At 35.6% G+C, this 57671-nt stretch carries 51 protein-coding genes (2 of these 51 cut by a window edge); 23 read left to right on the top strand and 28 right to left on the bottom strand.

Going from position 1 to position 57671, the window contains the following annotated elements:
* From ACLHG9_RS03205 to ACLHG9_RS03195, 3 genes are all read left to right on the top strand, one after another.
* Positions 1-1603 carry the 3' portion of a M56 family metallopeptidase gene (locus ACLHG9_RS03205; RefSeq protein ID WP_410220081.1) on the top strand. Its footprint begins 164 nt before the window's first position, so the window shows 1603 of its 1767 coding nt (coding positions 165-1767); the start codon falls outside the window, past its left edge; it ends in the stop codon at positions 1601-1603.
* A 258-nt stretch (positions 1604-1861) separates the two neighbouring features.
* Positions 1862-2038 (top strand): hypothetical protein, encoded by a 177-nt coding sequence (locus tag ACLHG9_RS03200; RefSeq protein ID WP_410220080.1) that lies wholly within the window; start codon positions 1862-1864, stop codon positions 2036-2038.
* A gap of 21 nt (positions 2039-2059) precedes the next feature.
* A complete protein-coding gene (locus tag ACLHG9_RS03195) occupies positions 2060-2239 on the top strand; it encodes a hypothetical protein (protein WP_410220079.1) in 180 nt (59 codons plus the stop codon).
* A 91-nt stretch (positions 2240-2330) separates the two neighbouring features.
* Here ACLHG9_RS03195 and ACLHG9_RS03190 read toward each other — a convergent pair whose 3' ends face one another.
* The gene (locus ACLHG9_RS03190; RefSeq protein WP_410220078.1) at positions 2331-4748 is read right to left on the bottom strand and encodes an outer membrane beta-barrel protein; all 2418 of its coding nucleotides are present in this window, start codon (positions 4746-4748) and stop codon (positions 2331-2333) included.
* 202 nt (positions 4749-4950) lie between these two features.
* Here ACLHG9_RS03190 and recN point away from each other — a divergent pair, with 202 nt between their 5' ends.
* Positions 4951-6606 (top strand): DNA repair protein RecN, encoded by a 1656-nt coding sequence (recN, locus tag ACLHG9_RS03185; RefSeq protein WP_410220077.1) that lies wholly within the window; start codon positions 4951-4953, stop codon positions 6604-6606.
* Positions 6607-6623: 17 nt separating this feature from the next.
* Here recN and ACLHG9_RS03180 read toward each other — a convergent pair whose 3' ends face one another.
* Positions 6624-8585, bottom strand: a complete 1962-nt coding sequence (locus ACLHG9_RS03180) for a heavy metal translocating P-type ATPase (RefSeq protein WP_410220076.1) — start codon at positions 8583-8585, stop codon at positions 6624-6626.
* Between the two features lie 286 nt (positions 8586-8871).
* Between ACLHG9_RS03180 and ACLHG9_RS03175 the strand changes: the two genes are divergently transcribed.
* Positions 8872-10911 (top strand): M13 family metallopeptidase, encoded by a 2040-nt coding sequence (locus tag ACLHG9_RS03175; protein ID WP_410220075.1) that lies wholly within the window; start codon positions 8872-8874, stop codon positions 10909-10911.
* A gap of 28 nt (positions 10912-10939) precedes the next feature.
* Here ACLHG9_RS03175 and ACLHG9_RS03170 read toward each other — a convergent pair whose 3' ends face one another.
* Positions 10940-11278, bottom strand: a complete 339-nt coding sequence (locus ACLHG9_RS03170; protein WP_410220074.1) for an MmcQ/YjbR family DNA-binding protein — start codon at positions 11276-11278, stop codon at positions 10940-10942.
* A 79-nt stretch (positions 11279-11357) separates the two neighbouring features.
* On the opposite strand from ACLHG9_RS03170, the gene mnmD reads away from it, so the two are divergent.
* Genes mnmD through ACLHG9_RS03145 form a run of 5 tightly spaced genes read left to right on the top strand, consistent with a single transcriptional unit; the run spans position 11358 to position 14636 of the window.
* A complete protein-coding gene (gene mnmD, locus ACLHG9_RS03165) occupies positions 11358-12026 on the top strand; it encodes a tRNA (5-methylaminomethyl-2-thiouridine)(34)-methyltransferase MnmD (RefSeq protein ID WP_410220073.1) in 669 nt (222 codons plus the stop codon).
* A 14-nt stretch (positions 12027-12040) separates the two neighbouring features.
* Positions 12041-13156 (top strand): AI-2E family transporter, encoded by a 1116-nt coding sequence (locus tag ACLHG9_RS03160; protein ID WP_410220072.1) that lies wholly within the window; start codon positions 12041-12043, stop codon positions 13154-13156.
* 4 nt (positions 13157-13160) lie between these two features.
* Entirely contained in the window at positions 13161-13466 is a 306-nt protein-coding gene (locus tag ACLHG9_RS03155) for a hypothetical protein (RefSeq protein WP_410220071.1), read from the top strand.
* Between the two features lie 2 nt (positions 13467-13468).
* Entirely contained in the window at positions 13469-14275 is an 807-nt protein-coding gene (gene mazG, locus ACLHG9_RS03150; protein WP_410220070.1) for a nucleoside triphosphate pyrophosphohydrolase, read from the top strand.
* A complete protein-coding gene (locus tag ACLHG9_RS03145; RefSeq protein ID WP_410220069.1) occupies positions 14256-14636 on the top strand; it encodes an iron chaperone in 381 nt (126 codons plus the stop codon). Before mazG ends, ACLHG9_RS03145 begins: the two co-directional genes overlap by 20 nt.
* Positions 14637-14677: 41 nt before the next feature.
* On the opposite strand, the gene ACLHG9_RS03140 is transcribed toward ACLHG9_RS03145, so the two are convergent.
* Entirely contained in the window at positions 14678-15325 is a 648-nt protein-coding gene (locus ACLHG9_RS03140; RefSeq protein WP_410220068.1) for an NAD(P)-dependent oxidoreductase, read from the bottom strand.
* 58 nt (positions 15326-15383) lie between these two features.
* Positions 15384-15791: an RrF2 family transcriptional regulator gene (locus tag ACLHG9_RS03135; RefSeq protein WP_410220067.1), complete on the bottom strand. Its 408-nt coding sequence runs from the start codon at positions 15789-15791 to the stop codon at positions 15384-15386.
* A 148-nt stretch (positions 15792-15939) separates the two neighbouring features.
* On the opposite strand from ACLHG9_RS03135, the gene ACLHG9_RS03130 reads away from it, so the two are divergent.
* On the top strand, positions 15940-19026 hold the full coding sequence (locus ACLHG9_RS03130) for an AsmA family protein (RefSeq protein WP_410220066.1): 3087 nt from the start codon (positions 15940-15942) through the stop codon (positions 19024-19026).
* Positions 19027-19364: 338 nt separating this feature from the next.
* Here ACLHG9_RS03130 and dnaA read toward each other — a convergent pair whose 3' ends face one another.
* From dnaA to ACLHG9_RS03115, 3 genes are all read right to left on the bottom strand, one after another.
* A complete protein-coding gene (gene dnaA, locus ACLHG9_RS03125; RefSeq protein ID WP_243360998.1) occupies positions 19365-20795 on the bottom strand; it encodes a chromosomal replication initiator protein DnaA in 1431 nt (476 codons plus the stop codon).
* Between the two features lie 195 nt (positions 20796-20990).
* On the bottom strand, positions 20991-22538 hold the full coding sequence (locus ACLHG9_RS03120; protein ID WP_410220065.1) for a methylmalonyl-CoA mutase: 1548 nt from the start codon (positions 22536-22538) through the stop codon (positions 20991-20993).
* Positions 22539-22551: 13 nt separating this feature from the next.
* Positions 22552-23082: a hypothetical protein gene (locus ACLHG9_RS03115; protein ID WP_410220064.1), complete on the bottom strand. Its 531-nt coding sequence runs from the start codon at positions 23080-23082 to the stop codon at positions 22552-22554.
* A gap of 89 nt (positions 23083-23171) precedes the next feature.
* Between ACLHG9_RS03115 and ACLHG9_RS03110 the strand changes: the two genes are divergently transcribed.
* Positions 23172-23525, top strand: coding sequence for a HesB/IscA family protein (locus ACLHG9_RS03110; RefSeq protein WP_410220063.1), 354 nt, complete (start codon positions 23172-23174; stop codon positions 23523-23525).
* Positions 23526-23612: 87 nt separating this feature from the next.
* Positions 23613-24845, top strand: coding sequence for an ABC transporter permease (locus tag ACLHG9_RS03105; protein ID WP_410220062.1), 1233 nt, complete (start codon positions 23613-23615; stop codon positions 24843-24845).
* Positions 24846-24857: 12 nt separating this feature from the next.
* Here the strand turns inward: ACLHG9_RS03105 and ACLHG9_RS03100 are convergent, their stop codons facing one another.
* The 5 genes from ACLHG9_RS03100 to ACLHG9_RS03080 are packed head-to-tail and all read right to left on the bottom strand — an operon-like array spanning position 24858 to position 29499.
* Positions 24858-25598 carry a tyrosine-protein phosphatase gene (locus tag ACLHG9_RS03100; protein ID WP_410220061.1) on the bottom strand — a complete coding sequence of 247 codons (741 nt, stop codon included), beginning with the start codon at positions 25596-25598 and terminating at the stop codon, positions 24858-24860.
* Positions 25599-25613: 15 nt separating this feature from the next.
* Positions 25614-26180 (bottom strand): hypothetical protein, encoded by a 567-nt coding sequence (locus ACLHG9_RS03095; protein WP_410220060.1) that lies wholly within the window; start codon positions 26178-26180, stop codon positions 25614-25616.
* Positions 26181-27197: a UDP-glucose 4-epimerase GalE gene (gene galE, locus ACLHG9_RS03090; protein ID WP_410220059.1), complete on the bottom strand. Its 1017-nt coding sequence runs from the start codon at positions 27195-27197 to the stop codon at positions 26181-26183.
* A gap of 1 nt (position 27198) precedes the next feature.
* Entirely contained in the window at positions 27199-28188 is a 990-nt protein-coding gene (locus ACLHG9_RS03085; RefSeq protein WP_410220058.1) for a UDP-glucuronic acid decarboxylase family protein, read from the bottom strand.
* Complete coding sequence (locus tag ACLHG9_RS03080) at positions 28189-29499, bottom strand: UDP-glucose dehydrogenase family protein (protein WP_410220057.1); 1311 nt, start codon at positions 29497-29499, stop codon at positions 28189-28191.
* 65 nt (positions 29500-29564) lie between these two features.
* Here ACLHG9_RS03080 and ACLHG9_RS03075 point away from each other — a divergent pair, with 65 nt between their 5' ends.
* Positions 29565-30776, top strand: coding sequence for a 3-deoxy-D-manno-octulosonic acid transferase (locus tag ACLHG9_RS03075; protein WP_410220056.1), 1212 nt, complete (start codon positions 29565-29567; stop codon positions 30774-30776).
* 3 nt (positions 30777-30779) lie between these two features.
* On the opposite strand, the gene hemH is transcribed toward ACLHG9_RS03075, so the two are convergent.
* From hemH to ACLHG9_RS03060, 3 genes are read right to left on the bottom strand one after another with little or no spacing between them, the layout of a single operon-like run.
* A complete protein-coding gene (gene hemH, locus ACLHG9_RS03070) occupies positions 30780-31790 on the bottom strand; it encodes a ferrochelatase (RefSeq protein ID WP_410220055.1) in 1011 nt (336 codons plus the stop codon).
* Positions 31791-31843: 53 nt separating this feature from the next.
* Entirely contained in the window at positions 31844-32692 is an 849-nt protein-coding gene (locus ACLHG9_RS03065) for a 4-hydroxy-3-methylbut-2-enyl diphosphate reductase (RefSeq protein ID WP_410220054.1), read from the bottom strand.
* A 41-nt stretch (positions 32693-32733) separates the two neighbouring features.
* Positions 32734-33243: a phosphoribosyltransferase family protein gene (locus tag ACLHG9_RS03060; RefSeq protein WP_410220053.1), complete on the bottom strand. Its 510-nt coding sequence runs from the start codon at positions 33241-33243 to the stop codon at positions 32734-32736.
* A gap of 129 nt (positions 33244-33372) precedes the next feature.
* Between ACLHG9_RS03060 and ACLHG9_RS03055 the strand changes: the two genes are divergently transcribed.
* The gene (locus ACLHG9_RS03055; protein WP_410220052.1) at positions 33373-34086 is read left to right on the top strand and encodes a head GIN domain-containing protein; all 714 of its coding nucleotides are present in this window, start codon (positions 33373-33375) and stop codon (positions 34084-34086) included.
* 82 nt (positions 34087-34168) lie between these two features.
* Here the strand turns inward: ACLHG9_RS03055 and ACLHG9_RS03050 are convergent, their stop codons facing one another.
* From ACLHG9_RS03050 to ACLHG9_RS03035, 4 genes are all read right to left on the bottom strand, one after another.
* Positions 34169-34576, bottom strand: a complete 408-nt coding sequence (locus ACLHG9_RS03050) for a hypothetical protein (RefSeq protein WP_410220051.1) — start codon at positions 34574-34576, stop codon at positions 34169-34171.
* Positions 34577-34601: 25 nt separating this feature from the next.
* Complete coding sequence (gene rlmD / locus ACLHG9_RS03045) at positions 34602-36035, bottom strand: 23S rRNA (uracil(1939)-C(5))-methyltransferase RlmD (RefSeq protein ID WP_410220050.1); 1434 nt, start codon at positions 36033-36035, stop codon at positions 34602-34604.
* Between the two features lie 90 nt (positions 36036-36125).
* On the bottom strand, positions 36126-36236 hold the full coding sequence (locus ACLHG9_RS03040; RefSeq protein ID WP_243360967.1) for a phenylalanyl-tRNA synthetase subunit alpha: 111 nt from the start codon (positions 36234-36236) through the stop codon (positions 36126-36128).
* A 148-nt stretch (positions 36237-36384) separates the two neighbouring features.
* Positions 36385-39273, bottom strand: a complete 2889-nt coding sequence (locus ACLHG9_RS03035; protein ID WP_410220049.1) for a TonB-dependent receptor domain-containing protein — start codon at positions 39271-39273, stop codon at positions 36385-36387.
* Positions 39274-39458: 185 nt separating this feature from the next.
* On the opposite strand from ACLHG9_RS03035, the gene ACLHG9_RS03030 reads away from it, so the two are divergent.
* The 3 genes from ACLHG9_RS03030 to ACLHG9_RS03020 are packed head-to-tail and all read left to right on the top strand — an operon-like array spanning position 39459 to position 43253.
* Positions 39459-41894 carry a penicillin acylase family protein gene (locus ACLHG9_RS03030; RefSeq protein WP_410220048.1) on the top strand — a complete coding sequence of 812 codons (2436 nt, stop codon included), beginning with the start codon at positions 39459-39461 and terminating at the stop codon, positions 41892-41894.
* Between the two features lie 3 nt (positions 41895-41897).
* The gene (locus ACLHG9_RS03025) at positions 41898-42251 is read left to right on the top strand and encodes a hypothetical protein (protein WP_410220047.1); all 354 of its coding nucleotides are present in this window, start codon (positions 41898-41900) and stop codon (positions 42249-42251) included.
* A 24-nt stretch (positions 42252-42275) separates the two neighbouring features.
* Entirely contained in the window at positions 42276-43253 is a 978-nt protein-coding gene (locus ACLHG9_RS03020; RefSeq protein ID WP_410220046.1) for an acyl transferase, read from the top strand.
* A gap of 54 nt (positions 43254-43307) precedes the next feature.
* On the opposite strand, the gene tyrS is transcribed toward ACLHG9_RS03020, so the two are convergent.
* The gene (gene tyrS / locus ACLHG9_RS03015; protein WP_410220045.1) at positions 43308-44594 is read right to left on the bottom strand and encodes a tyrosine--tRNA ligase; all 1287 of its coding nucleotides are present in this window, start codon (positions 44592-44594) and stop codon (positions 43308-43310) included.
* A 115-nt stretch (positions 44595-44709) separates the two neighbouring features.
* Here tyrS and ACLHG9_RS03010 point away from each other — a divergent pair, with 115 nt between their 5' ends.
* From ACLHG9_RS03010 to ACLHG9_RS02990, 5 genes are all read left to right on the top strand, one after another.
* Positions 44710-45384, top strand: a complete 675-nt coding sequence (locus tag ACLHG9_RS03010) for a hypothetical protein (RefSeq protein ID WP_410220044.1) — start codon at positions 44710-44712, stop codon at positions 45382-45384.
* A gap of 3 nt (positions 45385-45387) precedes the next feature.
* Positions 45388-46461, top strand: coding sequence for a hypothetical protein (locus ACLHG9_RS03005; RefSeq protein WP_410220043.1), 1074 nt, complete (start codon positions 45388-45390; stop codon positions 46459-46461).
* Between the two features lie 46 nt (positions 46462-46507).
* Positions 46508-48523: an NAD-dependent DNA ligase LigA gene (ligA, locus tag ACLHG9_RS03000; RefSeq protein ID WP_410220042.1), complete on the top strand. Its 2016-nt coding sequence runs from the start codon at positions 46508-46510 to the stop codon at positions 48521-48523.
* A gap of 29 nt (positions 48524-48552) precedes the next feature.
* Positions 48553-49431 carry a 4-hydroxy-tetrahydrodipicolinate synthase gene (gene dapA, locus ACLHG9_RS02995; RefSeq protein ID WP_410220041.1) on the top strand — a complete coding sequence of 293 codons (879 nt, stop codon included), beginning with the start codon at positions 48553-48555 and terminating at the stop codon, positions 49429-49431.
* A gap of 197 nt (positions 49432-49628) precedes the next feature.
* Positions 49629-49907, top strand: coding sequence for a hypothetical protein (locus tag ACLHG9_RS02990; protein ID WP_410220040.1), 279 nt, complete (start codon positions 49629-49631; stop codon positions 49905-49907).
* 66 nt (positions 49908-49973) lie between these two features.
* Here ACLHG9_RS02990 and ACLHG9_RS02985 read toward each other — a convergent pair whose 3' ends face one another.
* The 7 genes from ACLHG9_RS02985 to murG all read right to left on the bottom strand — a co-directional run.
* On the bottom strand, positions 49974-50150 hold the full coding sequence (locus ACLHG9_RS02985; protein ID WP_410220039.1) for a histone H1: 177 nt from the start codon (positions 50148-50150) through the stop codon (positions 49974-49976).
* A 189-nt stretch (positions 50151-50339) separates the two neighbouring features.
* A complete protein-coding gene (locus tag ACLHG9_RS02980; protein WP_410220038.1) occupies positions 50340-51584 on the bottom strand; it encodes an aminotransferase class I/II-fold pyridoxal phosphate-dependent enzyme in 1245 nt (414 codons plus the stop codon).
* Between the two features lie 209 nt (positions 51585-51793).
* Entirely contained in the window at positions 51794-53437 is a 1644-nt protein-coding gene (gene ftsZ, locus ACLHG9_RS02975; protein WP_410220037.1) for a cell division protein FtsZ, read from the bottom strand.
* A gap of 130 nt (positions 53438-53567) precedes the next feature.
* The gene (gene ftsA, locus ACLHG9_RS02970) at positions 53568-54920 is read right to left on the bottom strand and encodes a cell division protein FtsA (RefSeq protein ID WP_243360939.1); all 1353 of its coding nucleotides are present in this window, start codon (positions 54918-54920) and stop codon (positions 53568-53570) included.
* A 31-nt stretch (positions 54921-54951) separates the two neighbouring features.
* Positions 54952-56019 carry a cell division protein FtsQ/DivIB gene (locus ACLHG9_RS02965; protein ID WP_410220036.1) on the bottom strand — a complete coding sequence of 356 codons (1068 nt, stop codon included), beginning with the start codon at positions 56017-56019 and terminating at the stop codon, positions 54952-54954.
* Positions 56012-57364 carry a UDP-N-acetylmuramate--L-alanine ligase gene (gene murC / locus ACLHG9_RS02960; protein WP_410220035.1) on the bottom strand — a complete coding sequence of 451 codons (1353 nt, stop codon included), beginning with the start codon at positions 57362-57364 and terminating at the stop codon, positions 56012-56014. Before murC ends, ACLHG9_RS02965 begins: the two co-directional genes overlap by 8 nt.
* A gap of 18 nt (positions 57365-57382) precedes the next feature.
* On the bottom strand, positions 57383-57671 hold the 3' portion of the coding sequence (gene murG / locus ACLHG9_RS02955; protein WP_410220034.1) for an undecaprenyldiphospho-muramoylpentapeptide beta-N-acetylglucosaminyltransferase. It continues 818 nt past the right edge of the window; only the last 289 of its 1107 coding nucleotides appear in the window; its start codon lies beyond the right edge, outside the window — the gene reads right to left on this strand; the stop codon is at positions 57383-57385.

Here is a 57671-nt window from a genome sequence, read left to right as displayed (position 1 = left end):
CATTTTTGTGAGCTTTTGTATTACTTTCTTTAGTTTATTTAAACTGCCGGGTATTGCTGCGGCCGGTAATGAAAACATGAATGCCCAGACCTATTATTTTTTATTACAGCAAGCTAACTCACTCAATTTCAAAACAGAAAGATACTTCCCTTACCTTACAAGTCTCTACAGTATGGGAATTATCTTCCAACTGTTTATTATTTTAAAAGGATATTTAGGTTTAAAAAGTTTAAAGAAAGCAGAAAACTTTGCAGTGCCTTCGGCATGGCAGAATGCTTTTATAAATACAATTGAACAACTAAATATCCGTAAAAAAGTAGGCTTTTATCTTTCTCCAAAAGTTAATGTCCCTTTAGTTATCGGCTTTTTTAAACCTGTAGTATTGTTTCCAGTTGCGCTGGCCACTCAATTAGATATACAACAGGTGGAAGCCATACTGATTCACGAATTATCCCACATTAGAAGAAACGATTACCTTATCAATTTAATGAAGGTAATGGTAGAAACCTTATTATTTTTTAATCCATTTGTTTGGTTAACCTCTCGTTTCATACAGATTGAACGTGAACATGCCTGCGACGATCTGGTTGTAAATTTCACTAACACACCGGTAACCTATGCGCATGCTCTGTTAAAGTTAGAGTTAATTAAAAATAAACAAAAACCAAACCTTTCGCTGGCAGCAGCAGATAATAATTATCACCTCTACCAGCGTATTAAAAGAATTACAAATATGAAAACCAATTACATCAACGTTAAACAGCAGTTATTTATACTGACTTTAACAATCGGAACAATCATATCTGTGGCATGGATCAAGCCAACTCAGCCTGAAAAAGTTAAAACTACCAAAGGAAAACCAGTACATGAAATTAAAAGTCTGGCCACAGAAACAAAAAAACCTCTTTCATTAGCACTCAAAGCAGATACTGATACTACTAAGAAAAAGAAAAGACCATTTAAGCTCATTACTACTAACGATAAAGGTGAAACCATTACCTATACTTCTTTAGATGATATTCCTGATAGTATCAGAATTAAATTGGATGAGATGAAAAAAAGATTTGAATCTCCTGAGTGGAAAGATAAAATAGCTAAGATCGAGCTTAATGCCAAAGAAATGGAGAAAAAATTCAATTCAAAAGAATGGAAAGACAAAATGGCAAAAATTGAATTTGATGGCAAAAAGTTAGAAGAAATGTTCAACTCTAAAGAGTGGAAAGACAAAATGGCTAACATCGAGCTTAATGCCAAAGAAATGGAGAAAAAATTCAATTCAAAAGAATGGAAAGACAAAATGGCAAAAATTGAATTTGACGGCAAAAAGTTAGAAGAAATGTTCAACTCTAAAGAGTGGAAAGATAAAATAGAAGAAATTAAAAAATTCCAGCAATCTCCTGAATATAAAGAATTAAGAAAAAAATATGAGAAGGATTTAGAAGAATTAAAAAAGCAAAAAGGTATATCGGGTTCTACTTTCTTTTTTGAATCATCAGCATTACCTCTAAAATTGAGTGTACCGGTGATTTCTGAAAAAGCCTTGGATCTTGTTGCAAATTTACCTGCTCCACTTCCGGCAGTTCAGGTTAAAGACATTAAATAAACCAAACACACCATACAAATCTGAAGTGAGGGTAGTTATCTTAATAGCTACCCTATTTTTTATCTGATTATTTACATTTCAAATGATAGCAAATTAGCGATTCATCATTAATAACCAGACCTCCATACTAAACAGATTCAAAATGCGGAAATACTGAGTCATAAAATATTTTGATTTCCCATAATTGGTTCATCAACTGCCTATCAAAGCTGAAAAGGAATTTCCCACTTCTACTTATATCTACTCGGCAAGGCAGTTATGGGGCAAAAAAATAAGCGACAAGAAGGTAATCTATTTGATATTAATTCTTTAAGAAAAAGTAGTTTATATAGATTTTTTGGGAAGCTGGTGCAAACCCTACTTGGCAGAAATACCCGCATCTGCACGGCTGCAAGAAAAAATGCGAAAACAAGATGTGGTCTTTCTCTTTATTAATTTCTATGATGCACAAACACAATGGTTAAGAACCATAAAGGAAAAAACTTAAATGGTATTGAAGCCAAAGATCATGATTACTTTGAGCAAGCTTTTGGCATTAATAGAACAGGATTTCCACGGCAGGCTTTATTAGATAAGAATGGAGTCCTGGGAAATTCTTCTGCCCCAAGCCCAGTGGTCAAACAATTATCCAACTAATAGAACAATATCTTAAATAGCTCAAAGAAAAAGGGTGCATAAAACCTGAAATAGATTTTTATGCACCTTTGTTGTAAAAATCGACTACCGATTAATTACTTGATTTCTTCGTATCGTCATTATTGATACGTCGCTCATTTTTCTTGATACCATCTGTAAGTTTTCCAAATTTCCAATTGAGACTTACACTAAAGCGACGGTAGATATTGTAATTTAAACGTTCTTGTGTAAAGTTAGCTCCTTCTGTTAAGTTCTTATATACATTGTATTGCTTAAAAGGATTGGCGACCATGCCAAATAAGGTAAGTTTATCTTTGATCAGGTCTTTACTTACGCCCAAGCCCATAAAGTAGAAACTATTAGATTTACCTTGCAGCATTACCGAAGGTGCTGAATAATTAAATGAAATACTTGGTTTCCAACCATTATCAAATTTGTAATTACTGCTAAATGAAGTATACCCTGTTAAGCCGCTATTTTTAGTAGTGATCCCATTTATTGCTCCTTCTAACCATATATGGTTAAGATTGCCATTAACATTTGCACTCCATTTTGAGGTAATCGGATAATTGAAATTAATATTTAGCCCAAGCAGGTTATTCTTACCAATATTCAATGACGTTATACGTGTAATGTTTTGTGCTTCAAAATACTGATAGACGGTTTGCTGGGTATTGTTGGCAAAATTATAGCTCAAGCTTAAGTTCAAAGATCCCTTTTTAAAGTTACTATAGGTCAATTCAAAGTTGTTACTGATTACTGCTTTCAGGTCTGGATTACCCGTATATTCAAAGTTAGGCCTCGATTTGTCTACAAAAGGATTCAAATCGTAAATGCTCGGACGCTGTAAGCGCTGGGTAAAACCTAAACTAATGGCTTGACTATTTGCTAATTTCTTATTAAAAGATAGTGAAGGCACTAAATTAAAATAGTGATTTTTTACTGTTGAATTTGTAGAACGGAAATCACCACTCACATAAGTTGCCTCAAGTCTTGCTCCTGCTTTAAAAGTTAAGGTACTATCTAAAACTAATGTATAAGAATTATATACCCCAAAAATATTCTGATTGTTGTAATAAATATTACTTTGTGTAGCATCATATACATATACATTTTGGGTTTTATCTAAATTATAATGTTCTGAAATAGCAGAGCCATCCCTTAAAATTACTTTTGCCCCTGCTTCAACTGTAATCTTTTTAAATGGGTTAATATAATCCAGCTGGAAAGTATGCTCTTTAGTCTTACTTTCATTGTCTTGTTTATAATTTGTTCCGGAGTAATTAACCTCATTTAAAAAATCAACCTTGTTATGTTGTGGGTTTCCATAATCAGATAATTTATAAGAAAGGGTAAGTAAATGCTCCTTTTTCTTTTTAAAACCCAGTTGATAATTTAAATTATATTCTATTCCGCCCCATTCGTAGCGTGTAATACCGTTCATATTATAATTACTTAACTGAGACCCATCTTTCATATTGAAGAACCGTGTAGAATTTTGCTCGTTAAAACCTGCATATGGATTGATCTCGGCAGTGATCAAATTAAGAGAATCAATTTCGTAACTCAGTTCTGCACCTCCCCATGCCCATCTGTTATCTATTTTATTTTCGCCAATAGCTAAAAGACTGCCAGAAGTAAGGCCTGTTGTCAATCTCATATCCTGATTTTTTAATCCATCAACCTGCCATACACCTGTTCCACCATACGCAGAAGCACCAAAATTCCCCTGTCTTAATGTTAAATTACCATTTATACCTGGCCCTCCCGGAGTTTGGTTTCGTAGGTTGATATTACCATTGTAACCATTGGTAGCTTTCTTATTGGTAATGATATTGATCAATCCTGCAAGACCTTCACTTTCATATTTAGATGGGGGTGTGGTAATCACTTCTACTTTCTGAACATTTGATGCAGGCATGTTTTTTAAAACCTCTTTTGGGTCTCTTGCCAACATACCAGATGGTTTACCGTTGATCAGTATCTTATAGTTGCCATTGCCTTTAAGCTTTACATTGTCATCAGCATCAACAGAAAGCAAAGGAATTTTACGCATCATATCCAATACCGAAAGGGCCTTGCTTTCAGGATCCGCCTGTACGTCATAACTGATCCTGTCTGGTTCTTGCTTAATTACCGGTTTGCTAGCCACTACAGAAACTTCCTCTAACTTATTGCTTTGAGATACAGCCCATATTTTACCCAAATCAACAGATTGTTTAACATCAACTGCTATATGTTTAGTATTATAACCTAAAGAACCAATAACCAACAGGTAATTACCCGCACCGATCTTGTCTATAGAAAAATTGCCATTTTCATCACTTACTACACTTTTTAAGGCCGTTCCGTTTGATTGAAGAGAAACCGTAAAAAATTCACCCGGTTTTTTAGTCAGAGAATCTATGATGCTCCCTTTTACCTGCCAGTTTTTTTCCTGTGCATTAGTCATATTTACAGCACATACAACTGTAAATAGAGAAAGTAAAAATAGTTTGATTGTTTTCATTTGTGCTTATTTGTTATTTCAATGCCCCGAAGCATTTCTTTTTACAAGACAGTATTTTTTAGCTTGCGTTGCACCACATCGTTATAAAAAAGCACACAATGTTTTACTTAATTGATTTCCTGATATTTATTTTTTCCATCAGCTTCATTTCATATAATCTATTTCAAAAGCCTGTCGTTTTTTGTTAATTTAGCACAGAGATATGCTACAAAAACTTTCTATCCGTAATTATGCTTTAATAGACAGCCTTGACATTACTTTTGGCAATGGTTTAAATATCATTACAGGCGAAACCGGAGCCGGAAAATCTATTATTTTAGGCGCCTTGTCATTGATTTTAGGACAGCGTGTAGAAAGCAAATATTTTTATAACCAAAACAAAAAATGTGTAATTGAAGGGATCTTCAAGGTTTCAGGACATGAACTGAAAGAACTTTTTGAAACCGAAGACCTGGATTTCTTTGATGAAAATATGTTAAGGAGAGAGATTGCCATAGATGGCAAATCAAGGGCATTTATTAACGATACCCCTGTTAATCTCAATACCTTAAAATACATTGGCGAGCGTTTAATTGCCATACACTCGCAACATGCTACTTTAGAAATCAACAGTAGCGATTTCCAATTATTGGTTTTAGATAATGTGGCTGGTCAACAGGATGTGCTGACCAAGTACAAATCTGATCTGAAGCAATTGAAGTTGAATGAACAAACACTTAAAGATTTAGAAGACAGGGCACTTGAAGCTTCTAATAAGCAAGATTATGAGCAGTTTTTGTTTGATGAACTAACAGCTGCCAATTTAGTTGCAGATGAACAAGGTGAATTAGAACAGGAACTTCAAAAACTTACCCATGCCGAAAGCATTAAGATCAGTCTAAATAATTGTATACAGCTTTTAGATGAAAGCGAGCACAATATTATTGGCCAGTTAAAAGAAGCTGCTCATACACTAAAAAATGTGGAGCAATATGATAAAGAAATTGAAGCCCTGGCAGTAAGGTTAAAGTCTGTTAATATTGATCTTAAAGACATTTCCTTTGAGTTATCTAAAATAGAAGAAAATACCCTGCATAATGCTGAGCTTTTACAGGCTACCCAAGATCGTCTTAACCTGATCTATACCTTACAGCAAAAACATAAAGTAAGTTCAATTGACGGGCTTATCGTTATTCAACAACAGTTAGAAGCAGGTTTAAGTGAAAATGCATCCTATCATGAAAAAATAGATGTGCTAAAAAAAACAATCGCGAAACAGCAAAGCGATTTATTGGAAATGGCTAAAAAAATAAGTGAGAACCGTAAAAAAGCAGCTGTTAAAGTACAAGAACATATAACCGGAGTTTTACACAACTTAGGCATGCCCAATGCCAGTCTTTTAGTCGATTTACAGGAAGAGGCTCAGCTTAGAAAAGATGGCATTAACCAAATAGGTTTCTTGTTCAGCGCCAATTTAGGGCAGGTACCTGCACCTGTGCAAAAGATTGCCTCAGGTGGTGAATTGTCGCGTTTAATGTTGGCCATTAAATCTTTGCTAGCAAAGAATACATCTTTAGCTACGCTTATCTTTGACGAAATTGATACAGGTATATCTGGCGAAACTGCTTTAAAAGTAGGTCAGGTTATGGAGAAATTGAGTGAAAACATGCAAATCATTTCCATAACTCATTTACCTCAAATTGCCGCAAAAGGTAAAAATCATTATTTTGTTTATAAAAGTGAGCAAGACCAGAAAACTTCTACCGGGATTAAAAAACTTAACGATAATGAAAGAATCTTAGCAATTGCCGAAATGCTAAGCGGTAAAAACCCTAACGAGTTTGCATTACAAAACGCAAAGGCTTTATTAGCGATCTGATTCTGTTCTGATTTTTCCTAGAATTTCATTCTCTGTATTCTTATTGCATTTAATATAGCCAAAAATGCTACACCCACATCTGCAAAAACAGCTTCCCACATGGTAGCCAATCCACCTGCTCCCAAAATCAGTACAATTACTTTAACACCAAAGGCTAGGCCTATATTCTGATATACAATATTTTTAGTGGTTTTACCGATCTTAATTGCCGATGCAATTTTACTCGGCATATCGTTTTGTATCACTACATCAGCTGTTTCAATGGCCACATCGCTACCCAAAGCCCCCATAGCTATTCCTATATCACTTAAAGCCAGTACGGGGGCGTCATTGATCCCATCGCCTACAAAAGCCACCACATTGCTCTTATCTGCTTTAATTTCGTTAAGCTTAACAACTTTATCCTCAGGTAATAAATCGCCAAAAGCACTATCTATTCCTAGTTCTTTGGCAACTTTCTGTGTGATGGCATCTTTATCTCCGCTTAGCATTACTATCTTTTTAACACCATTTGCATGCAAATCAGTTATTGCCTGTTTCGCATCATCCTTAACTTCATCTGCAATAAGCACATAACCAACATATACATTATTTACAGCCATCAAAACAATAGTTTCTACTTTCTCATCTATTTCTGCCGGGTAAGCAACGTTCATTTTCTTCAATAATTTAGCATTACCAGCGCTTACACTTTTACCATCAATAATTGCAGAGAGCCCATGTCCTGCAATTTCTTTAACATCACTTAAAGGTAAGAATGATTTTTCACCATAATACGCAACAATGGCCTTGGCAATAGGATGTGTAGATTGGCTCTCTAGGCTAGCCAGTAACTTTAGGAATTCTTCCTCATCCATTTCAGTTTTGATCTCTGTAACTTTAAAAACGCCGTGAGTTAAGGTGCCTGTTTTATCCATCACCACTGTGTTTAATTGGGTTATTACATCCAGATAATTTGAGCCTTTAAACAGAATTCCATTACCCGAAGCAGCACCAATACCACCAAAATAACCCAACGGTATTGATATTACCAATGCACAAGGGCATGAAATCACTAAAAATACCAAGCCTCTGTATAACCATTCATTAAATTGATAATCAGATACAAAAAAGTATGGAATAAAAACCAGTGCAAGAGCAAGAAAAAATACAATAGGGGTATATATCTTTGCAAATTTTCTGATGAACAGTTCTGTTTTGGCCTTTTTAGAAGTTGCATTCTGAACAAGTTCAAGAATCTTAGATAATGCACTATCCTCAAATTTTTTCGTAACCTCTAAGCTGATCACGTTTTCCAGATTTAACATACCTGCTAATACCTGTTCACCTTTCCTAATGGTTTTTGGCCTGCTCTCTCCAGTAAGTGCTGCAGTGTTAAAACTGGCGCTATCGTTTAAAAGTGTACCATCCAGAGGTGCCTTTTCGCCTACCCTTATCTGTATGGTATCTCCTATCTTAATCGTATTTGGCTGTACATCTTTATAATTGCCATTAGCTTCTAAATGCGCAATGTCAGGTCTTACATCCAATAAGGCCTTAATGTTATTTTTAGCTTTGTTTACAGCCGCATTCTGAAAAAGCTCTCCTATAGAATAAAACAACATTACAGCAACTGCCTCAGGGTATTCTCCTAAAGCTAACGCACCTATGGTTGCCAATCCCATCAGTAGAAATTCAGTAAAAATCTCTCCTTTTATAATAGTACTATAAGCCTCTTTCAAGACAGGAAAGCCTACGGGAATATAAGCTAATAAATACCAGGCCAGTCTAATATAGCCTTCAAAAAAAGAAGCCTCAGTATAATCTAATAATATACCGCCTAACAACAAAAGCAGGCTCAGTAAAGCAGGAATATAAGTTTTAAAAGAAGAAGCATCACCATGTGAATGGTCATGACCATCGTGCGAGTGCTCATGCTTGGCATGAACACTGCAACAAGCTGCTTCATTTTCTGTATGTGTATGTTTTGTAAACTCCATTTATCTTATTTAGAATAATTCAAAACTAAGCATAATAAGTATCTTAATCATAGGCTTCAAAGTTATTTTTATGTCAAACACAATAAAAAGTGTTAAAAAATGTTAATTATATAAATCACTACAAAAATGAAATTGTTTAAAATATCGTTTTTATATAACGAAATTTTCCGCAAGCTTGGCTTAGACAAAATTTATTACTGGTTCAACAAGTAATATTTCTATTGCTTTTTAAGTTTTTTTTCAAACATTTAACTAACTTTCGCGTCCAGAACTTAATTTAAAAGGCATGAAAGTTAATCATCTTAAAAATTACTTTGCCGCTTTGGGTATCATTGCAGGAAGCTTTACTGCTTACGCCCAAAGTGCACCCAAAAAATTTATTGACCCGGCAAATATGGACTTGAGCGTTAAGCCAGGCAATGATTTTTACGAATATGCAAGCGGAACTTGGATAAAAAACAATCCTGTTCCGGCCAAAGAAACCCGTTGGGGGTCTTTTAATGAACTCAGAGATTTTAATGTAAACGCAGTTAGGAGTCTTGTAGAAGCAGCTGCTGCCAATAAAACAGCTCCGGCAGGCTCAGTAACTAAACGTGTAGGCGATTTCTATGCAGCAGCAATGGATAGTTTAACCATTGAGAGATTAGGGTATACACCTATAAAAGCAGATCTTGAAAGAATTAAAAATATTGCAAATCTTAATGATGTACTGAATCAGGTTACCTATATGCGCAGCAATGGTATTGGCAGTGCCTTATATGGATTTGGTGTGGGTCAGGACCGTAAAAATGTAACCAAATATATGGTAAACATTTCACAAGGCGGTACAACCCTAAGCGACAGAGATTATTATCTGAAAGACGACAGCAGAAGCGTAAAAATAAGAGAGGCCTATGATACTTATATGACCACTCTCTTTAACCTTATAGGTTATAGCAAAGAAGAGGCCGCAAAAAAAGCTAAAACCGTTTTCGGGATCGAGAAAAAATTAGCGGAAGCTCAGATGAGCCGCCTTGAAATGAGAGACCCGTATAAAACGTATAATAAGCTTACGCTTTCTGAATTTAATAAAATAACACCTGATATCAACTGGAACACTACATTAACCAATTTAGGTGTTAAAGGACAGGACAGTGTTTTAGTGAACTCACCTAGTTTCTTTAAATCTTTAAATGAATTATTAAACTCTGTTTCTGTTGCCGACTGGAAATCATATCTGGAATGGAATGTACTTAAAGGAGCTGCTAATAATTTAAGTTCTCCCTTTGTTAATGCAAGTTTTGCTTTTACCCAGGTTCAAACCGGACAAAAAGTACAAACTCCGCGCTGGCAACGTATGTCTTCATTAACAGATGGTGTTTTAGGTGATTTACTCGGACAACTGTATGTAGCTAAATATTTCAAACCTGAAGCTAAGGCGCGTATGGATGAGATGATCAAAAATCTGCGTAAAGCTTTTGAGATCAGAATCAAAAATCTGGATTGGATGAGCGATGCCACTAAGGAAAAAGCGCTTGCAAAATTACATGCTTTTTATCCTAAAGTTGGTTATACCACAAAATGGAGAAATTATGATGGCTTGGTGATCAAACGCGACACTTACTTCCAAAACTTACGTAATGCAGGTATTTGGGGCTTCAAAGATAATATTAGTCAGTTAGGTAAACCTATAGACCGTACTCGTTTTGGTATGACTCCTCCAACGGTAAATGCTTACTATAGCCCAACCATGAACGAAATTGTTTTCCCTGCTGGAATTTTACAATTCCCGTTCTTCCATCCCGATGCTGATGATGCTGTAAACTATGGAGGAATTGGTGCTGTTATAGGTCATGAAATGAGCCACGGTTTTGATGATACAGGTAGCCAGTACGATAAAGATGGAAATCTAAAAAACTGGTGGACTGATGAAGACAGAGCTAAATTTAATGCTAAAACCAAACTTTTAGGCGAGCAGTTTGATGCTTATACTGTTTTAGATACTATTCATGTAAATGGCAAATTAACTATGGGTGAGAATATTGGTGATTTAGGCGGATTAAATGCTGCTTATACTGCGTTTAAAATGACCAAGCAAGGCCAAAGCAAAGAGAAAATAGATGGCTTTACTCCTGATCAACGTTTCTTTTTAGCATGGGCACAGGTATGGAGAGGAAATATTCTTCCTGAAACAGCAGCACAGCTTATCAAAACTGATACTCACTCACCAGGGCCTTACAGAACCATTGGTGCTCCTGTAAATATGGATGCATGGTATGAGGCTTTTGATGTAAAGCCAGGTGATAAATTATACAAAAAACCTGAAGATAGAATTAGACTTTGGTAAAATAAAAAGGAGGCTTAAAGCCTCCTTTTTATTGGTATTTACGCTGTATCTTCTTAGGCAATTTTGCCAGAATCAAATTTCTGGAATTTTTAATTCTCTGTTTGAGCTCTTCATTACCTAAAACTTCTAAACTTTCTATCTCAACCCATTGCCCTTTAGCCATATGTCTGGCTTGTTTTATTCCCGGTCTGGCAACTAACTCATCAAATTCTTCTTGATTACATTTAACAGAAAATCTACAATTGTCATCAATGGCTATAATAATAAATATCTTCTCTTCTATTAAAAAACACAAATGTTCCCATTTAATATCTTCTGTTGTACCAGGTAACGATAAACAAAACTCTCTAAGGCTTTCTATATTCATACGATAATAAGTATTTCTATTCGCCTATAAATTTAAAAACAAAAAGAGCATATTGATGTTTAATCATTAATTTTAGAGAATGAATGTTTTAGTACAAACTGCCGACGGATCCAATACTTTGTTTAATCCGATTATTGGCGAACATTATCATTCGGCGCATGGTGCATTGCAAGAAAGTGAGCATGTTTTTATCCAATCCGGATTAAAACACTTTTTAAGCTTAAACGAAGAAAATCATGTGCATATACTTGAAGTTGGTTTTGGCACCGGTCTCAATTTTATATTAACGCTTGATTTCTGCCTGCAAAACAATATCGGATTACAGTACACTGGCATAGAAGCATTCCCTTTATCGGTTGATATAATTGAACAAACTGGTTATCAGAATTTTGTTACCCCAAAAACCTGGAATATTTTTATTAGCGCCTATGAAAAAGCTAAGATGGGCAAAGTACAACTTACACCTACCTGTACGCTTGAAATCAAACATTTATCACTTGATCATTTTATTAGCGCAGATAAGTATGATATTGTTTATTATGATGCTTTCTCAGTAAGGCACCAACCCGAAATGTGGAGCAACGAAATTATTGCCCATACTTGTAATTTCTTAAAAAGCGGAGGCATTTTTATTACCTACGCCATTACCGGAAATTTGAAACGTGCAGTAAAAAGTTGTGGATTTGAAATAGAAAAGATTAAAGGAGCTCCTGGCAAAAGAGAAATGCTAAGGGCGTTAAAACATTAATAAACTTATATACCATGAAAGACTTAAAATTACCATTTATTGCTCACCTTACTTTGGTACTGCTGTCTATCCTCATGTTAGGGTATTTAGCCATTTTAGGTAAAAGCCTGTTAGCCCCTCTTTTGTTTTCATTGCTAATGGCACTCTTACTTTTGCCGCTCACTAATTTCCTTGAATATAAGCTCAAATTTAGAAGAAGTTTGGCGGCCATAGTAGCTGTAATTGCTATGATAGCTGTATTGTATGCTATTATTTACTTCTTTGCAGCTCAACTTAGCGAGTTATGGACCGATTGGCCTCTTCTGGTAAATGAGGTTACCAAGGCTTTTCATGAGCTTCAGATCTGGATATCTAAAACCTTTCATATCAACACCTATAAACAACAATCATATATTACCAATACTGCCGAAAAAGCCTTATCAAGTGGAGCAGTGGTGGTGGGTACCACATTGATCACCTTATCTTCCAGCCTTTTATTTTTAGGTTTCACTATCCTTTTTACCTTTTTCCTGCTTAATTACCGCCGTTTGCTTTACGGATTTTTAACCTCGGTGTTTAAAGAAGAACATAAAGAAAAAGTAAACAGCATAGTTAACGAGATACAACGTATTATAAAAAAATACATTACAGGGTTGTTTATACAAATGCTTATTGTAACCACCTTAATGATTACAGCATTATCTATTTTAGGTGTTAAATATGCTATTTTATTAGGACTTGTTGCAGGTATTTTCAACATCATACCCTATTTGGGTATTGCAACTGCGCTGATTATAAGTGCACTGATAACCTTTGCTACTGCAGGTGGCGCTCAGGCACTTATAGTAGTATTTATATTTGTAGGCATACATGCAATAGATGGCAATATACTGATGCCCTTAGTTGTAGGATCGAAGGTTAAGATCAATGCTTTAATTGCCTTTGTTGGCATTGTTGTAGGCGAAATGATCTGGGGTATAGCTGGTATGTTCTTATGTATTCCTTACTTAGCCATGCTGAAAATTATTTTTGCAAATATAGATGAGCTTAAAGCCTGGGCTATTTTATTTGGGGAACAGCCTAAAAGAAAAATAAGAAAACGCCGTAGTTTTCAACTCACAAAGAAAATACGTATAGAAGAAGCAGAATAATAGCATGGCAGAACAAAACTCTCCAAAAGCACCACATTTATTGAGTACCTCAGCTAACTTACTGGGTTTTTGTTTTATTGTTTTAACTTCCTTAAAGATTTCAAAATTAAACGGATCTACTTTTATTGACGAAGGAGCGGCTTTAGCCATTGTTATTTTTATGAGCAGCTGTTTTCTTTCTTTCCTGTCCTTACGGAGTAAATCTCCTGTAAGATCAAATAGACTCGAAAACACAGCTGATATTTTATTTCTTTGCGGTTTAATTGTTCTTTTTATTACCACAATTTTAATTGTCTTAAATATTATTTAAAAATGCCTACAAACATTGCCCCTTTAAGCGCCACAACACCCGAACTTGCTTTCCTACGTTTATTGAATGTACTGGATACCTTGCGTACGCAATGCCCATGGGATAAAAAACAGACCATGGAAACATTGAGGCATTTAACCATAGAAGAAACTTACGAGCTATCTGATTCAATTTTGGACGGAGATATGCAAGAAATTAAAAAAGAGTTGGGCGATCTGATGATGCACCTGGTATTTTATGCCCGTATAGCAAGCGAAACAAATACCTTTAACATTACCGATGTATTAAATGGCGTATGTGATAAACTCATTAACCGACATCCTCATATTTATGGCGATGTGGAAGTGAATAATGAAGATGATGTAAAAAGAAACTGGGAACAACTTAAATTAAAAGAAGGCAACAAATCTGTTTTAGCGGGTGTGCCTGCATCTTTGCCGGCTTTGGTTAAAGCTGGAAGAATACAGGAAAAAGCAAGAGGAGTTGGTTTTGACTGGGATAAAAAAGAGCAGGTATGGCAAAAAGTAGAAGAAGAGTTACAAGAATTCAAGACAGAGTTTAATGTAGAAAAAGATGAAGATATTGATATTGAAAAAGCAGAAGCAGAATTTGGTGATCTGATTTTTTCTCTGGTAAATTATGCTCGTTTTATCCATATCAACCCTGAAAATGCATTGGAGAAAACCAATAAAAAATTCATAAAGCGTTTTCAATATTTAGAGCAAAAAGCCAAAGAAAATGGAAAAGCTCTACAAGATATGACCCTTGCCGAAATGGATGTATATTGGAATGAAGCAAAAAAACATTGAAATGGATAAACCGCAAAATGTTGATGAATATATAGCTACCTTTCCGGCTGATATACAAAAATTATTACAAGAAATCAGGACTTTTATCCAAGGACTTTTACCAGCTGAAACCATTCAGGTTATTAGCTATGGCATACCTACATTTAAACTTAATGGTAATGTGATACATTTTGCCGGTTACGCAAATCATATCGGGCTTTATCCGGGTGCGGCCGCTATTGTTCATTTTGCTGAAGAACTTAAAAATTACAAGACTTTAAAAGGTACCATACAATTTCCTATTACAGAACCTTTTCCAAAATCATTGGTCAAAAAGATTGTCTTATTTTGTCTGCAACAAAATCTCAACAAGAAGAAATAACCTCACAAAACAAATCTGTGAGGTTATGGCTTTTTATTTTACTAATAAGCTGCTGTAAAGCGTTGTTTAATATGCTTATTTTGTTCCAGTTCATCAGCAACAACTACTGCAACATCTTCTACAGAAAGTACAGAATGCCCATTTTCATCAAATACAGGGCTCTCCAAGCCTAATCTGTAATGCCCGGTTCTTCCTATTTCAATACCCGGGTGCATTTCAATTGCAGGACTGAAATAGGTCCAGTCTAAATTATTTTCTTTCTTTAGGATTTCAAGGTAATCTCTGGCTGCAGTGGCACCCGGTTTAATGTTTTCAGGAAAATCTGCCCCATCAACCAGTTGCTTACCATCAACATATAAACTTCCTGCCCCGCCAACCACAATAAATCTTTTAACACCAGCCTCGGCTACTGCCTTTTGGATATTTTCTGCCCCTTTAATAAAATCATGATAAAGATGAGGATTGGTCCATCCCGCGTTAAAAGCACTGATTACTGCATCCGCACCTTCAATTGTGCGCTTTAAGTCATCAGAATTGTTAATATCTATACTTTTAACTTCAACATTCATTTTTGTCTCTGCCTTTTCAATATTACGGGCAATCGCCAGAATTTGATGGCCTCTGTTTGCCAGTTCGTTTACCAGATTTTTGCCAACAAATCCTGTGGCTCCAATTACTACTACTTTCATATACTTATATTTAATTTATAATTGTAATAATTTTTATTACAGTTTTAGTTAAAAAAATTTATTTAAACTTTTGCGCAAATTCCCATAAAGTTTGTTTTTCTAAAGCAGCAACCAAGGCCCTTTCTGCATCCTGATATAAATTATCAAGATGTATATTAATTTGCTTTCCTACTGAACAGTTTGGATTGGGTTGTTGTTTACTTCCTAAAATAGAAGTTTCTCTAATGCTGCCATAGATTTGAGACAATGTAATATCCTGAGGATTTGTAGCCAAACTTACTCCTCCATGCTTTCCTTCTTTACTCTGAACAAAACCTCGCTGTTTCAAACCCTGTAGAGCTTTACGCACCATTGCCGCATTGATATTGATGCTACCTGCAATATATTCTGATGATAGGAGATCGCCTTGGTTTTTGGTTAACAAAACCAGTATGTGTAAAGCTATCGCAAACCTTCCGTTGTTCATTCTGTATCAAAAAATATTACAGTTCAAAAGTAATAAACAATAGTTAATCTTAAAAATCAATCATACAATTCGCTTTAAATATGATAATAGATTGACCTTAACTATTTTAAACTCTATCTTTGCAAAAGTAAACCCTATAACATTCAAATTGAAGAAGATCTTTAAAATAACTGGCATAACGCTGGTTTCTATTCTGGCCTTATTATTCCTTATTCCTCTCTTAATCCCTCAAACGGTAAATCAAAAAATTACTGATCTTATTAATAAAAATATTAAAGGAGAGGTTGCATTTAAAAGTACAAATCTGTCTTTCTTTAATCATTTTCCTTCTCTTACTTTAAACTTAAATTCATTTTTGCTAAAAGGTTCTGAACCTTTTAAAAATGATACTTTATTGTATGCCGAGCAACTATCATTGGGTGTGGATTTGTTTTCTTTATTTAGCAAACAGATTAAGGTGGACAAATTCTATATTGATAATGGCAAGATCAATATATTGGCCGATTCTACCGGGAGAGCAAACTATAATGTTTATGAGAGCAAACCCGCAACAGACAAACCTACCGGTACAAGCAACACAGCTTTAAAAATCAGCGGCATCTATATCAAGAACACCAATCTGCTTTATAACGACAAATCCATACCAATGCTTATCAAAGCAGAAGAATTGAATTATAGCGGAACAGGTGATTTAAGCCATGCCATATTTGATCTAAAAAGCAAGTTAAGGATAAAAAGTACAAATATTTATTACGCTAATACACCATATTTATTAAATAAGAAACTTAACGCCAAACTTGTTACCAAAATAAATACCAATTCTCTTGATCTTATTTTTGACGAGAACAATCTCCGTATCAATGATTTACCGATCCAATTTGTGGGCCGGTTCTCTTTCTTAAAAGATGGATATGACCTGGATTTCAGAACCAAGGCCAGAGAAACCGACCTGCAAGGGATTTTCTCAGCTCTTCCACCTGAAATTGCCGATCGTATGGAACGCACAAAAATTAAAGGATATGGAGAAATAGATGCAGCTTTGATAGGAAAATACATAGCCAGTAATCATGCTATGCCTTCTTTAACCTTTAATATGAAAATAAGGGACGGCCAGATTACTAATCCAAATACTCCGCAAACCATTAAGAATCTATTTCTTAATCTGCACACCTCTCTTCCCAGTCTTAATCCAGATAGTCTGAAGGTAAATATGGACAGCCTGTTTTTTAATATAGATAAAGATTTTTTTGCTTCGGTAACCAAAATAAAAGGGTTAAAAGAACCTGAAATTTATACACGTACACGTTCTAACATCAATCTTGAAAACTGGGCTAAGATCATCAACTTAGATAGTGTGGTTATGAAAGGTAAATTGGTCATGAATATCAACGCGGATGGGAAATTCAGTAAAAAGGTTGTTAAGAGCGGCATAAGGAAAATTGATACGGTTATTGCAACCGTACCTCGTTTTGATGCGAGCATAATATTAACTAATGGTTACTTTAAATACGCTGCCCTGCCATCAGCTATCGATAAGATTAATTTTAATTTTACAGGTAATAATAACGATGGAGATTATAAGAATACCATATTAGCATTTAACGATGTAAATATAAATGCAATGTCTAATTATATAAAAGGACACGCCCGTTTACAAACCATTAACAACTTTACGATTGATGCGGGATTAAAAACAGCAATCAATTTTGCCGAAATCAAAAACTTTTACCCCATTAAAGACCTGATATTAAAGGGAAAACTCTCTATAGACCTGAACAGTAAAGGCTCTTACAACAAATCAAAAAAGCAGTTTCCTGTAACTACAACCTCAGTTAAACTTGATGAAGGCTACATTAAAACTTCTAATTTTAGCGAGGCCCTTGAAAAAATCAATATAGATGCCATGATCGTAAACACAGATGGCACACTTAAAGGCACTACTTTGAATATTAAACCTATTTCATTTGAAATGGCCGATCAGCCTTTCTTGTTAAAAGCACAGGTTAATAATTTAGATAATGTTTCATACGATATTGCTTCGAGAGGCAGCTTGGATATTGGAAAAATCTATAAAGTATTTGCGGTTAAAGGTTATCAGGTTAAAGGCTTTATCTACACTAATTTTTCATTAAAAGGTATCCAAAGCGACGCCATGGCGGGCAGATATAGCAGGTTAAATAACAGTGGTATAATGCGTATTAAAGACCTGGACATCAACACAGATATTTTCCCGAAAAGTTTTATGATCAGCAGTGGAAAGTTTTCTTTTACACCTTCGGCCCTAAAGTTTGATGAATTTAAAGCCTCGTATGGTGCGTCAGATTTCAATCTTAATGGCGACCTAAATAATTACATCAGCTATATATTTGATGACAAAGAGAAACTCAAAGGAAAATTTGTGCTGAACAGCAACAAGCTTGTGGCTGATGAGTTTATGGTTTTTGCGGATGATAATGCCGCACAAACAAATAAATCGGGTTCCAAAGGTGTAATATTAATCCCTAGTAACTTAGATGTGATTTTCCAAGCAAATGCAAAACAGGTTCTTTACAATGGTTTAAACATTAAAAATGCCAAAGGAAATATGCAGATCAGCAATGGCAGCATAAATCTTAACGAAACAGGTTTTGAACTGGCAGGTGCAAAAGTTAACATGAATGCCATGTACAAAAGCTTATCTCCGTTAACAGCTGCATTTGATTTTAAACTTGCCGCAGAAAACTTTGATATCTCAAGAGCGTACAAAGAAATACAGCTTTTCAAAGATATGGTTTCATCTGCCTCGAAAGTTAAAGGTATAGTTGGACTGGATTACCAATTGAGTGGCAAATTGAATGATGAAATGTACCCTGTTTTTCCTTCAATTAAAGGCGGTGGCGTTTTAACTTTAAAAGACGTAAAACTTGCCGGATTTAAGATGATGAATGCTGTGAGCAAAACAACTGGCAGAGATAGTTTAAATAATCCTCATTTAAAAGATATAGAAATAAAATCTACCATTAAAAACAACATCATTACCTTAGAACGTACCAAAATGAAAATAGCAGGTTTTAGGCCACGTTTTGAAGGACAGGTAAGTTTTGAGGGAAAATTAAATTTAAGTGGCAGGTTAGGTTTACCACCTTTTGGTATTATTGGTATCCCTTTAAGCGTAACAGGTACTCAAGAAAAACCGATAGTTAAGTTAAAGCGAAATAAAGAAGGTAAGCTGGAAGAAACAGAAGAGAGCAATTAAGAATTGCCCTCTTCCTGAAAATAACTATTACTTTACTATTTTATTATTTTTATAAAACATTAAAGTCAGCTCAAATAATCGGTTATTTAGAAAATGAGAGCAGTTTTACCAAACCACTTTATTATTTCTGCCGATCTTTCTCAGTTATAGCTCAATGTCAATAACTAACTACATCTAATTTAAGCAAAAATGTTACAAAATCAAAATACCAATTAGTAGGTATTTTAAAAAATATAGAAGAGTTAGTTTTAAATATCATCTCATTTTATCTTTCTTTTTTACGGTTCATAAAAAAGCCTCCGATTTTGATCGGAGGCTTTTAGAGAATATGTTTTCGTTTAACTCATTTTAAGTTTTTTCTGTATGTCATTCACATAAGCTTTAAACTTCTTGTCTGTTTCTATTAAGTCTTCTACCGTTTGGCAAGCATAGATTACGGTTGAGTGATCTCGGCCTCCAAAAAAAGCACCAATGGTTTTTAACGAAGATTTGGTATGGCTTTTAGATAAATACATAGAGATTTGACGTGCCTGTACAATCTCACGTTTACGGGTTTGCGATTTCACCATCTCTACCGGAACCTCAAAGTACTCGCAAACCAGTTTTTGAATATACTCCATTGATATCTCTTTGGATGTATTTTTAATAAAATTCTTCAACATCTGTTTAGCTAACGCTAAATCGATGTCTTTCTTATTTAAAGTTGACTGCGCAAGCAAAGAAACCATTGCTCCTTCAAGCTCTCTTACGTTATTATCTATATTATGCGCAACATATTCTATTACTTCTCCTGGCAACTCTATACCATCAGCGTACATTTTCTTTTTAAGAATAGCCACTCTGGTTTCAAGATCAGGAACTTGTAAATCTGCCGATAATCCCCATTTGAATCTGCTCAATAGACGTTCTTCTAATCCAGCTAAATCTCTAGGAGCCTTATCAGATGTTAAAATAATCTGTTTACCTGATTGGTGTAAATGGTTAAAGATATGGAAGAAAATATCCTGAGTTTTTTCTTTTCCGGCAAAATTATGTACATCGTCCATAATGATCACATCCATTGCCTGATAGAAATTAACGAAATCGTTAATGGTATTATTCTTTAATGAATCCACAAACTGCTGACAAAATTTCTCACACGAAACATAAATAACCAATTTATCAGGCAGGTTACGTTTAATTTCATTACCTATGGCCTGTGCCAAATGTGTTTTACCTAAACCTACCCCACCATATATCATTAAAGGGTTAAAAGAAGTACCTCCCGGTTTTGCGGCAACAGCATAACCAGCTGATCTGGCTAAGCGGTTACAATCTCCTTCAATGTAATTATCAAAAGTATAATTAGGATTTAATTGAGGGTCTACGTTCAGTTTTTTAAGACCCGGTATAATAAATGGGTTTTTAATGTCTTTATTAATGGCTACCGGAATAGGCATAGACTGATTTTTAGCCTCTGCTCCATTTCCGTTCGAAGGCATGTTAGTTGTATAAGGAGATCCTGTGCTTGAAGAATTATCCACTACGATATTGTATTCTAAACGCCCCTCTTCACCTAGTTGCTTTTTTACGGTTTTTCTTAACAGTCCTACGTAGTGTTCTTCTAACCATTCATAAAAGAATAAACTTGGTACCTGGATGGTTAAAACTTTACCTTCTAATTTTAAAGCTGATATCGGCTCAAACCAAGTCTTAAAACTTTGGTTCGGGATATTGTCTTTAATGATTTGGAGGCAATTATTCCATACTTCTGTACAAGTTTTTTCCATAGTAATTATTATAATTTATTGGTTTTCAATCCTAAGAAGCGGCACTTATCAGAGCGCTTTTGCGAACTCGAATATTCAAAAAATTATCCACAAAAAAAATAAAATTTAGAATTAATTTGTAACTACTTAACCAGCAATATCATAATAGGCTTAACCTAAATTTTTAATGTGGATAACTATTTTTTAACATTAATTTCAATACTCTCCAAACACTTCTCTCATGGTATCCGCTATTTCACCAAGCGTAGCATAGGTTTCTACTGAAGCCAAAATAAAAGGCATTAAATTCTGATCGGTTTTTGCAACATTTTTTAACTGTTGCAATGCTTTTGCCACTTCTTCATTATTACGTTCGGCTTTTAAATTGACTAATTTCTGCACCTGTACCTGCCTGATAGAATCATCTATTTTTAGTACATCATTCAGTTCTTCTGTTTCCTGAATAAATTTATTTACACCTACAATGATACGTTCTGCGTTTTCAATCTCTTTCTGATATTGATAAGATGAGTTGGCAATTTCCTGTTGTATATATCCATTTTCTATTGCGGTAACAGAACCACCCATTACATCTATTTTATCCATGTATATATTAGCAGCCTGCTCTATCTGATCAGTAAGCTCTTCAACGAAGTAAGAACCGGCTAAAGGATCAACAGTTTCTGTAACCCCTGTCTCGAAAGCGATAATCTGTTGCGTACGTAAAGCAATTTTTGCCGCCGCCTCTGTAGGCAAGGATAAAGCCTCATCATAACCATTGGTATGTAAAGACTGCGTGCCTCCCAATACAGCCGCCAAAGCTTGGTTTGATACTCTAACTACATTATTTAATGGCTGCTGTGCAGTAAGAGTAGATCCTCCCGTTTGCGTATGAAAACGCAGCATCATTGCTTTTGGGTCTGTAGCTCCCAGCGACTTGGTAATGTTTGCCCACATTCTGCGGGCAGCTCTGAACTTGGCTATTTCCTCAAAGAAATTATTATGACAGTTAAAGAAAAATGACAATCTTTTAGCGAATACATTAATATCAAGTCCTTTTTCTAATGCTGCTTTTAAATAGGCTTTACCATTAGATAAAGTAAATGCCAATTCTTGCACAGCTGTTGAGCCGGCCTCTCTGATATGATAACCTGATATAGATATCGTATTCCATTTTGGCAGTTCCTTACTACAATACTCAAATATATCAGTGATGATACGCATAGAAGGTTTTGGCGGATAGATATAGGTGCCACGGGCCGTATATTCCTTTAATATATCATTCTGTATAGTGCCAGAAATTTGCTGCAAATCTGCCCCCTGTTTTTTAGCCAAAGCAATATACATTGCTAATAAAATAGAAGCTGTAGCATTTATCGTCATAGAGGTGGTTATTTTTTGCAACTCGATCCCATCAAAAAGAATTTCCATATCTTTTAATGAATCTATTGCTACCCCTACCTTTCCTACTTCTCCTTCAGCCATCTGATGATCTGAATCATAACCTATCTGTGTAGGCAGGTCAAACGCAACCGAAAGCCCCATCGTTCCCTGTGCCAAAAGATAGTGATACCGCTTATTGGATTCTTCTGCTGTTGAAAAGCCTGCATATTGGCGCATGGTCCATAAACGTCCACGATACATGTCTTTTTGTATACCTCGCGTAAATGGAAATTGTCCGGGTAATTCCTTATGCTCTTTCTCAAAAGTATATACAGGCTTTATTTCAATACCTGATGTAGTTTTTATTTCTTTCTCTGTCATTCTCTAATACATTTTAGAACATTTTAGCCACGTCTTTTCTCAACATGCTCAATGTAAGTTCATATGGATTTTCATCAATATTGCTCATATGCTGTAGTATTCTTTTACTCATATCTACCCCGCTTTTGTCTTCAGCCAAACCATGAACAGCATTATTGATCATCGCAATGGTATCATCTTTTAGTTTTCTTATAACATTCCATGTAGCTGCATCAATGTAAAGCTGTTGGGTTATATTGTGCTGATATTCTGCATTGATCTCATTTAATGCCACAGCTTGTAAGGTAAGCATATCTATTCCTTGTTGGTGCAACCTTATTAATAAATTAGCCGGATTGATCCTGTCTACAAATATGGTTAAACGTTCATAGGCCTGTAAACGTAAAGATAATATAGTTTGATGATCTTTATTCTGGTTTTTATCTGCTTTTAATTTAAAGTATTCCTGAAGGTCTCCTTTAATTAATAAATACCCCATATAAGCTGTAAAAGATCCGCCCAAGGCTATGGCTACAATATGTAATATAAGCTGGTTAAGATTCATTGAATTTGTTTATTTACCGTAATATTAATAAAGCTAGGAACAAAAATGTACATAAATATTTATATTTGTTAATCGTAAATAGAAATAAAATGAGTAACGCAGTTGATACCACATTTGCACCAGTAACTTTTACAGAAGGAGCTATAAAAGAGTTAAAAAAGTTAAGGAGCCAACAAGAAATTGCAGACGACTTTGGATTACGTGTTGGAGTTGAAGGCGGAGGTTGCTCGGGAATGAACTATGTCTTAGGTTTTGACCAGAAAAAAGATGGAGACCAAGAATATATCATTGACGATATTAAGGTTTTTATGCATAAAGCACACCAGATGTACCTGCTTGGAATGCAGATCGACTGGCAGGATGGCCTAAATTCTAGAGGGTTTACTTTTAACAACCCTAATGCAGCAAGCACTTGCGGTTGTGGAACCAGTTTCTCTGTTTAAAAATAATTTGTAACATTTAATCAAGTCTCGTTGTCTTAACAACGAGACTTTTTATTTTTACAATAAACCGAATAGTCTCTTTAACCCATGAATTATATCGAAAACGTAAGATTAGCATTTCAATCTATAAAGAGTAACCGTTTGCGTACCATGCTTACCGCATTGATCATTGCAATTGGTTTATCGGCATTGGTAGGCATTTTAACAACCATTGCTGCCATAGAAAAGAAAATGACTGATGCGTTTTCAAGTATGGGGGCTAATTCATTTACAATCAGGAACCGCGGAACGGGCATCAGAATTGGTGGCCCCGGACAACGTCCTAAAAGTTATAAACCCATAAGATATGAGGATGCACTCAAGTTCAAAGAGCGCCTCAACACACCTGCAAAAGTTTCTATAAGTGTATTTGCCAGCGGTGGTTCTACGGTAAAATATGGTGATGAGAAGACCAATCCCAATACCAATATCCAAGGCATTGATGAAAATGGGTTAAATGCACAAGGGCTTGAACTTGCAGAAGGCCGCAGCTTTAATGCAAGCGAAGCACTTAACGGACCAAACATTTGTATTATAGGAGGTGAAATTGCGAAAACCCTATTTAAGGGCGAAAGTGCTGTAGATAAAATAATTGCAGCAGGGAATAACCGCTTAAGGGTGGTTGGTGTTCTGGCTTCTAAAGGTTCTAGTATGGGCGCCAGTGTTGACCGAGCTGTATATGTACCTCTTTTCAAAGCTAAACTTATTAATGCAAATGCCAATCCATCCTATACTATTACAGTAATGTCGCCAAGTAGTGATATAATAGATAATATTATAGGAGAAGCAACTTCTACTTTCAGAAGTATAAGAAAAATTAAAGTAGGCGAGACCAATAATTTTGAGATTACAAAAAGTGATGCTATTGCGCAAACCCTCATAGAGAACCTTCAGGTAGTAGTAATTGGCGGTGTTGTTATTGGCGTAATTACCTTATTAGGTGCTTCTATTGCACTGATGAATATTATGCTGGTATCTGTAACAGAACGCACAAGAGAAATTGGCGTTAGAAAAGCAATAGGAGCTAAACCAGCCGTAATTAGGAAACAATTTTTAATTGAAGCGATTGTAATCTGTCTTTTAGGAGGCGCGTTCGGTATTCTTTTAGGTATCGGTATCGGTAATCTTATTTCTATGTTTATGGGTGGAGGCTTTATTATTCCATGGAAGTTTATTATCGGTGGCTTTATTCTTTGTGTACTAGTAGGTATCGTGTCTGGTTACTACCCTGCAAAGAAAGCTTCAAAGCTAGATCCGGTAGAAGCCTTACGTTACGAATAAGAAATTAAAAGCTTACAACAATACATTGCTGAGCTGTGAGTTATGGATTAACTTAGCTACATATGGAGAAAACAAACTAGCTTTTAATGCATCAGCATGGCGGGTATGGTGCATATCACTACCTAAAAAGTCGATACAGTGCTGATCAACCAGTTCTTCTGCTATTTTCTTACTGCCTTTTCCATAATAACCTGTTAAAGCTATGGTATTGAGCTGAAACAAACATCCTTTTTCTTTAATTTGCAGATAGTTCTCTATAGATCCATGATAAAAAGAATATCTTTCAGGATGAGCCAAAACAGGATAAAAACCTGCATCCTGTATTTTAAAAAGAATATCAGTTAAATTAGATGGCGGATTGATATATGATAATTCGAAAAGCAGATAATTATTTCCAAAGCTTAATATTTCTTTACGAGCAAGTTTATTAAGAAAAGCCTCATCCAGATAATATTCAGCCGCCGCATCTACTTCCAGTTTAAGATTATTATCCTGCAATGCTTCCCTTAATCTGTCTAAGCCGCTGTTTATTATATCAGGCGTATTACGGTAAAAATCTGCCATGACATGCGGTGTTGCTATAAGTTTGCTAAAACCTAAATCTATAAACCTTTTAGCTAGCTCAAGCGATTCATGTATATCTTTAGCTCCATCATCTATACCCGGGATAACATGCGAATGCATATCTGTACGAACAGTACTAAAGTCTATCTCTGGCTCTTTAGGCTTTTTCTTAAATAAATTAAACAACACGTAATTATTTTAATGTCAAATTTCTTTGGGAAGTTTCAGCTCGTTAGCTGTAAAGGCAACATCACTCTGGTATATGTGTTTTAAAAGTTCATTAAAATCTTCAGCCAAATCAAATTTCAGATCTTCGTGTAGCTTCGTAAACTTTTTATATATATTCAGAGTGGATTTTACCACGTAATTAGCCAGTGTTTGCTCATAATTTCGGGTAGAAGAAAAAAGTTTGAATTTAAATTTTAAAGGAGCTCCCTTTAAAGCCAATAGTTTCAGTCTGATTTCTTCGAAATCAGACTTGGTAACTTTTGCAAAGTGGTTTATTCCTTTATTAAGTTTACGCAAACTTAGCAACACATCTTTTGCGGTTAACTTAGGTTGAGTATATAGATCTCCACAGGTATTCTTAATTTCAGTTTCCAGATGTTTAACTCTCTCTTCCAAATCACTTTCGCCTTCTAAAAGCATAAAATTGAGACGTTCTGTAAGTACTTTATCTTTAGCAACCAGTCTCAGCAAGAGCTTATCTTTTTCCTTTACAGGTAAAGATAAAATAGCTTGTTTCAGTTCCTGATGCTCACTAAGTTTCATTTAAAAAGGATTTTCCTTCAGATATTTTTCCCATCTCCAAGCAGAAGCCATCATTTCATTCAAGTCTAATTCTGTTTTCCAGCCTAAAACCTGTTTTGATTTGGTTACATCTCCATAAATCTTTTCTATATCTCCTTCTCTGCGTGGTGCAATCTGATAGTTTAGCTTTTCACCTGTTGATTGTTCAAAAGCATTGATAATTTCCAGTACAGAAGAACCTTTACCTGTTCCTAAATTAAACACATCATAGCCTTCAACTTTTCCTTCTTCCAAACGTTTAATTGCAGCAACATGGGCCTTAGCTAAATCAACAACATGAATATAATCTCTGATAGCCGAACCATCAGGTGTATTGTAATCATTACCAAAAACCTGTATCGGGCCTCTTTTACCAATGGCAGATTGTGTTATGAATGGCACTAGGTTTTGAGGAACTCCGTTAGGCAACTCTCCTATTAAAGCACTGGCATGTGCCCCTACGGGATTGAAGTAACGTAAAGCAATTACATTTAAACCTTTTGTTGCTTTAGCCGTTTCTACTAAAATCTCCTCGGCAATTTGTTTGGTATTACCATAAGGTGATTCTGCTTTTTTTACAGGATTATTCTCCGTTACAGGTAAAGTATCCGGTTGTCCATATACAGTACATGACGAAGAAAACACAAAATTCGTTTGAGGATAAGCAACCAGTAGGTTAATAAGGCTGTAAAAATTATTTTTATAATATTTTAGAGGTTGTTCAACAGATTCGCCTACAGCCTTATATGCTGCGAAATGAATAATACCGCTAATATCCTGGTTATTCTTTGCGAATTCATCAACCGCTTTACTATCTTGCAAATCTAGCTCTATAAACTCGTGCCTTTTGCCTGTTATCTTATATAGCTGCTCTAATATCTTGATATTCGAATTAGACAGGTTATCAACTATCAGCACCTCATAACCTGCATTGTGTAATTCAACTACAGTATGCGATCCTATATAGCCAATGCCTCCTGTTACCAATATTTTTTTCATACTACTTATTGTAAGTCGTAAAATCTTTATGCTCTATTTTTGCTAATGCTTCTGCAGATAAAGATTTGAAATATTCATAGGTTATCTTTAATCCTTCTGCCCGGTTTACCTTAGGCTCCCAATTTAACAATTCCTTTGCTTTAGTGATATCGGGTCTTCTTTGTTTAGGATCGTCCTGCGGCAAAGGTTTATAAACAATTTTCTGATCCGTTCCTGTTAATTTAATAATCTCTTCACAAAATTGTTTAATAGTTATTTCGTCAGGATTACCAATATTTACAGGCCCCGCGTAATCAGAATGCAACAATCTGTAGATACCTTCAATCAAGTCATCCACATAGCAAAATGAACGTGTTTGGCTGCCGTCTCCAAAAACAGTCAGATCTTCTCCTCTTAATGCCTGTCCTATAAAAGCAGGTAATACCCTACCATCGTTTAAACGCATTCTTGGCCCGTATGTATTAAATATACGCACAATACGTGTTTCTAATCCGTGAAAAGTATGATAAGCCATGGTAATAGCCTCCTGAAAACGTTTAGCCTCATCATAAACTCCACGAGGACCAACAGGATTTACATTTCCCCAATATTCTTCGGGCTGAGGATTAACATTAGGATCTCCATAAACCTCAGACGTAGAAGCAATTAGCATTCTTGCTCCCTTAGCTTTAGCCAGCCCCAAAAGATTATGTGTACCTAACGAACCCACTTTTAGAGTTTGTATAGGAATTTTCAAATAATCAATAGGACTTGCAGGAGAGGCAAAATGTAAGATATAATCGAGTTTACCAGGTACATGCACAAATTTTGAAACATCATGATGATAAAACTCAAAATTTTCGAGCTTAAAAAGATGTTCTATATTTTGAAGATCACCGGTAATTAGATTATCCATACCAATTACATAATAATCTTCTTTAATAAACCTATCGCATAAATGCGAGCCTAAAAAACCGGCTGCACCAGTTACTAAAACTCTTTTACGTTCCATTTAGCTAATAATTTTACGACCGATACTGTTATAATAGTAACCTAAATCTATCATCTTTTGAAGGTCAAAAAGATTTCGTCCATCAAAAATCACTTTATTTTTAAGAATGCTCTCCATCTTTTCAAAATCAGGATTCCTAAATACAGACCATTCTGTAGCTATTAATAAAGCATCAGCTGCTTCTAAAGCTTCATACTGCGTTGAAGCATATCTGATCTTATCGCCCAGTAATGCTTTTACATTACCCATAGCCTCAGGGTCAAATGCAACAACTTCTGCACCTGCGTTCAGTAATTCATTGATAATATATAATGCCGGGGCTTCTCTTATGTCATCTGTTTCCGGTTTAAATGCCAATCCCCATAATGCAAACTTCTTGCCTTTCAGATCTCCTTTGTAGTAGGCCTGTAGTTTGTCAAACAAGATTGTTTTCTGTTTTTCATTCACATCCATTACAGCTTTTAAGATCTTGAAATCATAACTATGTTCAACAGCAGCTTTTTCTAAAGCCTGGACATCTTTTGGAAAGCAACTGCCTCCATAGCCAATACCTGGGAACAGGAAACGTTTACCAATTCTGTCATCAGAACCAATACCTTTTCTTACTGCATCAACATCAGCGCCTACAATTTCACATAGGTTAGCAATCTCGTTCATAAACGTGATTTTTGTTGCTAAAAAAGAATTTGCGGCATATTTAGTCAGTTCAGAAGAACGTTCGTCCATATAATAGATAGGATTGCCCTGCCTTACGTATGGCGCATACAATTCTCCCATCAGCTTACGTGCTCTTTCACTACGTGTACCAATTACTACCCTGTCAGGTTTCATAAAGTCATCTACCGCAACGCCTTCTCTCAAAAACTCAGGATTTGAAACCACATCCACCTCTACATTGGTATTTTCAGCAAAAACAGCAGCAACTTTATCTGCCGTACCTACCGGAACAGTAGATTTATTTACAATTACTTTATAATCGGTAATTAACTTAGAAATATCTTTTGCCGCACCTAAAATATAAGATAAATCCGCAGCACCATCTCCTCCAGGAGGCGTTGGTAACGCCATAAAAATAATTTCGGCATCTTTAATGGCATCTGCTAAGTTTGTGGTAAACGACAGTCTGTTCTGCGCAATGTTCCGATGAAAAAGCACATCCAATCCCGGCTCATAAATGGGTAACTGGCCGGCTTTCATTTTGTTAACTTTTTCTTCTATAATATCTACGCAAGTCACGTTATTACCTGTTTCAGCGAGGCAGGTACCTGTTACCAAACCTACATATCCGGTACCGATTACAGCTATCTTCATATATTTATGAGCTTTAAACTTTTTATTATTTATCTTCGAGCGAAGATAATAAATTATGCAGCAAAATGCGTGTACTTTATAATATTGGTATTTTTTTTTACGGGTTGATCATTAAGCTGCTAGCTTCTTTTAGTACTAAAGCCAAACTCTTTATTCAAGGGCGAAAAGATATTTTTACGCAGATTGAAAACAAGTTGATTCCTGAAGACAATCCCATCTGGTTTCATTTTGCATCCTTAGGCGAATTTGAGCAGGGACGGTCTGTTCTGGAAAAATTAAAATATCAGGTCCCAGGCACTAAAATAGTCATCACTTTTTTCTCTCCTTCGGGCTATGAAATAAGAAAGAATTATGCTTTGGCCGATGGTATTTTTTATCTGCCTTTAGATACACCCCATAATGCCAAAAAATTCGTCGAAATTGTCAATCCTAAAATGGCCGTTTTTACTAAATATGAGTTTTGGCCTAATTATTTTCAAGCTCTATATGCTAAACATATCCCTCTTTATGTGATATCAGGTATTTTTAGAAAAAATCAGGTTTTCTTTAAATGGTATGGGGCATTTTACAGAAATGTGCTTAAATGTGTAAGTCATTTTTTCGTACAAAATACAGAAAGTTTACTGCTTTTAAATAAAATAGGATTGAACAATGTTGATATTAGTGGTGACACAAGGTTTGACAGAGTTTATGAAAATGCACAAAGCCCCAAAGATCTACCTCTTATCAAGGCTTTTTGTGGGCAATCCCCAATATTAATTGCAGGAAGCACCTGGCCTGATGATGAGAAACTCTTGGTTAATTTAGCCGAAAAAATCCCAAACTGGAAATTAATCATTGCTCCACATGAAATTCACGAGACACATATTAATGCCATAACAACATTGTTTCCAAATAGCGCTAAATTTTCGGATTTAGGGATATCAAACGCTAATCATCAAGCACAAACCTTAATTATAGATAATATCGGAATGCTTTCATCTCTCTATCAATATGGGAGAATAGCCTATATTGGTGGTGGTTTTGGTTCAGGTATTCACAATACGCTTGAAGCTGCTGCTTTTGGTATTCCTGTTATCTTTGGCCCTAATTACCATAAATTCAAGGAAGCTAAAGACTTAATAGAAATCAATGCGGCCAAAAGTATAAAGAATCAGACTGAACTTGTTGCTGCTTTCGAGTATTTTAACAAAAACTCTTGTGGTCATTTGGCTAAAGGGTATGTAGTGAATAACACCGGAGCAACAAACAAAATTTTACAAAATATTGTGAAATAACGCTTATCTAACCAAATCAGCCAGAGCTTCAATAAACAAAGGATGCGAATTTAAGCTTTCAACCAATTGAACTTTTTCGCCCCCCAGGGCTTTAAAGTCATGGTCATATTCAACCCCTATTTCATGAATAGTTTCAAGACAGTCTGCTACAAATGCCGGACTAAAAACAAGAACCTTTTTTATCCCTTTCGCTGCGAGATCTTTTAAAACTTCTGAAGAATAAGGTTTCGCCCATTCTGCCTTACCCAAGCGACTTTGAAAACAAACGGTATAATTTTCAGGCTTAATACCTAAACGTGCGGCTATTTTTTTTGAGGTATCATAACATTGCGCCTTATAACAGAACTTATTTATATCAGTGAGTTGGTCACAGCAATCTGGTCTTTTCAAACAATGTTTACCTGTATAGTCTGCTTTAATTAATTGTCTTTCTGGAACACCATGATAGCTGAAAAGATAATGATCAAATTGCTTATAGTTCTGACTGATAGCGTTCTCAGAGAATACTTGTATCATCTTCTCATTATCATGGAAAGAACTGATAAAAGATATGGAGGGAATGGTTTGCCAACTCTTTACCTCATCCATTACCTTTTCGATAACTGATCCGGTTGTAGCTGATGCGTATTGCGGAAATAAAGGAATAACGGTTATACGGTCTACCTGTTTTGCTTTAAGGTTTTCTAACCCTTGTTTAATTGATGGGCTTTGATAACGCATGGCCAACTCTACATGATACTCATCACCTAATGATTCTTGTAATAATTGAGCCTGTTCTAAACTGTAGATCATTAAAGGAGAGCCTTGCTCAGTCCATATCGCTTCATAAAGTTTGGCACTTTTGGGGCCTCTAAAAGTAGTGATAATACCTTTAACTAGAAGTGCCCTATTAAATTTAGGAATATCTATCACTCTTCGATCCATTAAAAATTCATCCAGATACTTTCTTACATCTTTAACAGACGGGCTGTCAGGAGTACCTAAATTTACCAATAAAACACCTTTTTTAGTCATTATCTAATATTAGCAGTAGCTTGATTATCTATACTTGAAAGAGATTTCTTAACCTAATAGGTTTCAAGTGCATGTTTTACATGCTCCATTAACCACATCGGAGTAGATGTGGCCCCACAAATACCTACTTTATCATTTAGCTGAAACCATTCTTTTTGCAATTCATCAATATTAGATACGAAATAAGTGTTTTCATTATGTTTTTTACATACATCATGCAACACTTTTCCATTTGATGATTTCTTGCCTGATACAAAAATGATTTTATCGAAGTCTTTTACAAAATCTGCCAGTTCCTCATAACGGTTAGATACCTGTCTGCATATAGTATCATTGGCTTTTACCTCATAACCTCTGTTAATTAATTCTTCTTTAATTTGGTAAAACTTATCTACGCTTTTTGTAGTTTGGCTGTATAAAGTAAATTTTTGAGGTAGTTCAGCTCCATCCAACTCTGCTAAATCCTGAAAAACGATAGCATTTCCGTTAGTCTGTCCCTGTAGGCCTATCACCTCTGCATGACCATGCTTTCCAAAAATCAGAATCTGTTCATCATCATCATGAGAATTTTTGATACGATTTTGTAGTTTTAGAACCACCGGACAAGAAGCATCAATGAGTGTAAGATTATTTTTCAGGGCAAGTTCATAAGTAGAGGGCGCCTCTCCATGTGCTCTAATCAGCACCTTTTCATTATGCAGATCCTGCAATTTTGCATGATCAATGATCCTAAGGCCTTTAGTCTTTAAACGTTCTACTTCTTCATCATTATGAACAATATCGCCTAGGCAATAAAGGTATTCTTCATGATTAAGGATATCTTCTGCCATATCTATGGCATACACCACTCCGAAACAAAAGCCAGAAGATTTATCGATACTTACGTTTAAATTATAACCCATTTTAAAAATCTCTGTACAAAGTTACAAATAAACCTTGTGTTTTAGCTTAAATAAACCCTGTCTTCTTCACCCTCAACATCTATAATTACATCCACATGTTCTTTTAATATAGTTGAGAGTTCTAGACCAACAAAATCTGTAGCCACAGGAAAAATTTTATGGCTTCTATCTACTAAAACAGCAGTGCGTATTTTTTTATGTGGTGTATTGAGAAAAACACCTAAACCATAAGCCAGTGTTTTGCCGCTATTCAGTACATCATCAACCAGAATAATTACTTTATTTTTCCAGACATTCTCTTGCAGATCGGTTTTAGAAATGAGTTTGCTACTTTGACGCTCAACCTCAACTTTAAGCAGAGTTATCTTTAAAGCACTGATTTCGGTTAACACCTTTTGTAGTTTTAACGCCAATTTGTAACCTCTCTCCCATATTCCAGCCAGTACAATTTCTTTCTCATCAATACTATCTTCAAGTATCTGATAAGCCATTCTGCTTATTTTTTGTTCAATCTGATCTTTATCTAAAATAAGTACTTGATTATGCGACATATCTTATTGGATTTTCCTCCTACAAAAAAACGATTTTAAAGGGGCAATTTCAAAATTTGATTTTCTTTTAATTTTCATGCAACTTTTTACTCGATCCAAGCGTCTTATCATTATAAAACCAATTTTATTATGATAAACAAATTTACTTTCAGACTTTCATTAACGATTCTTTTATTTACAATTGCTTCAGGACTTGGTTTTGCTCAGGATAGCAGAAATGTAAACGCTAAGAATTTTAATAATATCAGTGTGAGTAGTGGCATTGATCTTTTCCTTACTCAGGGGAATACAGAAAACGTTACGATCAAAGGACGTGAAGAAATTATCAAAGATGTAATTATTGAACAAAACGGAACACAGTTAACCATTAAATATAAAAGAGGTGTAAACTGGAGCAGTTTATTTAGAAATAGTAAAATAAACGTTTATATAACTTATAAAAAATTAAATACGATCTCTGCAAGTGGTGGCAGCGACGTTAAAACCGAAAACACCCTTAATACAGATATTCTTAGTATAACCGCAAGTGGCGGCAGTGATATTTCTTTATCTGTAAAATGCAAAGATCTGTCTATTTCTGCAAGTGGTGGCAGCGATATAGACTTAGAAGGAAATGCAGAAAATATGCAGCTTAACGCAAGTGGCGGTAGCGATGTAGATGCTTTTAATCTAAAAGCAAATTATGCAAAAGTCAGTGCAAGTGGTGGTAGCGATATCAATGTGAATGTTGAAAAAGGATTAGAAGCCAATGCAACAAGTGGATCTGATGTAAAATACAGAGGAAATGCAAGCCTTAAAAAAACATCTAATTCTAAAAGCAGCGATGTAACTCACGTTAATTAGTCTTTTACCAAACAAACTATTAAACAAAAAGGCTTTCTTAAAAAAGAAAGCCTTTTTGTTTTCATGAAAGTCCAAAGTTGAATTACTTTGGATAAGGATAAAACACATAATTAGCACCCTCAGGAACAATTACAAATACGCACATATAATCTTGCGGATTTTTGTAATTTTTTAAAAAATGTTCTTTCTTTTCGGGTTTAATAATGCCCTTTTCAATGAACTCTTCTAATGTAGAAGCCTGTATGGTCCAGTTTGTATTTAATTCTTCTCTATTTAAGATCACCTCTCCAAGTTTAACTTCATGCTGATGAGCTATAAAAATTGGAGCTGTAGATATGCCTTCTGTTAAAATATCCATTGCCACTTCTTTGATCGATTCGGCATAAAAAGCCAAGTCTTTTTCCAAACTCACCAAAGGGCTTTCTTTTTTTTCTTTTTTATCTTGTTGCCCGTTCTGTCCGGCTCCGTTTAATAATTCTTCAGATTCCATAACATTAAAATATATTGAAGCTATCTTATTTTATTAAGTTTAGAAGTACCACATTTTCAACATGTTGTGTATGCGGAAACATATCTACAGGTTTAATTCTGCCAATGCGGTATTTTTCTTTTAGCAAGGCCAGATCTCTTGCCTGTGTTGCAGCATTACAGCTTACATAAACGATTTTCTCAGCCTCTATCGTTAATAACAAACTAACAACATCCGGGTGCATTCCTGCTCTGGGAGGATCTGTGATGATTACATCTGGTTTACCATGATGCATCACAAAATCTTTGGTTAGTATGTCCTTCATATCTCCTGCATAAAAGAGCGTGTTGGTAATACCGTTCAGTTCAGAGTTAAACTTTGCATCCTCAATGGCGGCAGGAACATATTCTACACCCACTACCTGTTTTACATCCCGAGCCACAAAGTTTGCAATGGTTCCTGCGCCTGTATACAGATCATATACCAACTCATTTCCTTTAAAATCTGCAAACTCTTTGGTAATGCGATAAAGTTCATAAGCCTGAGCAGAATTAGTCTGATAGAAAGACTTAACGCCTATTTTAAATTTAACTTGTTGTCCATTGGTAAGTGGCATCTGTTCAAATATAAAATCACGCCCCGAATAGGTAATAACTTCCTGATCAAAAATGGTATCGTTTTTTTTCTGATTGATGATATAAAGTAAAGAAGTAATCTGCGGAAATTGCCCTTTTATAAAGTTCATTAAAGATTCTACTTGCCCTTCCTCAGGATAAGCAAATACAACACAAACCATGATTTCGCCTGTTGAAGAAGTACGAATAATCAGGTTTCTCAAAGCACCTTCATGATTACGTAAATCATAAAAACTATATTGATGTTTTAATGTATAATCTTTTATGGCCAGTCTTATCTGGTTACTTGGATCTGCCTGCAAGTAACAATGTTCAATATCTAAGATTTTATCAAAACGACCCGGAACATGGAAACCCAACGCCCTCATTTCTCGTCCTTCTGCATTCACACCCATGTCTTCTTTGTCCAACCATCGCTTATTCGAAAAAGTAAATTCTAATTTATTTCGGTAATATCTATTTTCCGAAGAACCTAATATCGATTCCATATGTTGTGTATCAACTTTTGCCAGACGTTGTAAGGCAGCCTCTACACTTTTTTGTTTGAATGTAAGCTGGGCTTCGTAAGTCATTTGCTGCCACTTACAGCCTCCGCAGATTCCAAAATGATTACAAAACGGTTTTTCACGTAAATCTGAAGCGACAATTGTCTTTTCAATTACAGCTTCGGCAAAATTCTTTTTCTTTCTGACGATCTTCACATCAAGCACATCGCCCGGCACAGCCTTATCTACAAAAACAACTAATTCTTCAGCTTTACCTACGCCCTTGCCTTCTTCTGCAATATCAACAATACTTAGGTTAGGTATAATAATAGGTGTGGTATTCTTCTTCCTTTTACTCATTTGCTGCAAATATACATCAAAACAGGATGAATTGCAGATTCTCCCTTCTTATGATGCGTAACAAGAAGTTTAAATAATAGAAATTGGGCCTTATTTGCTTAACCAGTTAAGCAAAGTACCTAATACACCATCGATCAAGTTAAAGCTCATATCAAAGCTTTGATCAACCATTACAGATATTTCTAACGTTTCTTTACTCATGGCTGTTTTTTTATTCAAAAATAAAAAATTTGAACCAAAAACCAAAACGGTATTATGTTAAATTATTGTTAATTTAAAAAGAATTTTAATTTGGTATAAAAGAAGAGGCTCGAAATTTCGAGCCTCTTCTTTTAATGTATAATACTTATTAAGGATTAAATGCCAATGATACATAGTACATTGCACCAACCTCAGGGTTACCATAAGAAGTAAAGTAGTATTTATTCAGGATGTTTGATCCCCCAACTTTAATGATAGAGTTCACAGAAGGAACTTTTAAGTTAACCTGAGCATCAACGGTACCAAATGCAGGTACTTCTCCACCAGCAAATGATGACATCCAGTTAAATTTATCCTGCCAACGGTAATTAACGTTGAAACCAAAATTTTTAAATACTTCTCTATTACCTAAACCTAAGTTATAACGTATAGTAGGCGTATTAAAATCATTAACATAATCTGCAGGTAAATCTCCAATTTTATTATAAGATACGTTACCGCTTATGTTATATTTACCAGCAAGATAATCTAAACCTAAAGCCCCGCCATAAGTCTTAACTTTACCATCGGCATTAACCGGAACACCAAATTTCACGAAACTACCTGAATTATTTTGGTAAACATTAATTCCTGTAATGAAATCTTTAAACGTGCTCATATAACCGTATAAATCAATCATAAAGTTAGAACCAATTAATCCTTTATAACCTAATTCATAAGAGGTAACACTTTCTGGACGTACACCTCTTGGATCAAAAGTATATTGTTCAAGTGTACCTGTTCCTGCACTTGCATTTCTATAACTTTTTTCTGTATAAGGTTTATTAGTTAAAAGGCTATATTTATTTAAAAACTCAGGGAGGCCACCAATTAAACGCTGACTACCACCACCAACTGATAGATCAATATATTGATTTTGGGTAGTTGGATTACGGTAACCGGTTTGGTAAGAAGCGCGGATGTTCTGGTTCTTTGCAACAGTAAGAACTCCGGTTACACGAGGTGTAAAACGACCTTCAAAGTTTGTGCTCTTGTCATAACGTCCGGCAAAAGTAAGTTTAAAGATATCTCCAAATTTTTTACCAACTGTACCAAAAGCACCATATTCATTAATATCTATTGTTTTATTTAAATCATCAAATATGGTACCTCCCGAATTTAAATCAAATCTACGGGCTGATGCGCCTAACTGAAACTCTACTACATTATCAAATAATCTTGAGAAGTTGTACATGCCTTCATAATGATATAAATTGGTTTTATCATTAAACTTAGCACCATAAATTCCCTTGGCCATATCCGTTTGGCTGATGTAGGTATTTTTAATTTGCCAAGCATAATTATTAAAAGTAGTTGAACCAGGAGCAACTCTGTCTTTATCGGCGTTTGCACGGCTAAGCGCATGAGCCTGATCATCCGTCTGCCCCCCTAATTTAGCTCCGATATAAGTTCCTATATAAGTTGGGAACCAAGAAGTAGATGCAGTGGTTTTCTCATTGATATAGCTACCTAGAATTGATGAAATGTAAGAATCTCCTGAACGCTCTTGCGTAGTATACGCTCTTAAATAGAAATCTTCTCCTTTTAGCTCTAATTTATATAATCCTATATTGAAATTACGTAAAGAATAACGATCTGAACCAGTATATACTGATGTACCTGTACCCCAGTTAGCCTGAGCTATTAACTGTACAGTTGGTGTTATATTGTAGTATAAACCTCCTGATAATTTCAAAGATTTGGTATTATAATCTACAAGGTCCATTTCATTATATCCTGTACGAGAAACATTCTGATTTGGTAAAAAAGCAGGGTTTCTTGATGCATAATAAAAAGGTAAATACTGATTTAATAAAGTAGGCCTTAATGCAGCAGGTATAGCCGGATTAGTATTAATCAGGTTTACATAAGTAGGATATGGGGTACCGGCAGGTAAAGCATTGAACGTTGTTTGCGGATTAAATAAGCCTCCTGTAGCAGCTAAAATAGCTGCTCTGGTTTGAGCTTCAACTGCACCATTTACATTTCTCATGTTCTGACTAACTTCATCGCCATAAACATTCACACCGTCATAATTCGGATCTGATTGACGAGTACCTGCTTTTGGAGCATTATTAGCCCTGTCATAGTTAGAGTAATTTGTTCCGTACCAGTCTTTAGCCTGTAAAAATGAGAAAGCAAATTTTACCCCAAATTTATTGTTCCATGACTTTGCTAATCTAGCATCAACTTGGTTAAAAGGTTGAACTTTAGAATTGTCATCATTTACGTGGTTAATACCTGTTTTAAATTGGAAACTTGCTCCCGGATATTTAAAAGGATCTTTTGAGGTCATCAATAAAGTACCACTGATACCCCCAGCTCCATATAATGCAGAAGAGGCCCCGGGTAATAATTCCAGATTATCTACATCCAATTCAGTAATCCCAACAATATTACCTACCGAGAAGTTTAATCCCGGAGCCTGATTGTCCATACCATCTATTAACTGATTAAATCTGGTATTACCATTTGCATTAAATCCTCTGGTATTGTACGATCTGAAAGTTAAACTCTGCGTACTCATTTCAACACCTTTGATGTTCTGAATCGCGTCATAGAAAGAAGGAGCTGCAACTTCTTTAATTTGAGCTGCCCCCATACGCTCTATGGTAACCGGTGATTCTAAAATACGTTCAGGAGTTCTTGAAGCAGAAATTACCACTTCCTGACCTAATACCACTCCGCTTTCTTCAAGCTGAAAACTCAAGTTGCCCGCATTGCCACTTACGCTCTGCTCGATCGATTTATATCCTATATAACTTACAGATAAAATGAAAGGAGGTTTTTCAGTGGTAGAAAAAGAGAATTTACCGTTGGCATCTGTTGATGCGCCAACATTCTTCCCTTTTATCGTAACGCTTACGCCCGGCATGGGCTCATTTGTTTGTTTATCGGTAACCGTACCGCTAACAATTGTACTTTGTGCAAATGTTGTTAAACTTACCAACAACATTACAAAAAGAACAAAAAATGTTTTTGTAGAAGTTTTGTTCATACGTTAAAAGTAGTTTATATTGTTTATTATCTATAAACTTAGCACAAATTCTGATACTTACAAATTCTATTTAAAATAATATTGCATATATTGGCATTTAGAATATAAAACTTAAAAACCCAACAAATAATTAGATTTATATCACATATATTTTATTATTTTAACGCTGATAGATTATTGAATTTATGATGAATAAAATAAAAGCCCTGATTTGTATAATCATTCCTATCATTCTGGCATACCTGCTCAATACTAAATTTGGAGATACACCTCCTCTTTTAAAATTTTTAAATCCATTTACCGGATTTTGGCAAAATGCCGAAAGCACCACAGTAAATAAAAATCATAATATTGTTTTAAAAAACGCTAAGGATAAAATAGACATCTATTTTGATGACCGGATGATACCTCATGTATTTGCACAGAATGATCACGATTTATATTATGCACAAGGTTATGTTACCGCAATGCACAGGTTATGGCAGATGGATTTTCAAACACGTTTTGCAGCCGGCAGAATATCAGAAGTGGTGGGTAAAAAAGCCATAGAATTAGACCGTTATCAACGCCGAATGGGCATGCTTTATGGCGCTGAGAACTCTCTCAAAGGTATGATGGCAGATCCTAAAGCCAAAGAAATGATATTGGCTTACACACAGGGGATCAATGATTATATCAAAAGCCTAAAAGATTGTGATTTACCTGTAGAATATAAGCTGCTGGATTTTAAACCCGAACCTTGGCAGCCTATAAAGTGTGCATTATTGTTAAAACAAATGTCGGCCGTTTTAGCGATGGGTTCTGATGAGTTCTACATGACCAATATTTTAAACAAATTCGGTCCTGATGTGACTAAAGATTTATTTCCTGATTATCCTTTTAAAGAAGATCCGATTATACCAGTTGGCACTAAATGGAATTTCAAGCCTTTGCCTGTTCCTCAAACACCTAAATCTTTTACAGAAATGATGACCACAGGCATTATCACCAAACAAAAAGAAGAAGGTATAGGAAGTAATAACTGGGCTGTATCAGGTGCAAAAACAGTATCTGGATTTCCTATATTGGCTAATGACCCTCATTTAGATCTAAGTTTACCGTCTATCTGGTATCAGATTCAACTACATGCTCCAGGGGTTAACTCTTATGGCGTATCACTGCCTGGAGCTCCCGGTATTATCATAGGCTTTAACAATCAGATTGCCTGGGGTGTTACCAATGTAGCAGCCGATGTACTTGATTTTTACCAGATCAAATTCAAAGATGAAACACATAAAAATTACTGGTATAACAATCAATGGAAAAACACAACTGAACGTATAGAAAGAATTAAAGTAAGAGGAACAAAAGATGAATTAGATACGGTTATTTACACACATCACGGTCCTGTTGTTTATTTTCAGAAACCGGCTTTCAGCAAAGCTGATAATGTACCTACAGGTAATGCCTTAAGATGGATTGCTCACGAAGAGTCTAACGAGTTAATGACCTTTTATTATCTGAACCGTGGGAAAAATTATGACGATTACAGAAAGGCATTAACTTATTTTACGGCTCCTGCCCAGAACTTCATATTTGCCAGTGCAGATAATGATATCGCTATTACTCCAAATGGTAAATTTCCTTTAAAATGGAAAAATCAGGGGAAATTTATTCTGGATGGAACAGATCCTGCTTACGATTGGCATGGCTGGATACCTTCAGATCAAAATCCTACAGTTAAAAACCCTCCACGTAACTTTGTAAGTTCTGCCAACCAATCATCAACAGATACGACTTATCCTTATTATATCAACTGGGAATTCTCTCCCTATGAAAGAGGTAAACGTATAAATGACCGACTAAGCGCAATGAACAAAATCAATGCAGACAGCATGCGAAATCTCCAGATGGACAGTTACAGTATTTTTGCAGAAAATCTGCTGCCTTACATCCTACCACTGGTAAATACTGCATCTTTAAATGCTACTCAAAAAGAAGCATTTAATACCGTAAAAAATTGGAACAAGTTTTTTAATGCCCATGAAATCGGCGCAAGTGTTTTTGACTTATGGGCAAAACGTTTGTTTTTTGAAATATGGGATAACAAGTTTACAGATCCTAAAGTTCCTATGCGCTATCCTTCAAGAGATCGCACCATAGAATTAATACAGAAAGACCCTAATTCTAAGTGGTTTGATAATGTAAAAACAGACAAAAAAGAAACCTTAAATGATCTGGTAAATCAATCCTTTGTATTTACCTGTGATAGTTTACAACGTAAAAATGGCACTATTGGTAAAGATTGGGAATGGGCAAAAATTAAAAATTCACATGTGCCTCATTTAGCTAAAATACCGGGTTTTGGTTCTAAAACCCTGTTAATTGGTGGATCTAAAAGTACTGTTGACGCCTTAGGCGAAAGCAATGGCCCATCTTGGAGAATGGTTGTTGAGTTAGGTAAGAAACCTAAAGGTCATGGTGTATATCCGGGAGGCCAATCTGGTAATCCAGGAAGTCCTTTTTATGACAATATGATTGATACATGGGCCGAAGGTAAGTTATATGATTTATTCTTTATGCAATCAGCAAATGATCAGTCAGGAAAAATAATCTCTCATTATAAAATTTCAAAAAAATAAAACATGGTCTTTATTGTTATTATCATACTTTCATTTTTACTGCAACTCATCTTACCTTGGTGGGTAATTTTGGTACTTTCTTTTGCCGTATGCGGAATGATTGGAAAAACAGTTAAAATATCCTTTTGGCAACCTTTCTTAGCTATTTTTGTACTTTGGACTGCTATGGCTCTTTATAAAAGCGTTCCTAATAACCATGTTTTAGCAACTCGAGTAGCTGAAATGATAGGCGTTAAATTATGGTTTATCATTTTACCTTTAACAGCCTTAATTGGTGGCTTAGTTGCAGGTATAAGTGGCTATTGTGGATTTTGTTTCAGAAAGGCCATTTTAAACGATAAAGCTAAAAACAACTAAAAATTGTATTTTTGCTCAGTGAACATGGTCGCTGAGCATTTTTTTTCCATAAAATCAGAAGATGATTTTAACAAAGCCGCACTTGAAGTTTTTAACTTTCAGGCTAAAAATTGTTTAATATATGCTCAATATATTAAACACCTCAACATCAACTTCCATAAAATAGACCACTACGAGAAAATACCTTTTTTACCGATCAGTTTTTTTAAAAGTAATACTGTGTTAAGCTCCGACCTACCTGTACAAATTACTTTTAGCAGCTCAGGAACCACCGGACAGATTACCAGCAGACATCTTGTAACAAAGCTTAGCCTATATGAAGATAGCTTTAACAAAGCTTTTGAATTATTTTACGGTCCAGTTAAGGATATCTGTTTACTGGCTTTACTTCCGTCTTATTTAGAACGCGAAGGTTCTTCACTTATTTATATGGTAGATGATTTATTGAAGCAAAGTCAGCACCCTGAAAGCGGTTATTTTCTGCATAATCATATAGATTTATACAATACGCTTTTAGCACTTAAACAAAGTGGACAAAAAACCATCCTTATTGGTGTAACTTATGCCCTTCTCGATTTTCTTGAGCAATATCAAATCGATTTTCCTGAGCTAATTGTAATGGAAACGGGAGGAATGAAAGGTAAGCGGAAAGAAATGGTAAGAGAAGAGTTACATCACGTTTTATGTCAAGGATTTGGTGTTAAAGACATCCATAGCGAATATGGAATGACAGAACTTCTTTCTCAGGCTTACTCCAAAGGTAAAGGAATTTTCTTTACTCCACCCTGGATGAAAATTTTATTAAGAGACACTTCTGACCCTTTATCATTAATTTCTTCGCAACAAATTGGTGGTATTAATGTGATTGATCTGGCCAATGTTAATTCATGCGCTTTTATAGCAACCCAGGATTTGGGTAAAATACATAATGATAACGGCTTTGAGGTAATTGGTCGTTTTGATAATGCTGACATACGTGGTTGCAATTTATTAGTACAATAAAAATCCCGTGTCTTGAGAAAGGCACGGGACATGATATCTTTAAATCGTTTCGAATTATTCAGCAATGATGAGGAAATAGTTTCTTTTTCCTTTTTGCACAACAATAAACTCATCACTAATCAGGTTTGACAAATTATATGAAGTTGAAGCTTCTGCAACTTTAACTTTATTAATACTTAATCCACCACCTTGAACAGTCTTTTTTACCTCTCCTTTTGATGGAAAAATAGAGGTTTTTTCTGCAAGTAAACTAGCCGCATCAATACCATCGCCAAGCTCGGTTTTGGCAATACGAAACTGCGGCACACCTTCAAACATTTCCAGCACACTTTTCGAATCCAAAGTTTTCAAAAACTCCAGATCTCCATTGCCGAATAAAAATTCAGAAGTTTTGACAGCGGCATCCAAAGCTTCTTTAGAATGCGTTCTTACGGTAATATCTTCAGCTAATGCTTTTTGCAGGATACGTAAATGCGGTGCTTTATCATGTTCCTGCTCTAATTGTTCAATTTCTTCCTTATTTTTTAAGGTAAAAATCCGGATCCAGGTTTTAACATCACTATCTGATGAGTTTAACCAGAACTGATAAAATTTATATGGCGAAGTTTTTTCAGGGTCCAACCATACAGCTCCACTTTCTGTTTTTCCAAATTTGGTACCATCAGATTTTTTAATCAATTGTGTAGTTAAAGCATATGCTGTACCACCGTCTTTTCTCCTGATCAACTCTGTACCTGTTACAATATTACCCCACTGATCAGAGCCTCCCATTTGCAAAACGCAATTATAGTGCTTCCATAAATAATAAAAATCGTAGCCCTGCACCAACTGGTAAGTAAATTCAGTAAATGACATACCGGTATCGCCTTCTAAGCGTTTTTTCACACTGTCTTTAGCCATCATGTAGTTTACGGTAATGTGTTTACCTACATCCCTGATGAAGTCTAAAAAATTAAAGTTTTTAAACCAATCGGCATTGTTAACCATTACCGCACCGTTACCCCCATCTTCAAACTTTAAAAACTTTGACAATTGTTCTTTCATGCCTTTTAGGTTATGATCAACCATTTCTTCAGTTTGTAGATTACGCTCAGCTGATTTGCCCGAAGGATCTCCAACCATACCTGTAGCGCCTCCTACCAATGCAAAAGGCTTATGTCCTGCACGTTGAAAATGAATTAAAGTCATGATTTGGGTTAAATGGCCAACATGTAAAGAATCAGCAGTTGGATCAAAACCAATATACCCGGCACACATACCTTCATTTAATTTCTCTTCAGTATTTGGCATAATATCATGCAACATGCCGCGCCAACGCAGTTCTTCTACAAAATTTGTCATCTTTTATTCTTTTACCGCAAAGATAGTTTTTTTGACTTTCCTGCCAAAGTTTCAGAAACAGCACTATTTAACTTTTATATATAATTATCACAAGTTTTTAAACGTATATTTAAGCATGAACTTCCTTTCTCATTTCTATTTTGACAGACACAATTCTAATTCATATTGCATAACAGGTACAGTATTACCTGACCTCGTAAAAAATGCAAACAAAGATTGGAATTGTTACCCTCAGAAACATGAGGAATTATTTATTGGGGAAGGAAAACAACTGGAATTGTTAAAAGGTTGGAAACGTCATTTAAAAGTTGATCAAATTTTTCATTCATCTGTTTTTTTTCAGAATGAGACACAAAAGCTCAAACAATGTTTAATACCTTTTTTAGAGGATAGTCCCGTACGTCCATCTTTTTTAGCACACATTGGCTTGGAACTGATGCTTGATCATCTTTTGGTAGAACAACGACTTATTGATATCCAACACTTTTACCATCATCTTTCAAACAGCAAAGGCCAGTATCTCGACTTGTTTTTAAGTAAGTGCAATATTAACGATCTGCCTAAATTTAATCATTTTTACGACAATTTCCTTTCAAGCAGATATTTATTGAGTTACCAAAAAATTGATAACATCAGCTATGCTTTACAACGCATATGTATGCGTTTATGGAAAGATCCTTTTAATAAAAAAAATCTCGATGAATTAACCAAGCAATTGCTCCATTACAAAAAGGATTTGGAAACCAATTTTATGAGTATATTTGATACCATTGAAAAAGAGCTGAATTAAAACATGCGCAAACCCTTACTTTTTTGTTTCCTTATTTTAAGCATACAGTCTCTACATGCCCAAAAACGTAAATACAGTAACGAATTTCTTAATATAGGTATTGGATCTGCTGCCTTCGGCATGTCGGGTTCTGTAATAGCCAACGTTAATGATGTAACGGCTGGATACTGGAATCCTGCGGGGTTGGCGAGAATGGAAACCCCCAAACAGGTTGGCCTGATGCATTCTGAATATTTTTCAGGTATTGCAAAATATGATTACGCTGCTTTTGCCACCTCTGTACAAGATAATACGGCCGTTGTTGGTGTTTCGGCAATTAGGTTTGGTGTAGACGATATCCCTGATACTTCCGAACTGATAGATGCTGATGGAAACATCAACTATGACAGGGTTAAGAAATTTTCTGCAGCTGACTATGCTTTTATTTTTTCTTATGCCCGAAAAAGTAAAAACGCAAAAAGAGATTTCACTTATGGGGCCAATGTAAAAATCTTACACCGTTTGGTAGGTCAATATGGTAAATCATACGGATTTGGTTTGGATGCCGGTGTACAATATAAAACAGGAAAATTTGTTTTAGCTGCAATGGGTCGTGATATTACGACCACGTTTAATACCTGGAGTTATAATGCAGATCAGTTAAGCACAGTTTATACTCAAACCGGCAATGATATTCCTAAAAACTCAACGGAAACCACCTTACCCAGAATTATTTTAGGAGCGGCTTATAGTACAGCTATTAACGAACAATTCAATATCATGGCAGAAACCAATCTGAATTTCACTACAGATGGGAAAAGAAACGTGCTTTTATCTGCCAATCCGGTTAGTATAGACCCCACTTTAGGTTTAACTGTTGATTATAAAAAAGTTGTCTCACTACGTGCTGGTTTGGGAAATATCCAGAAAAGTACAGACTTTACCGGAAAGCAATTTTATTCTTATCAACCTAACATGGGTGTAGGAATTAAAATCAATAATTTCTCCATAGATTATGCACTTACCAATATTGGCAATAGCTCTGATGCGTTATATAGCAACGTTTTTTCAGTTAGAGTAGATTTCTCTACATTTTAATAAATCCTGCCAAATTTTAACATACTCCTTTAGTATATTTGCTCATATGGAGCTGAATGGTATAAAAGAAAAAATGGATGCGCTGGTTCAAGAATTAAACCAGCATACCTATAATTATTATGTATTGGCCATGCCTACCATTGCCGATTATGAATTTGACAAAAAACTTGAAGAATTAGCACTGTTAGAGCAGCAATATCCTGAATTTGCAGATCCAAACTCTCCTACCCAAAAAGTTGGTGGCGATATTACCAAAAATTTTATAACCGTTAAGCATAAATGGCCCATGTTATCATTGGGCAACACTTACAACGAACAAGATCTCAGAGATTTTGATGAACGTGTACGCAAGGCTATAGGCGATAATTTTGAGTATGTATGTGAACTCAAATTTGATGGTTTATCTATGAGTTTAACTTACCAGAATGGTAAATTATACAGGGCTGTAACACGTGGAGATGGCAGCCAGGGGGATGATGTTACCGCAAATATCAAAACCATCCAAACCATACCACACCAGTTAAAAGGTAAAGACATTCCTCAAGAATTTGAAATCAGAGGTGAAGTTTTTATGCACAGGGCAGCATTTGAACGCTTAAACAGGGAACGTGAAGAAATTGGTGAAATACCTTATGCTAACCCCCGTAATTTTGCAGCCGGTACAGTAAAGATGCAAGACTCAAAAGAAGTTAAAAAGCGTCCTCTTGATTGTTTTTTATATGCCTTTTATAGTGATCAGAACTTATTTCACAGTCATTGGCAAAGTTTAAATACCGTTAAAGAGTGGGGATTCAAAGTTTGTGAACACACAAAACTGGTTAACAACATTAACGAAGCCTTAGAATTTATTGCTTATTGGGAAACAGAGCGTTTTAAACTGAGCTACGATATTGATGGTATTGTGATCAAAGTTAATAGCTACGCCCAGCAACATGAATTAGGTTTTACAGCAAAATCGCCGCGATGGGCTATTTCTTATAAGTATAAAGCCGCAGAAGTAGAAACAGTACTAGAAAAGGTTACTTACCAAGTTGGTCGTACAGGCGCAATTACGCCTGTAGCCAATCTTAAACCTGTTGTATTGGCCGGAACTACGGTAAAGAGAGCTACCTTACATAATGCAGATGAAATTAAAAGATTAGACCTTCATGAGTACGATACTGTTTATGTGGAAAAAGGTGGAGAGATTATACCTAAAATCATTAAAGTAAACCTTGAAAAACGGATTTCAGACCAACCGATAGACTATATTACCCATTGCCCTGAATGCAATACCTTACTGATTAGAAAAGAGGGCGAAGCTGCACATTACTGCCCTAATGAAGATGGTTGTCCTCCGCAGATTATTGGTAAAGTACAGCATTTTATTGGCCGGAAAGCGATGGACATACAAGGTTTGGGTGATGAGACCATTGAGACATTTTACCGTAAAGGTCTTATCAAAAATATTGGAGATTTGTATGATTTACATTTAAGATATGAGGAACTGGTACAATTAGATCGCTTTGGGCAAAAATCCATTGACAATATGCTCAAAGGCATAGAAGCTTCTAAAACAATGCCATTTGAAAAATTGTTGTTTGGGCTGGGCATAAGATATGTAGGTGAAACCGTAGCCAAAAAGCTGGCCTCTGCCTTTATAAATATAGATAATCTGACAAAAGCATCTTTTGATGAGCTTATAGCTGTTGATGAGATTGGCCAACGTATAGCAGAAAGCATTCGGGATTATTTCAGTAAGGAAGAACACCTAGAACTTATAGATAAGTTAAGAAAAGAAGGCCTGCAACTCGAAACCCAGATACAGGTTATTAATTACAACAGTGATGCGCTCAAAGAAAAATCTTTTGTTATTTCAGGGGTTTTTGAAAAACATAGCAGAGAGGAGTTAAAGTTGTTAATTGAAAGTAATGGAGGTAAAATTTTAAGTGGCATTTCAGCAAAACTTTCATACCTTGTTGCCGGCGACAACATGGGGCCGTCAAAATTAGAAAAAGCAACCAAATTAAACATACCAATTATAAGCGAAGATGAGTTAATAGCATTAATAGACAACGCTTAATCGAAAAAGAATAAAATCACATAAAATAAATGAGAAATTTCCACGGAACAGGTGTAGCATTAGTCACACCTTTCAACACAGACGGATCAGTAGATTATCAAGGCTTAGAACGCCTGATTAATCACTTGGTTAATGGAGGTATTGATTACCTCGTATCTTTAGGTACAACCGGCGAAACCGCTACATTAAGCAAGGACGAGAAGAAGAAGGTGTGGAATTTTACAGCCGAAATCAATAATGGAAGATTGCCTTTGGTTGCCGGCATAGGGGGCAACAACACACAAGAAATAGCTAATGAAATCAGAGAATTCGAAAACAACAGTTATAGTGCCATTTTATCTGTAAGTCCTTATTATAACAAACCTACACAAGAAGGTATTTATCAACACTATAAATTCTTAAGTGAACTTAGCCCTTTGCCTATTATGGTATATAATGTTCCGGGAAGAACAGGAAGTAATATCTATCCGGAAACCACCTGCCGTTTAGCGCATGATTTCAAAAATATTATCGCCACTAAAGAAGCTTCTGGAAGCTTTGAGCAGTTTAACCAAATCATGAGAGATAAACCCGAAGATTTTTTACTGATATCAGGTGACGACCCTATAGCTTTGCCCATGATTGCAACAGGTGCTGTAGGTGTAATCTCGGTAATTGGAAACGCACTTCCAAAACACTTATCAGAAATGATTAACCTTTGCCTTGAAGGTAAATTTGCACAGGCTTTGCCTCTACATTTAAATTTACTTGAAATTACCCGTTTGGCATTTACCGAAGGAAACCCTGCAGGTATCAAATCTGCTTTAAAACAATTAAACATTTGCGATGATGTGGTTCGTTTACCTTTGGTAAAGCCTAGCAATAACCTTAATGCCCTAATTGCTGAACAGTTGAAACAATTAATGTAGCTATTCATCATTAAAATCTATATATAAAACCCTAGCTTAAATTCAGCTGGGGTTTTTGTTTTTATAGGCTTTTCTTCTCATGAAAAGCCTATATCAGATCATTTTCGCACTTATAAAAATGTTACAGAAAATAGCTGTGAAATGCCATTTAAGGGCATAATGATTGCTTTACATCTATACACACTTAAAACACACAAATGAAAAAATTATTATTAATTGGACTTGCAGTCAGTATCATGAGCTGCAAGGCACTCGGCTATGGGGAAACAACATTTCACATAGGTATGTCTGAAACTGAGTTTAAACAAAACAACAAATATGCTTCCTACGTGTACGGGGATGATACAGGTATACGCATCTACAGAACATTTAACCAATACCAACAGGCTTACAAATTTTTTATTTTCTCTAAAGATAAACTGGTACGCTTTGAAGAAGGCTCTTTACCCGACGACTTCAGGTATATGAGGTTATAACAAAAATAAAAGAAGCGCCTTGGTAATGGGCGCTTCTTTCATAAAAAAACTTACAAACTTAGTTAGTTAAGCTTTGTTTTTAGTTTCTTGCACTTCTAAACGAATACTTTGAGCTAAGTTCTTTAAATCTTGCATACCTTTACGCACCCTTGTTCCGGCTGCACTGTTTGACTTGTTATAGAACTTGTCAACATCTGACTCGATTGAAGATACCAACGCTTTTAATTCAGCAAATTTTTTCATTGTTTAAATACTCCTTTACTTAGTTTTTTAGGTTTTAATTAATACAGTATTACTAATGTAAGGTGTTTATTTAAATAAAAAAATAGCTATTCTAATAAAAGAATAGCTAAAAGTTATTTTTTTTCCACATTTTCTGATTTTACACAAAAAACGCTTCAATTTTGTTAACATGCAGTTAATCAGGCACAACTATTCTGCTGTAGAAAATTTGTTTTGCTGATAGTAACCCCTTTTCAATTTTTCAGCAACTTCGCTAAATGCATCCAAAGTTCTCTGCACATCTTCTAAGCTATGTACCGCTGTTGGTATCAACCTTAACTCTATCATACCCTTAGGAATAACAGGATATACTACAATTGAGCAGAATATGCCATAGTTCTCGCGTAGATCATGTGTTAAAGCTGTTGCTTCTAATAATTCTCCTTTTAAGAAAACAGGTGTTACAACCGTATTGGTTACGCCAATATCAAAACCACGTTCTTTTAAACCCTTTTGTAAAGTGGTGGCAATAGTCCATAAACGCTCTCTCAATTCAGGATTATTTTTCAATAATTCCAAGCGTTTCATTAAGCCTAAAACCATTGGCATAGGCAATGCTTTTGCAAAAGTTTGCGAACGCATATTATATCTAAAATAATCTGTAATTTCTTTGCTCGATGCAACAAAAGCACCTATGCCTGCCATAGATTTAGCGAAAGTGGCAAAATATACGTCAACCCCCTCTATACAATCCTGAGCTTCATGTGTACCCGCACCCGTTGGGCCCATTGTTCCAAAACCATGCGCATCATCTATTAATAATCTGAATTTAAATTCTTTTTTCAGATCGATCAGTTCTTTCAGCTTACCTTGAGCGCCAGACATACCAAATACCCCCTCTGTAATCAATAATATCCCACCCCCGGTTTGCTCGGCTAACTTAGTTGCTCTTTGTAATTGTTTACGGGCATCTTCTACATCATTGTGTTTATACACAAAACGTTTACCCATATGCAAACGCAATCCGTCTAAAATACAGGCATGTGACTCCCCATCATAAACTACCACATCATTTCTGTCTAACAAGGCATCTATAATAGACACCATACCTTGATAACCAAAGTTTAACAGGAAAGCATCTTCTTTACCTACAAAAGCAGCTAAATCTTGTTCCAATTGTTCATGGTACCGGGTATTTCCAGACATCATACGGGCTCCCATAGGGTAAGCCATTCCAAAATCTATCGCTCCCTGAGCATCTGCTTTACGTACTTCAGGATGATTTGCCAAACCAAGATAGTTGTTCAAACTCCAAACCAAATGCTCTTTACCTCTGAAATTCATATGAGGTGCTATTTCTCCTTCCAGTTTTGGAAATGAGAAATACCCATGAGACCATTTTTGGTGTTGGCCAATTGGTCCCATACGTTTTGAAACTTTATCGAATATATCCAATTTATTTATTGTATTAGTGAATCTTATATTAGAATTAAAATTTGCGCAAATTTAACCTTAAAATAACTATTTATCAACCCATAACCTATATGCTTAGCAGACGTTTAGGTTATTTTTATGTAAAAACGGGTTCACTTTAAGATTTTAAATAAAAAAAGCCTTAGCAACAATTGTTGCTAAGGCTGATTTATATGTATGTTTACGGCTTATTAGTCAACATTATCATGTAAAAATGAGTTATTAGGTCTGATGCCTGTTTCTCCGTCTTCATCATTGCTCAATGTAAAACGTGAAACTTGCGATTCTGATGAATGTTGAATTTGTTGCAACTGCATTTGTTTACGTTTGTAAGCCGGCTCATTTTCAAGCTCCTGTAAACCATTAGAAGTACGCAGTTTCATGCTCAGGTCTTTTAACCTTAATATTCTTTCTTTAGATTTTCTCAGTTGCTCTTCAATTGATTCGTCTGTTTTATCCTCGTCAACATCATAACTTTGCGTTTCTGCAACCGGAGCATAGTCTTCTTCAGGCTCGTTTACGGTAGCAACGGGTGTTTCGAAAACGAAATTCGTTTCTGATACCTTAACCTCAAATTCAAATCCAGCCTCATTATTATTGCCTTCATTAGCTGGTTCTTCCTCAACCAATTGGTGAAAAACAGCTTTACTCTCAGGTTGTTCTACTTGCGATTGCGCTATACTGTTATTGAAAAGGTCTCCAAACAGGTTTGACTGTTTAGGCTCTTCTTGGATCTTTAATACAGGCTCTTCAAGTACAGGTGCGGATTTAGGTTCAATAAAAGTATTTACAGGTTCAACCGGCTTAATCATCGGTGCGTCTTCAGGTGTTAGAAGAGATACTTTTTTGATATTTTCTTTTTCTTTATCGCGTTGTTCTTTAGTTTGGAAACCGGTAGCAATAATGGTTACCGAAATTCTATCACCTAAATTCTCATCAATACAGTTACCCCAAATCAAATCGGCAGAAAGACCTGCTTTATCCTGAATATAATCTGTAATCACAGAAACCTCATCCATGGTTACTTCTTTAACCCCAGAACTGATATTGAGCAAAATATATCTGGCGCCTTCAATTTCATTGTCTTTTAAAAGAGGTGAAGCTAAAGCACCTTCAACAGCTGCCAATGCTCTGTTTTCTCCTTCGGCTGCATAACTTCCCATAATGCACACACCACTTTCTTTCATTACAGTGCGCACATCTTTAAAGTCAACGTTGATATATCCCGGAACGGTAATAATCTCGGCAATTCCTTTAGCAGCAGTTGATAAAATATCATCAGCTTGAGCAAAGGCAGAACCTAGAGTGAGATTTCCGAAGATTTCTCTTAACCTATCATTAGAAATTACAAGGTAAGAGTCAACATATTTTTTCAATTCTTCTAAACCGTCATCAGCCTGCATTTTACGCCTTTTACCTTCAAAAGCAAAAGGTGTAGTTACAATAGCCACAGTTAAAATATCTAATTCTTTAGCTGCTTTGGCAATGATAGGGCTTGCTCCCGTACCTGTACCCCCACCCATTCCGGCCGTGATAAAAAGCATTTTAGTTGTACTACCCAACATGCTTTTTAAATCATCTATATTTTCTATAGCCGAATTTTTTCCAACTTCAGGTATAGAACCAGCTCCCATACCTTCGGTTAAACTGGCGCCTAACTGCACCTTGTTAGGAATAGGACTAAATTCTAAAGCTTGCGCATCTGTATTACAGATGATAAAGTCTACCCCCGTAATTCCCTGACGGTACATGTGGTTTACAGCATTACCTCCGCCACCTCCAACACCAATTACTTTGATGATTGAAGATTTATCTTTTAACATTTCGAACTGCATATAATTATGAATCAGTTGTTTAAAAAATTAGATTTTTCTATTCAACGCTACTGTAATATTAACACTTTTTTAACAGTCGTTTTCCACAATTGTTAAGATTGTGGAAAAATCCTAATTTGTGGAAAAATAATTACGGACGGATGTAATCTTCATCGCTTACATTCATGTCGTCTTTAATAAATTCTGACGTTTTTTGAAGCAGCGTACTAAATAATCCTCGTTTTTTTACTTTATCTTTTCCTTCAGGCTGGGCAACTATTACACCTGGCTTTTTCATTTCTTCTAAAAGTTCTTCTGTTTTTTGAATACCTTTTATCAGCAAACCCACACTGGTTGCATACATAGGGCTTTTCAAATCATCATAAACAGTTTTAGGCATTTCTTCATACTTAGAAAGATGCTCATTTGGATAACCCACACGACAATCTAAACCGGTTACATACTCTACCAGCTGGTTTAAATGTTTCAATAAAGCTCCGCCCCCGGTAATAACCACACCTCCTATCAGTTTCTTTTCATACCCAGATGATTTAATCTCGTAGTAAACATGCTCTACAATTTCTTCCATACGGGCTTGTATAATATAAGCCAGGTTTTTCACCGAAATTTCTTTCGGTTCTCTTCCTCTTAAACCCGGTACGCAAATAATTTCATTTTCTTTATTTTCTTCAGCTAAAGCAGATCCAAATCTGGTTTTTAACAACTCAGCCTGATTGCGCATTACAGAACATCCTTCTCTGATATCTTCTGTTACACTGTTACCTCCAAACGGAATTACTGCTGTATGACGAATGATACCCTCATGAAAAATAGCCACATCAGTAGTTCCACCACCTATATCGACCAAACATACACCTGCTTCTTTTTCTTCTTCGCTGAGTACTGCTTCAGATGATGCTAAAGGCTCGAGAATAAGTTCCTGAGTTTGTAAACCCGCATTGGTTACACAGCGCATAATATTTTTCACAGCTGTAACCTGCCCCGATATAATATGAAAGTTGGCTTCAAGGCGTACCCCCGCCATACCTACCGGATCTTTGATGCCTGGCTCATTGTCAATCGTAAATTCTTGCGGCAAAACATGAATAATTTCTTCTCCCGGAGGCATAACCAGTTTAAACATATCATCAATTAATTTGTCGATATCTTTTTTGCTGATCTCGCTATTTAGTTCTCTGCGGGTTAATATACCACGATGTTGCAAACTCTTAATATGCTGTCCGGCAATACCCACATTTACCACCCTGATCTCTACATTAGATTGACCGCTGGCCAGATCTACTGCCGAGTTTATTCCTTGTACCGTTTTCTGTATATTAGATACCACACCACGTGTAACACCTGCCGATTCTGCTTTTCCTATACCTAATACTTCTATCTTTCCATGTTGCGTTTTACGCCCCACAATAGCACAGATCTTAGTTGTACCAATATCTAAACCTACAACTATTGGAGACTGAACGGTAGTTTTCTCTTTGCCCATAACTCTATTAATTTGTTGTTGCCTTTAATTTTTATCTATTTTTCTTATCGGTAGCAGAACTTACGGTTTTTACACTTTCTTTCTTTACCGGGGTATTTGCTTTTTGTTGCTTATTAGTATCTTCTTTGGTACTCTTTGTTACGGTTGTACCTGTTTTACCGTTATTTTTTTCTGTACTTGCAGCTATTTTTTGCTCATGGGCCTCAACCGTAGCCTTTTTGATTTCTTGTGCAATTGATACTTTTACTACAGAATCTATGGTTTGCTGTCTGTCCGCACTATTTGTCCCAATTACTTTTGCCTGTTCAAGCTTCTTAATAGAAACAGAATCTCTCCTTTCGCAAACTACTTGATTAACATATTTCAGGTTAATTGTTTTATAAGTGTTCCATCCTACTTTAGGCATAGCCTGTTTATAAAAAGCCATTAAATTGTTAAGCTTCGTATCTATATGATCTGCATTGCCTAAAATTATGCGCTGATTGCCTATTCTTGGCACCAGTTCAAAATCATTCTTATCATCTACATAAATCTGTTCAATCTGTGCATCCCACAGTGTATCGCTTTTTATATATAGGGCCGTTTTATACAAATCTTTAGCCAGATTAGTGAAAAGTGTATCTATCTTACCGCTAAAGCCTTCTAAAATGTTACCATTTGCTACCAAAACGTTGGCCGTAAAATTTGCAGATACAGGCATCTTTAAACCTTCTTTATCTATATAATAGTCCTGTCCGCCGGCATTGATCACCCTAAGCACAGGCTGGCGTTGCTTAATTTTAACATAAATTACACCATCCATATCTGCATATACTTTAGCAAATCCTATGTATGGATTGTCTTTAATGTCACGCTCGATACTGTGAATATTTATTTTTTCAAGCGATCTGCCCAATAGCTTACCTTCTTTATTAATGATCGCCTCTATTTCTTCTCTTTCAATAAAATTATCTGCTCCCGGAATTAATATCTGTACATCAATACATTTGGTACTTTGTTTCTTGGCGTCAATAAAACTCATTAATACCACAACCCCTGCCAGACAAACAAGCCAGGCAAATCCTTTAAAAATAGCTCTCCAATTTATATTTTTAAGCATTATTCAAGGTTTCTTTTAGCGGTTCAACCAAAGTATCAATATCACCTGCGCCAATGGTTAAAATTAACTCAGGTTTTTTATTTTTTATAAGACCGGCAACCAGATTTTTTCCACAAATCTGTTTGCTTTCTACCGTTATCTTATTTAAAAGCATTTCTGCCGTTATACCTTCGATAGGTAATTCTCTCGCGGGATAAATGTCTAACAATATTAAATCATCAACTGTGCTTAACACTTTTGCAAAATCATCCGCAAAATCACGGGTACGCGTAAACAGGTGCGGTTGAAATATTGCTGTTAATTTCTTTTCGGGGTACAGCTGACGTACAGCATCGAGACAGGCCCTGATCTCTTCGGGATGATGTGCATAATCATCTATATATACCTGCTTTTCTGTTTTAATAATAGTTTCAAACCTGCGTTTTACTCCTTTAAAATGGGCAACAGCTTTTTTAATCAAAGTAGGTTTAATACCCAAACTTAAAGCAACACCTATTGCGGCAGTTGCATTTTCTACATTATGTCTGCCAGGCATAGAAAGGGTAATATCTTTTATAGTTGTAAAGCCATCTTCAAAATCAAAAATAAAAACCCCGTTTACCACTCTGATGTTTACCGCTCTTAAAGCAGACTGTGATCCTGAACTGTAAGTAATGCCATGTAAAGGCAATCCTTCTCTAACAAATAGCTTTCCATCTTCTTTAATCTGGCCCACAAAAAGATGAAACGATTCTTGTAAATGAGTCGCATCTCCGTAAATATCCAAATGGTCGGCATCCATAGAGGTTACCACAGCAATATCAGGGTGAAGCGTTAGAAAGGATCTATCATATTCATCTGCTTCTACAACCAGAACATTATTTTTACCATAAAGTACATTACTGTTGTAATTGGTAGCAATACCACCCAAAAATGCTGTACAGCCATAACCTGTATGTGTAAGGATGTGCGCTATCATTGATGAAGTGGTTGTTTTACCATGCGTACCCGCCACAGCAATGCAAAACATGCCTCTACTAATGATGCCTAAAACTTCGGATCTTTTCTTAATAGAAAATCCTTTATCTCTAAAGAAATTCAAGACCTTAGAATCTTTAGGAATTGCTGGTGTATATACAATCAGTATTTCGGAATTTATTGCATTAAAATCATCCGGTATCTGAGCAATATCATCTGTATAAATAATATGGATTCCCTCTTCTTCCAATGCACGTGTTAAACTTGTTTGCGTTTTATCATATCCGCAAACCATACAGCCTCTTTTTGCAAAATAACGTGCAAGGGCACTCATACCGATGCCGCCGATACCTACAAAATAGACTTTTTTAATGTTTAACAACTCCATTTTACTTCTTCTATTCTTTTAATGCTTAACCAATTTTAATACCTGTTGAGCTATGATGGTGTCTGCATTGACCAATGCCATCTTACCTATATTCTTGCTAAGCGTTTCACATTTTTCACTATTATTTAACAAGCTCAGTGCTTCTTTTACTAAGGTGTCTTCTGCTGCACTATCTTTAATTATTACAGCCGCATTATTTTTAACCAAAGCCATGGCATTTTTGGTCTGGTGGTCTTCGGCCACATTTGGCGATGGAACCAAAACAACAGGTTTTTGAATAATGCAAAGTTCTGCGATGGTTCCTGCT

The sequence above is a fragment of the Pedobacter sp. genome (assembly GCF_046462515.1).
Classification (GTDB): Bacteria; Bacteroidota; Bacteroidia; order Sphingobacteriales; family Sphingobacteriaceae; genus Pedobacter.
Note: the sequence above shows the minus strand (reverse complement) of the source record. Positions and strands in the feature narration are given on the sequence as shown.

Coding starts and splice junctions, on each gene's coding strand:
- ACLHG9_RS03200 (WP_410220080.1), top strand. CDS start 1,862: ATGGGGCAAAAAAATAAGCGACAAGAAGGTAATCTATTTGATATTAAT.
- ACLHG9_RS03195 (WP_410220079.1), top strand. CDS start 2,060: ATGGTTAAGAACCATAAAGGAAAAAACTTAAATGGTATTGAAGCCAAA.
- ACLHG9_RS03190 (WP_410220078.1), bottom strand. CDS start 4,748: ATGAAAACAATCAAACTATTTTTACTTTCTCTATTTACAGTTGTATGT.
- recN (WP_410220077.1), top strand. CDS start 4,951: ATGCTACAAAAACTTTCTATCCGTAATTATGCTTTAATAGACAGCCTT.
- ACLHG9_RS03180 (WP_410220076.1), bottom strand. CDS start 8,585: ATGGAGTTTACAAAACATACACATACAGAAAATGAAGCAGCTTGTTGC.
- ACLHG9_RS03175 (WP_410220075.1), top strand. CDS start 8,872: ATGAAAGTTAATCATCTTAAAAATTACTTTGCCGCTTTGGGTATCATT.
- ACLHG9_RS03170 (WP_410220074.1), bottom strand. CDS start 11,278: ATGAATATAGAAAGCCTTAGAGAGTTTTGTTTATCGTTACCTGGTACA.
- mnmD (WP_410220073.1), top strand. CDS start 11,358: ATGAATGTTTTAGTACAAACTGCCGACGGATCCAATACTTTGTTTAAT.
- ACLHG9_RS03160 (WP_410220072.1), top strand. CDS start 12,041: ATGAAAGACTTAAAATTACCATTTATTGCTCACCTTACTTTGGTACTG.
- ACLHG9_RS03155 (WP_410220071.1), top strand. CDS start 13,161: ATGGCAGAACAAAACTCTCCAAAAGCACCACATTTATTGAGTACCTCA.
- mazG (WP_410220070.1), top strand. CDS start 13,469: ATGCCTACAAACATTGCCCCTTTAAGCGCCACAACACCCGAACTTGCT.
- ACLHG9_RS03145 (WP_410220069.1), top strand. CDS start 14,256: ATGAAGCAAAAAAACATTGAAATGGATAAACCGCAAAATGTTGATGAA.
- ACLHG9_RS03140 (WP_410220068.1), bottom strand. CDS start 15,325: ATGAAAGTAGTAGTAATTGGAGCCACAGGATTTGTTGGCAAAAATCTG.
- ACLHG9_RS03135 (WP_410220067.1), bottom strand. CDS start 15,791: ATGAACAACGGAAGGTTTGCGATAGCTTTACACATACTGGTTTTGTTA.
- dnaA (WP_243360998.1), bottom strand. CDS start 20,795: ATGGAAAAAACTTGTACAGAAGTATGGAATAATTGCCTCCAAATCATT.
- ACLHG9_RS03120 (WP_410220065.1), bottom strand. CDS start 22,538: ATGACAGAGAAAGAAATAAAAACTACATCAGGTATTGAAATAAAGCCT.
- ACLHG9_RS03115 (WP_410220064.1), bottom strand. CDS start 23,082: ATGAATCTTAACCAGCTTATATTACATATTGTAGCCATAGCCTTGGGC.
- ACLHG9_RS03110 (WP_410220063.1), top strand. CDS start 23,172: ATGAGTAACGCAGTTGATACCACATTTGCACCAGTAACTTTTACAGAA.
- ACLHG9_RS03105 (WP_410220062.1), top strand. CDS start 23,613: ATGAATTATATCGAAAACGTAAGATTAGCATTTCAATCTATAAAGAGT.
- ACLHG9_RS03095 (WP_410220060.1), bottom strand. CDS start 26,180: ATGAAACTTAGTGAGCATCAGGAACTGAAACAAGCTATTTTATCTTTA.
- galE (WP_410220059.1), bottom strand. CDS start 27,197: ATGAAAAAAATATTGGTAACAGGAGGCATTGGCTATATAGGATCGCAT.
- ACLHG9_RS03085 (WP_410220058.1), bottom strand. CDS start 28,188: ATGGAACGTAAAAGAGTTTTAGTAACTGGTGCAGCCGGTTTTTTAGGC.
- ACLHG9_RS03080 (WP_410220057.1), bottom strand. CDS start 29,499: ATGAAGATAGCTGTAATCGGTACCGGATATGTAGGTTTGGTAACAGGT.
- ACLHG9_RS03075 (WP_410220056.1), top strand. CDS start 29,565: ATGCGTGTACTTTATAATATTGGTATTTTTTTTTACGGGTTGATCATT.
- hemH (WP_410220055.1), bottom strand. CDS start 31,790: ATGACTAAAAAAGGTGTTTTATTGGTAAATTTAGGTACTCCTGACAGC.
- ACLHG9_RS03065 (WP_410220054.1), bottom strand. CDS start 32,692: ATGGGTTATAATTTAAACGTAAGTATCGATAAATCTTCTGGCTTTTGT.
- ACLHG9_RS03060 (WP_410220053.1), bottom strand. CDS start 33,243: ATGTCGCATAATCAAGTACTTATTTTAGATAAAGATCAGATTGAACAA.
- ACLHG9_RS03055 (WP_410220052.1), top strand. CDS start 33,373: ATGATAAACAAATTTACTTTCAGACTTTCATTAACGATTCTTTTATTT.
- ACLHG9_RS03050 (WP_410220051.1), bottom strand. CDS start 34,576: ATGGAATCTGAAGAATTATTAAACGGAGCCGGACAGAACGGGCAACAA.
- rlmD (WP_410220050.1), bottom strand. CDS start 36,035: ATGAGTAAAAGGAAGAAGAATACCACACCTATTATTATACCTAACCTA.
- ACLHG9_RS03040 (WP_243360967.1), bottom strand. CDS start 36,236: ATGAGTAAAGAAACGTTAGAAATATCTGTAATGGTTGATCAAAGCTTT.
- ACLHG9_RS03035 (WP_410220049.1), bottom strand. CDS start 39,273: ATGAACAAAACTTCTACAAAAACATTTTTTGTTCTTTTTGTAATGTTG.
- ACLHG9_RS03030 (WP_410220048.1), top strand. CDS start 39,459: ATGATGAATAAAATAAAAGCCCTGATTTGTATAATCATTCCTATCATT.
- ACLHG9_RS03025 (WP_410220047.1), top strand. CDS start 41,898: ATGGTCTTTATTGTTATTATCATACTTTCATTTTTACTGCAACTCATC.
- ACLHG9_RS03020 (WP_410220046.1), top strand. CDS start 42,276: ATGGTCGCTGAGCATTTTTTTTCCATAAAATCAGAAGATGATTTTAAC.
- tyrS (WP_410220045.1), bottom strand. CDS start 44,594: ATGACAAATTTTGTAGAAGAACTGCGTTGGCGCGGCATGTTGCATGAT.
- ACLHG9_RS03010 (WP_410220044.1), top strand. CDS start 44,710: ATGAACTTCCTTTCTCATTTCTATTTTGACAGACACAATTCTAATTCA.
- ACLHG9_RS03005 (WP_410220043.1), top strand. CDS start 45,388: ATGCGCAAACCCTTACTTTTTTGTTTCCTTATTTTAAGCATACAGTCT.
- ligA (WP_410220042.1), top strand. CDS start 46,508: ATGGAGCTGAATGGTATAAAAGAAAAAATGGATGCGCTGGTTCAAGAA.
- dapA (WP_410220041.1), top strand. CDS start 48,553: ATGAGAAATTTCCACGGAACAGGTGTAGCATTAGTCACACCTTTCAAC.
- ACLHG9_RS02990 (WP_410220040.1), top strand. CDS start 49,629: ATGAAAAAATTATTATTAATTGGACTTGCAGTCAGTATCATGAGCTGC.
- ACLHG9_RS02985 (WP_410220039.1), bottom strand. CDS start 50,150: ATGAAAAAATTTGCTGAATTAAAAGCGTTGGTATCTTCAATCGAGTCA.
- ftsZ (WP_410220037.1), bottom strand. CDS start 53,437: ATGCAGTTCGAAATGTTAAAAGATAAATCTTCAATCATCAAAGTAATT.
- ftsA (WP_243360939.1), bottom strand. CDS start 54,920: ATGGGCAAAGAGAAAACTACCGTTCAGTCTCCAATAGTTGTAGGTTTA.
- ACLHG9_RS02965 (WP_410220036.1), bottom strand. CDS start 56,019: ATGCTTAAAAATATAAATTGGAGAGCTATTTTTAAAGGATTTGCCTGG.
- murC (WP_410220035.1), bottom strand. CDS start 57,364: ATGGAGTTGTTAAACATTAAAAAAGTCTATTTTGTAGGTATCGGCGGC.